General features: G+C 75.4%; 49 protein-coding genes. 33 read left to right on the top strand and 16 right to left on the bottom strand.

Annotated elements, in window-relative coordinates:
- Positions 1 to 86: 86 nt before the first annotated feature.
- Positions 87 to 812 carry a helical backbone metal receptor gene (locus V6V16_RS21045; protein WP_334564584.1) on the bottom strand — a complete coding sequence of 242 codons (726 nt, stop codon included), beginning with the start codon at positions 810 to 812 and terminating at the stop codon, positions 87 to 89.
- Between the two features lie 141 nt (positions 813 to 953).
- On the opposite strand from V6V16_RS21045, the gene V6V16_RS21040 reads away from it, so the two are divergent.
- A complete protein-coding gene (locus V6V16_RS21040; RefSeq protein ID WP_334564582.1) occupies positions 954 to 1817 on the top strand; it encodes a phytanoyl-CoA dioxygenase family protein in 864 nt (287 codons plus the stop codon).
- Here V6V16_RS21040 and V6V16_RS21035 read toward each other — a convergent pair.
- Complete coding sequence (locus tag V6V16_RS21035; protein WP_334564580.1) at positions 1771 to 2415, bottom strand: GNAT family N-acetyltransferase; 645 nt, start codon at positions 2413 to 2415, stop codon at positions 1771 to 1773. The two genes, V6V16_RS21040 and V6V16_RS21035, sit on opposite strands and share 47 nt — an antisense overlap.
- Before the next feature lie 155 nt (positions 2416 to 2570).
- Between V6V16_RS21035 and V6V16_RS21030 the strand changes: the two genes are divergently transcribed.
- Together V6V16_RS21030 and V6V16_RS21025 are read left to right on the top strand one after the other, a co-directional pair.
- On the top strand, positions 2571 to 3455 hold the full coding sequence (locus tag V6V16_RS21030; RefSeq protein WP_334564578.1) for a hypothetical protein: 885 nt from the start codon (positions 2571 to 2573) through the stop codon (positions 3453 to 3455).
- Between the two features lie 306 nt (positions 3456 to 3761).
- Positions 3762 to 5003: a hypothetical protein gene (locus V6V16_RS21025; protein WP_334564576.1), complete on the top strand. Its 1242-nt coding sequence runs from the start codon at positions 3762 to 3764 to the stop codon at positions 5001 to 5003.
- A gap of 575 nt (positions 5004 to 5578) precedes the next feature.
- On the opposite strand, the gene V6V16_RS21020 is transcribed toward V6V16_RS21025, so the two are convergent.
- On the bottom strand, positions 5579 to 5926 hold the full coding sequence (locus V6V16_RS21020; RefSeq protein WP_334564574.1) for a histone-like nucleoid-structuring protein Lsr2: 348 nt from the start codon (positions 5924 to 5926) through the stop codon (positions 5579 to 5581).
- Between the two features lie 149 nt (positions 5927 to 6075).
- The gene (locus V6V16_RS21015) at positions 6076 to 6720 is read right to left on the bottom strand and encodes a response regulator transcription factor (protein WP_334564573.1); all 645 of its coding nucleotides are present in this window, start codon (positions 6718 to 6720) and stop codon (positions 6076 to 6078) included.
- 64 nt (positions 6721 to 6784) lie between these two features.
- On the opposite strand from V6V16_RS21015, the gene V6V16_RS21010 reads away from it, so the two are divergent.
- The 5 genes from V6V16_RS21010 to lon all read left to right on the top strand — a co-directional run bounded on the left by V6V16_RS21010 (position 6785) and on the right by lon (position 12304).
- On the top strand, positions 6785 to 7525 hold the full coding sequence (locus V6V16_RS21010; protein WP_334564572.1) for a sensor histidine kinase: 741 nt from the start codon (positions 6785 to 6787) through the stop codon (positions 7523 to 7525).
- 86 nt (positions 7526 to 7611) lie between these two features.
- On the top strand, positions 7612 to 8481 hold the full coding sequence (locus V6V16_RS21005) for a manganese catalase family protein (RefSeq protein ID WP_334564571.1): 870 nt from the start codon (positions 7612 to 7614) through the stop codon (positions 8479 to 8481).
- Between the two features lie 69 nt (positions 8482 to 8550).
- Positions 8551 to 9657: a putative manganese transporter gene (locus V6V16_RS21000; protein WP_334564570.1), complete on the top strand. Its 1107-nt coding sequence runs from the start codon at positions 8551 to 8553 to the stop codon at positions 9655 to 9657.
- 21 nt (positions 9658 to 9678) lie between these two features.
- The gene (locus V6V16_RS20995; protein WP_334564569.1) at positions 9679 to 9936 is read left to right on the top strand and encodes a hypothetical protein; all 258 of its coding nucleotides are present in this window, start codon (positions 9679 to 9681) and stop codon (positions 9934 to 9936) included.
- A gap of 37 nt (positions 9937 to 9973) precedes the next feature.
- Positions 9974 to 12304, top strand: coding sequence for an endopeptidase La (gene lon / locus V6V16_RS20990; RefSeq protein ID WP_334564567.1), 2331 nt, complete (start codon positions 9974 to 9976; stop codon positions 12302 to 12304).
- An 82-nt stretch (positions 12305 to 12386) separates the two neighbouring features.
- On the opposite strand, the gene V6V16_RS20985 is transcribed toward lon, so the two are convergent.
- A complete protein-coding gene (locus V6V16_RS20985; protein WP_334564566.1) occupies positions 12387 to 14183 on the bottom strand; it encodes a DEAD/DEAH box helicase in 1797 nt (598 codons plus the stop codon).
- 92 nt (positions 14184 to 14275) lie between these two features.
- Between V6V16_RS20985 and V6V16_RS20980 the strand changes: the two genes are divergently transcribed.
- On the top strand, positions 14276 to 14803 hold the full coding sequence (locus V6V16_RS20980) for a 2'-5' RNA ligase family protein (protein WP_334564564.1): 528 nt from the start codon (positions 14276 to 14278) through the stop codon (positions 14801 to 14803).
- Between the two features lie 86 nt (positions 14804 to 14889).
- Here V6V16_RS20980 and V6V16_RS20975 read toward each other — a convergent pair whose 3' ends face one another.
- Positions 14890 to 17109 carry a family 43 glycosylhydrolase gene (locus V6V16_RS20975; RefSeq protein WP_334564562.1) on the bottom strand — a complete coding sequence of 740 codons (2220 nt, stop codon included), beginning with the start codon at positions 17107 to 17109 and terminating at the stop codon, positions 14890 to 14892.
- 266 nt (positions 17110 to 17375) lie between these two features.
- Here V6V16_RS20975 and V6V16_RS20970 point away from each other — a divergent pair, with 266 nt between their 5' ends.
- From V6V16_RS20970 to V6V16_RS20950, 5 genes are all read left to right on the top strand, one after another.
- Positions 17376 to 18335, top strand: a complete 960-nt coding sequence (locus V6V16_RS20970) for a hypothetical protein (RefSeq protein ID WP_334564559.1) — start codon at positions 17376 to 17378, stop codon at positions 18333 to 18335.
- 4 nt (positions 18336 to 18339) lie between these two features.
- Positions 18340 to 19941 carry an asparagine synthetase B family protein gene (locus tag V6V16_RS20965; RefSeq protein ID WP_334564557.1) on the top strand — a complete coding sequence of 534 codons (1602 nt, stop codon included), beginning with the start codon at positions 18340 to 18342 and terminating at the stop codon, positions 19939 to 19941.
- A 246-nt stretch (positions 19942 to 20187) separates the two neighbouring features.
- Positions 20188 to 22875 carry a fibronectin type III domain-containing protein gene (locus V6V16_RS20960; protein WP_334564556.1) on the top strand — a complete coding sequence of 896 codons (2688 nt, stop codon included), beginning with the start codon at positions 20188 to 20190 and terminating at the stop codon, positions 22873 to 22875.
- Between the two features lie 104 nt (positions 22876 to 22979).
- Positions 22980 to 23819 carry a hypothetical protein gene (locus V6V16_RS20955; protein WP_334564554.1) on the top strand — a complete coding sequence of 280 codons (840 nt, stop codon included), beginning with the start codon at positions 22980 to 22982 and terminating at the stop codon, positions 23817 to 23819.
- Complete coding sequence (locus V6V16_RS20950) at positions 23816 to 25207, top strand: lasso peptide biosynthesis B2 protein (RefSeq protein WP_334564552.1); 1392 nt, start codon at positions 23816 to 23818, stop codon at positions 25205 to 25207. The genes V6V16_RS20955 and V6V16_RS20950 overlap by 4 nt, the downstream gene beginning before the upstream one ends.
- Here the strand turns inward: V6V16_RS20950 and V6V16_RS20945 are convergent.
- Genes V6V16_RS20945 through V6V16_RS20925 form a run of 5 tightly spaced genes read right to left on the bottom strand, consistent with a single transcriptional unit; the run spans position 25195 to position 28364 of the window.
- Positions 25195 to 25473 (bottom strand): PqqD family protein, encoded by a 279-nt coding sequence (locus V6V16_RS20945; RefSeq protein ID WP_334564549.1) that lies wholly within the window; start codon positions 25471 to 25473, stop codon positions 25195 to 25197. The genes V6V16_RS20950 and V6V16_RS20945 overlap by 13 nt on opposite strands.
- A complete protein-coding gene (locus tag V6V16_RS20940; RefSeq protein ID WP_334564546.1) occupies positions 25470 to 26681 on the bottom strand; it encodes an asparagine synthase-related protein in 1212 nt (403 codons plus the stop codon). The genes V6V16_RS20945 and V6V16_RS20940 overlap by 4 nt, the downstream gene beginning before the upstream one ends.
- A gap of 7 nt (positions 26682 to 26688) precedes the next feature.
- Positions 26689 to 27552 (bottom strand): ABC transporter permease, encoded by an 864-nt coding sequence (locus tag V6V16_RS20935; protein ID WP_334564544.1) that lies wholly within the window; start codon positions 27550 to 27552, stop codon positions 26689 to 26691.
- Positions 27549 to 28163: an ABC transporter ATP-binding protein gene (locus V6V16_RS20930; protein ID WP_334564542.1), complete on the bottom strand. Its 615-nt coding sequence runs from the start codon at positions 28161 to 28163 to the stop codon at positions 27549 to 27551. The genes V6V16_RS20935 and V6V16_RS20930 overlap by 4 nt, the downstream gene beginning before the upstream one ends.
- Positions 28164 to 28202: 39 nt before the next feature.
- Entirely contained in the window at positions 28203 to 28364 is a 162-nt protein-coding gene (locus V6V16_RS20925; RefSeq protein ID WP_334564540.1) for a lasso RiPP family leader peptide-containing protein, read from the bottom strand.
- A gap of 248 nt (positions 28365 to 28612) precedes the next feature.
- Here V6V16_RS20925 and V6V16_RS20920 point away from each other — a divergent pair, with 248 nt between their 5' ends.
- Positions 28613 to 29542 carry a PfkB family carbohydrate kinase gene (locus V6V16_RS20920; protein ID WP_334564538.1) on the top strand — a complete coding sequence of 310 codons (930 nt, stop codon included), beginning with the start codon at positions 28613 to 28615 and terminating at the stop codon, positions 29540 to 29542.
- A gap of 436 nt (positions 29543 to 29978) precedes the next feature.
- On the opposite strand, the gene V6V16_RS20915 is transcribed toward V6V16_RS20920, so the two are convergent.
- Positions 29979 to 31430, bottom strand: a complete 1452-nt coding sequence (locus tag V6V16_RS20915) for an LVIVD repeat-containing protein (RefSeq protein WP_334564536.1) — start codon at positions 31428 to 31430, stop codon at positions 29979 to 29981.
- A gap of 136 nt (positions 31431 to 31566) precedes the next feature.
- On the opposite strand from V6V16_RS20915, the gene V6V16_RS20910 reads away from it, so the two are divergent.
- The 5 genes from V6V16_RS20910 to V6V16_RS20890 all read left to right on the top strand — a co-directional run bounded on the left by V6V16_RS20910 (position 31567) and on the right by V6V16_RS20890 (position 37648).
- A complete protein-coding gene (locus V6V16_RS20910) occupies positions 31567 to 32265 on the top strand; it encodes a DUF305 domain-containing protein (RefSeq protein ID WP_334564535.1) in 699 nt (232 codons plus the stop codon).
- A 61-nt stretch (positions 32266 to 32326) separates the two neighbouring features.
- Positions 32327 to 33562 (top strand): sensor histidine kinase, encoded by a 1236-nt coding sequence (locus V6V16_RS20905; protein ID WP_334564533.1) that lies wholly within the window; start codon positions 32327 to 32329, stop codon positions 33560 to 33562.
- Positions 33559 to 34224, top strand: coding sequence for a response regulator transcription factor (locus tag V6V16_RS20900; RefSeq protein WP_334564532.1), 666 nt, complete (start codon positions 33559 to 33561; stop codon positions 34222 to 34224). The genes V6V16_RS20905 and V6V16_RS20900 overlap by 4 nt, the downstream gene beginning before the upstream one ends.
- A gap of 149 nt (positions 34225 to 34373) precedes the next feature.
- Positions 34374 to 35168, top strand: a complete 795-nt coding sequence (locus tag V6V16_RS20895) for an ABC transporter ATP-binding protein (RefSeq protein WP_334564530.1) — start codon at positions 34374 to 34376, stop codon at positions 35166 to 35168.
- A complete protein-coding gene (locus V6V16_RS20890; protein ID WP_334564528.1) occupies positions 35165 to 37648 on the top strand; it encodes an ABC transporter permease in 2484 nt (827 codons plus the stop codon). Before V6V16_RS20895 ends, V6V16_RS20890 begins: the two co-directional genes overlap by 4 nt.
- A 60-nt stretch (positions 37649 to 37708) precedes the next feature.
- Here the strand turns inward: V6V16_RS20890 and V6V16_RS20885 are convergent, their stop codons facing one another.
- Entirely contained in the window at positions 37709 to 38971 is a 1263-nt protein-coding gene (locus tag V6V16_RS20885; protein ID WP_334564526.1) for a nucleotide sugar dehydrogenase, read from the bottom strand.
- A 175-nt stretch (positions 38972 to 39146) separates the two neighbouring features.
- Entirely contained in the window at positions 39147 to 40511 is a 1365-nt protein-coding gene (locus V6V16_RS20880; protein WP_334564524.1) for a serine/threonine-protein kinase, read from the bottom strand.
- Positions 40512 to 41054: 543 nt separating this feature from the next.
- Here V6V16_RS20880 and V6V16_RS20875 point away from each other — a divergent pair.
- From V6V16_RS20875 to V6V16_RS20835, 9 genes are all read left to right on the top strand, one after another.
- Positions 41055 to 41684 (top strand): RNA polymerase sigma factor, encoded by a 630-nt coding sequence (locus tag V6V16_RS20875; protein WP_334564521.1) that lies wholly within the window; start codon positions 41055 to 41057, stop codon positions 41682 to 41684.
- A 16-nt stretch (positions 41685 to 41700) separates the two neighbouring features.
- Positions 41701 to 42468 carry a hypothetical protein gene (locus V6V16_RS20870; protein ID WP_334564519.1) on the top strand — a complete coding sequence of 256 codons (768 nt, stop codon included), beginning with the start codon at positions 41701 to 41703 and terminating at the stop codon, positions 42466 to 42468.
- A gap of 205 nt (positions 42469 to 42673) precedes the next feature.
- A complete protein-coding gene (egtA, locus tag V6V16_RS20865; protein WP_334564517.1) occupies positions 42674 to 43909 on the top strand; it encodes an ergothioneine biosynthesis glutamate--cysteine ligase EgtA in 1236 nt (411 codons plus the stop codon).
- Positions 43906 to 45243 (top strand): ergothioneine biosynthesis protein EgtB, encoded by a 1338-nt coding sequence (egtB, locus tag V6V16_RS20860; RefSeq protein WP_334564516.1) that lies wholly within the window; start codon positions 43906 to 43908, stop codon positions 45241 to 45243. Before egtA ends, egtB begins: the two co-directional genes overlap by 4 nt.
- Positions 45244 to 45373: 130 nt before the next feature.
- Complete coding sequence (egtC, locus tag V6V16_RS20855; protein WP_334564514.1) at positions 45374 to 46120, top strand: ergothioneine biosynthesis protein EgtC; 747 nt, start codon at positions 45374 to 45376, stop codon at positions 46118 to 46120.
- A gap of 45 nt (positions 46121 to 46165) precedes the next feature.
- Positions 46166 to 47131 (top strand): L-histidine N(alpha)-methyltransferase, encoded by a 966-nt coding sequence (egtD, locus tag V6V16_RS20850; RefSeq protein ID WP_334564513.1) that lies wholly within the window; start codon positions 46166 to 46168, stop codon positions 47129 to 47131.
- Positions 47132 to 47358: 227 nt separating this feature from the next.
- Positions 47359 to 47946, top strand: coding sequence for a TMEM165/GDT1 family protein (locus V6V16_RS20845; RefSeq protein WP_334564512.1), 588 nt, complete (start codon positions 47359 to 47361; stop codon positions 47944 to 47946).
- Positions 47947 to 47984: 38 nt separating this feature from the next.
- On the top strand, positions 47985 to 48347 hold the full coding sequence (locus tag V6V16_RS20840) for a DUF1622 domain-containing protein (protein ID WP_334564510.1): 363 nt from the start codon (positions 47985 to 47987) through the stop codon (positions 48345 to 48347).
- The gene (locus V6V16_RS20835) at positions 48344 to 48685 is read left to right on the top strand and encodes a hypothetical protein (RefSeq protein WP_334564508.1); all 342 of its coding nucleotides are present in this window, start codon (positions 48344 to 48346) and stop codon (positions 48683 to 48685) included. The genes V6V16_RS20840 and V6V16_RS20835 overlap by 4 nt, the downstream gene beginning before the upstream one ends.
- Here the strand turns inward: V6V16_RS20835 and nhaA are convergent.
- Positions 48664 to 49983, bottom strand: a complete 1320-nt coding sequence (gene nhaA, locus V6V16_RS20830) for a Na+/H+ antiporter NhaA (RefSeq protein ID WP_334564506.1) — start codon at positions 49981 to 49983, stop codon at positions 48664 to 48666. The genes V6V16_RS20835 and nhaA overlap by 22 nt on opposite strands.
- 334 nt (positions 49984 to 50317) lie before the next feature.
- Here nhaA and V6V16_RS20825 point away from each other — a divergent pair, with 334 nt between their 5' ends.
- Complete coding sequence (locus V6V16_RS20825) at positions 50318 to 51778, top strand: polysaccharide biosynthesis tyrosine autokinase (protein WP_334564504.1); 1461 nt, start codon at positions 50318 to 50320, stop codon at positions 51776 to 51778.
- Here V6V16_RS20825 and V6V16_RS20820 read toward each other — a convergent pair.
- On the bottom strand, positions 51759 to 52313 hold the full coding sequence (locus V6V16_RS20820) for an arsenate reductase/protein-tyrosine-phosphatase family protein (protein WP_334564502.1): 555 nt from the start codon (positions 52311 to 52313) through the stop codon (positions 51759 to 51761). The two genes, V6V16_RS20825 and V6V16_RS20820, sit on opposite strands and share 20 nt — an antisense overlap.
- 153 nt (positions 52314 to 52466) lie before the next feature.
- Between V6V16_RS20820 and V6V16_RS20815 the strand changes: the two genes are divergently transcribed.
- The 3 genes from V6V16_RS20815 (at position 52467) to V6V16_RS20805 (ending at position 56230) form a co-directional block, all read left to right on the top strand.
- The gene (locus V6V16_RS20815; protein ID WP_334564499.1) at positions 52467 to 53690 is read left to right on the top strand and encodes a glycosyltransferase family 4 protein; all 1224 of its coding nucleotides are present in this window, start codon (positions 52467 to 52469) and stop codon (positions 53688 to 53690) included.
- 172 nt (positions 53691 to 53862) lie between these two features.
- Positions 53863 to 55584, top strand: a complete 1722-nt coding sequence (locus tag V6V16_RS20810; RefSeq protein ID WP_334564498.1) for a DUF4012 domain-containing protein — start codon at positions 53863 to 53865, stop codon at positions 55582 to 55584.
- Positions 55585 to 55597: 13 nt separating this feature from the next.
- On the top strand, positions 55598 to 56230 hold the full coding sequence (locus V6V16_RS20805; protein WP_334564496.1) for a hypothetical protein: 633 nt from the start codon (positions 55598 to 55600) through the stop codon (positions 56228 to 56230).
- The last annotated feature ends 292 nt before the right edge of the window (positions 56231 to 56522 follow it).

Below are 56522 nucleotides of genomic sequence, written 5' to 3'. Positions count from 1 at the left end.
CCGGCTGACCCGCGCGGCCGCCCGACCGGGGCCGGCGCGTCGGCTCGGCCCCGGGCGAGCCTGGCCGCCGCGCCCGCCGGCGGCACTCAGGCCGGCCGGACGACCGGGTCGGCGAGCTGGGCGCGGAGCACGGCGGGCGCCTCGGCGAGCGACGGGCCGTACCAGGTCAGGTGCCGGCCGGAGAGCAGGGCGCACGGTACGCCCGGGAACGCCTCCGGCCCGTCGTCGGCGGTGAACCGGTACGGCTCGTCCGGAAGCACCACCAGCTCCGGCGTACGGGCGCGCAGCTCGTCGAGGGTGGGCCGGGGATAGCGCTCGGCGTGCTCGGCGTACAGGTTGCGCACGCCGAGCCGGCGCAGCACGTCACCGGCGAAGGTGTCCCCGCCCAGCACCACCCAGGGGCGCCGCCAGACCGGCACGACCGCCGCGCGGGTCGGGCCCGTGCCGGGCGCGGCCCAGGCCCGGCGGGCCGCCGAGAGCCACTCCGGCTCGCCGGGGGCACCCAGGTCGCGGAGCAGGCCCGCCAGCTCGGCCAACGCCCCCTCGACCGTACGCGGGTAGGTGACCCGCACCGGCACGCCGGCCGCGACCAGGGCGTCGGCGTCCTCGCGGCGGTTCTCCTCGACGTTGAGCAGGACGAGATCCGGCCGCAGCGCGCGTACCCGCTCCAGGTCGGGGTACTTGCTCCCGCCGACGCGCGCCACGTCCAGCCCCGCCGGGTGGGTGCACCAGTCGGTGGCTCCGACCAGCAGACCCGGCAGCGTCAGGGCCACCGCCTCGGTCAGCGACGGCACCAGCGACACGACCCGCATCCGCGTACCTCCCCGGCTCGGCCGCCGACCGCCGGCGGACCGTTCGAATCATGCCCCCCAGTGGCGGCCGGCGACCGTCCGGCGGCTCTTGCGACGCTTCTACAACGTTGTAATACTCGGCTCATCCCGTCAGGAGGTTCGATGAGATCGCACGCCACCCCGCCCGCGCCGCCCGCCGACCGGCCCCCGGCCGAGGACGAGATTCCCCTGGAGGCGCTCGGCGACCTCTACCGGGACGGCATCACCGCCTGCCGGGGCGCCTTCGCCGTGGACTGGGTGGAGCGGGTCGGCGAGGACATCGACGCCGCCTTCCGGGAGGCCCGCTCCCGTCCCGGCGGCGCCGTCGGCCGGGGCCCGCAGCGCTGGTACGTGGAGATCCACCCCGAGCAGCTGCGCGGCTTCGTGGACCTGGTCACCCACCCGTGGGTGGTCTCGGTGTGCCGGGCCGTGCTCGGCCCGGACTACGAGATCGTCGAACTCGGCTTCGACATCCCGTTCCCGGGCGCGGCCATGCAGCCCTGGCACCGGGACTTCCCGATGCCGCAGGAGACCCGCCGGCAGCGGCGGCTGACCTCGCTGGCCTTCAACCTGACCACCGTGGACACGGTGGAGGAGATGGGGCCGTTCGAGATCGCCCCCGGCACCCAGTGGGACGACGGACCGGACTTCGACCACGAGATGTTCCCGCCGAAGGAGCGCTACCCCCGCTACGCCGGGCGGGCCGTACGCAAGTACCCGCGGCGCGGCGACATCTCGGCCCGCTCCGCCCTGACGATCCACCGCGGCACGCCGAACGTCTCCACCCTGCCCCGCCCGGTGCTGGTGCTCGGCGTGGACGCGCCCGGCGCGGGCAACGCGGAGCACCACGACATGGCGGTCACCCGGGGCTACTGGGAGAGCCTGCCCGAGGCGGTGCGGGCCCACCTGCGCTGTCCGGTGGTCGACGCCCTGACCCCGATCACGCAGAAGCACACCATCGAGGGCCTGGTGATGGGCGCGGAGTAGCCGGAACGGCCGCGGGTGGCCCGCCGCGAACCTCGTCGGTGTCGCGGCGCGGCCACTCCTGGCGGGTCAACGCGTACTCCACCTCGCCGTGCTCCGCGCCCTCGATCGCCTCCGGCCACCGCTCGACGTACGTCCGCACGTACCGCAGCCCGGACTTCTCCATCACCCGGCGCGAGGCGGCGTTGACGGCCATCGTGTTCGCGGTGACCCGCTCGACGCCGAGTTCGGTGAAGCCCTTCCCGATCAGCGCCCGACAGCCCTCGGTGGCGAGGCCGCGACCCCAGGCGCCCCGGCGCAGCCGGTAGCCCAGCTCCACCTCCCGGGCGTCGCCGTCGCGGGTCGGGCGGAACTCGAACCAGCCGAGGAACGCCCCGCCCGTGCGATCCTGCGCCGCCCACCAGCCCAGGCCGGGCGGCCGCCGGTAGTGCCCCAGGATGCGGGGGAGGACCCGCTCCCGGACCGCCTCGGGCGGGGTGGGCCGCCCGCCGCTGAGGTGGCGCATCACCGCCGGGTCGCCGTCCAGCTCCACGAGCAGCCCCGCGTCCTCGGCGGTGAACTCGCGCAGCACCAGCCGGTCGGTGCTCAGGAAGACCCTCATCCGCCCATCCCAGCGGCGCGGAGGTGGCCCCTCAACCGAATTCCGCGGCGGCGCGCTCCCGCGACACCGCCGCGCCGACGGTCATGATCGACGGCCTAGACTCGCCCCGGCCGACGCGTCGGCCGGGATCGGCGGCGGGACGGACGGATCAGGCGATGACGGGCACCGGTGGTGAGGACGACTCCTGGCTGCGCGCGGTCTCCGGGGACGGCGGGCGCGGCCCGCTGCTCGCCCGGGGCGGTCAGCTCGTGCACGGCGCCCGCCGGCTCGGTGAGCTGGTGCGGCGGCGACCGCCGGGCATCACCGGCAACCAGTGGAGCACGGCCCTGCGGGAGGGCTACGACCTGGTGGTCTGCGCGGCCGGCACGGACCGGCCGGTCTTCGCCGTCGAGATCGGCCCCGTCGCGCCCGCCGGCTCCGCCGGGCAGCGGGTCGAGCGGCTGAAGAGCGCCGTCGCCGAGGCGGTCGGCCTGGCGGTGCTGCGCATCGGCTCGCCGACGCTCCGGGCCGACGGGCACGGGCGGCGCGTCGTCGCGTACGTCATCGACGCGCGCGGGTACGCGCAGCTCGACGCGGACGAGGCCGAGGACGCGGACGAGCCCCCCGTCGGGTTCCGAGACATCCTCGGCCGGCTGCCCGACGGGCGGACGGGCCACGTCAACGACCTCGGGGCGCTGGCCCGCGCGGCGGCTGTCGAGGCGTACGTGTCGCGGCGGCTGGCCGACCCGATCGTCCGGGGGCTGCACGTGCGCTGGGCGGGCGGGCCGGCCGAGGGGTGGAGCTGGGTGCGGGTACGCCCCGACGCCTGCCTCGTGGAGCGGGTGACGGTGCACGAGGAGCGCTTCTCGGCCGGGGTGGACCCGGGCCGGCTGGCCGAGGACCTGGCCGCGCTCGCCCTGGGCGAGCGGTTGCGCGCGCTGGAGGCGACCGGGCCGGAACTGACGCCGCACGACGAACTGCTGGCCGACATCCGGCGGCTGGAGTCCCGGCGCGACGAGATGACCGGCGGCTTCGCGTACGCGCACCTCTGCGCGGACTGACCCGTTCCGGCCGACGTACCCTCCCGCCGGAAGCCACGGGCCGCCCGGCGAATGGGAGGCACCGGCTCTCCACGGTTTCCCCCGATCGGTGTTGAACCTTCACCACGGGCGTCCCGTACTCCTGCGGGAATGGACAGGATCTCCCCGACCGCGCCTCGCGGCGCGCAGGACGGTGCGGAAAGGCATCGTCGGCCATCGACGTGCCGACCCGCGTCGCCGACGGTCCCGCCGGGGCGGACCACCCCCGATCCCGTCGGTCCGCCGAGGTTCCGAGTCAACTACCGGATCGCGAAGGAGAGCAATTCGATGCGCAGGTCCACCCGGGCGCGCCGGTCAGCCGGTGACGCGCGCAGCAAGCGATTGTTGGCCGTCGTCGGCACGCTCGCGGTCTTCGGCGGAATCGTCGCCGTGACCCAGCTGTCCTCGGCCGAGGAACGGCGGCCGACCGGCACCCGGCCGGCCGCCGCGGCCTGTGTGCAGCCCAGTCCCGGGGCGACCGCGCCGAGCGGCCGCGGCACCAGCCGGACCTGGCAGGACGGCCGGTGGGTGCGCAACCACTGGGGCGACGGACAGCAGTCGGTGGCCGAGTGTGAGCAGACGCGCGGCGGCGGTGCCGACAACGGCGGCTCGGCGGTGGCCTGCCCGGACGTGGCCGGCCGGCTCCCCCGGGTGCCCGATCGGGCCCGCGCCGAGGTCGACCGGAACCTGAGCCTGCTGCCGGCCCAGATCGCCGAGGCGGACCGACGGCTGGCCGCCGAGGGCCGGCGGGGCGAGGAGTTCGTCCGCGCCTCGATCCTCGAGCCGCTGGCCGGCAAGCGCCGGGCGACGCTGGGGCGGATCACCGTCGCGATCGACCGGGTGGGTCCCCGGCCGCAGGGGCTGGCCCAGCTCGCCGATTGCCAGGTCGCCCCGACCGGCAACGGCGACGGCGGGAACAACGGGGGCGGGAACAACGGGGGCGGGAACAACGGCGGCGGGAACAACGGCGGCGGGCCCGGGGCCGGGCTGGGGGTTATCGCCAACGACTGCGGCGACAGCCGGCTGTCGCCGCACGACGGCTTCCAGAACGGCAACCGCTGCGTCGGCACCGCGTTCGGCGAGGTCGGCGCTGCGGCCGACAACCCGTCCCTGCTGATCACCGACTTTCCGGACCGGGTCGACACGAACCAGCCGTTCACCCTGCGGGTCTCCACCCGCAACCTCGTCCGGGACCGCTTCCTCCCGGCCGGCCAGGGCGGTTACTACGTGGAGAGCTCGCTGCTCAACGGGGAAGGACTGGTGCGGGGCCACTTCCACACCGCCTGCCGGATGCTGGACAGCCTGCGGCAGCCGCCCCAGCCGCAGGAGGTGCCGGCGTTCTTCGTGGCCACCGAGGACAGCCGTGGCGGGGCCGAGCCGGACGACGTGACCATCCAGGTGCCCGGGCTGCCCGGCTCCGGCACCGCCCAGTGCGCCGTCTGGGCCGGCGACGGCTCGCACCGCGTGCCGATGATGGAGCGGGCCAACCAGACCCCGGCCTTCGACGTGGTGCGGATCGAGGTCGGCTGACCGGGGGCGGGCCGCCCGGTGGGCGTACCTCCGGGCGGCCCGCCGGGTGTCACGCCGTCGCCCGCCGTCTCCCCGGGCGCGGCCGGCGACGGTGAACCGATGTTGATCGCCCACTGGTGCGGCTCTGGGCCCGGAGCCGAGCATGGCCGGCCACCCCGCCCGCCGGTCCGCGACGATCCCGCCCAGCGCGCCACCGGCTCCGCGCGGTCCGGCCACGAGCCCGGCGCACGCGGTGCCGGGGCCGGGCACCGGCACAGGTTGGCCCCGAGATGGAAGCCGCCCAGCCGTTGATCAGCGTGGCCGTCCAGGGGCGCCCAGAGGGGCCGGGCAGCCGGCCCGCCGGCTGGCTCCGCCATCGCGCCACCGTCACCCCCGGGGACCGGTGCCGAGTGCGGCGAGGCGCCGTTCGCGCGGGGCCGGCGTGTGCGCGGGCGGCGAACGAGCCGCCCCGCGAATGGCTCCGCGACGCGATACCCGGCCGTGCGAATGAACGGCCGTGGGAAAAGACCGGCGGGGCCCCGCTGATTTCGCAGCGTGACCCCGTGCGAGCCCCAGGGTGAACCGGGGCCGCCCGCTCAGCGGTTCTTGTACGCCTCGACGACCTCGACGGGGATGCGACCCCGCTCGGAAATCTTGTAGCCGTTCTTGGTGGCCCATTCGCGGATCGCCCGGTTCTGCTCCCGGTCCATTCCCGAGCCGCCCGACGCGCCCGCCCGACGGGGAGTCCGCCCGACGTCGACCGGGCCGCGCCCGATCCGCCGGCCAGCGTTGATGTACGGGTCGAGGGCCTTGCGCAGAACGCCCGCGTTCTCGTCGGAGACGTCGATGGTGTAGGCCACTCCGTCCAGACTGAACTCGACGGTCCGGTCGGCCTTTCCACCGTCGAGGTCGTCGGTCAGGACCGTGATTACTTTTCTCGCCATCGCCAATTACTCCCTGTGTGGGGGCGGGGTGTGGTCAAAGTTTGACCTATCGCACGGCAAATCCGCAACAATGCGCGCCGTTTTCATTTCGGGTGTGGCCGGTGTTATCGCGGGGAAAACGGCGGCGCCGACGCAAAGACCCGGGCGCTTCAGTCGTCGCCGAGCAGACCCGCATGACCGGCTAGCGCCGCCGCCTCGGCCCGGCTGGAGACCCGCAGCTTGCGCAGCAGTGCCGCGGTCATCCGCTTCACGGTGCGTTCGGAGACGTGCATCCGCTCGGCGATCTCGACCGTGCTGCGGCCCGCCGCGATCGACCGGAGCATGGTCCGCTCCTCGTCGTCGAGGTCGACCGGGGCGGAACGGGTGGGGCGCAGCAGCGACCGGAGCAGGTGCGCCGGCAGGACGGCCCAGCCGTCGAGGATGGCCAGCAGCGGGGGTAGCAGCTCCTCGGGCTCGGCGGTCTTCGGCAGGTAGCCCTCTGCGCCGGCGCGCAGCGCCGCCAGCGCGGGGGCCGGGTCCTCGCCGCCCGACATGGCCACCACCCGCACCCGGGGCGCGGAGCGCCGGATCGCGGCGACCGCCCGGATCCCGCCGGGCGGCGGCATGTGCAGGTCGACCAGTGCCAGGTCGGGCAGGCAGCGGCCGACCAGCGAGGCGGCCGCCGACGCGTCGCCGGTCGAGCCCACCACCTCCGCGCGCCCCTCGGACGTGGCCGGCAGGAGCAGCTCCAGCCCACGGACGAAGAGCGGGTGGTCGTCCACGACGGCCAGCCGGACGAGCGGAGGACCGGGCATGCCTGGTCCCTTCCCGAGCGGGTACCGATCATGCGGCCGTGGCGGAACGAGGGAGGTCTGGCGGATGCGGGGACGACACGGGTGGCAGGGGCCGCTTCGGGCGCTACGGCGGGCGGGGCCGGCAGCGGGCCCGGTCGGACCGGCGGACGCCGAAACCGACCCGGAACTGCTGCTGCGCGTGCTCTGTCACGAGTTCCGCACCCCGGTCACCTCGCTCACCTCGCTTACCCGGGCGCTCGCCGACGACCGCTTCCCGCTCACCGGCGACGACCGGCGCGCCATGGCGGCCCTGGCCCACGAGCAGGCCGCGCACCTGCAGGCGCTGCTGAGCGAGGTGGCGACGAACACCTTGGCCCTCGGGCTGGCGGCGGAGCCGCCGGCCGCGGCGGTGCCGCTGGCGGACGTCGTGCGCGCGGCGGCGGCCCTGGTGCCCCGGCACCGGCGGCGCATCGGGATGACCCGGCAGGCCGCCGCCCACCCGGTCCCGCGGCTGCGGACCCGGCAGGTCGTGACCAACCTGGTGGAGAACGCGCTGCGGCACGGTCCGGCGGGGGGCCGGGTCGGCATCTTCGCCACGCTGGGCCGCTCCAACCTGAGCGTCCTCGTCGCCGACGAGGGCCGCGTCGGCGCGCCCCTCGTGGAGGCGCTGCGCCGGCCCGCCCCCGCCGCCGGCACCTGCGGCCTCGGCCTATGGATCGTCCGGCGACTCCTCGCCGCCGACGGCGGACGGCTGCGCCTGCACCGGGTGCGACCGCGCGGTGTGGCCCTGGAGGTGCTGCTCCCCGGCGCTCCCGGGGCGGGCTGACCCCCGCGGGCCGCCGGTTGGCCCGTTGGGGCCGGGCGTCGCGGGGACTCCCTCGGCGACAGCCCGACCGGCACCGAGGAGGACCCGTGTTCAGTCACATCAAGGACCTGCAGTTCGAGGCCAAGCCGGACGGCCCGGACGCCGCGTTCGCCCGCCGCCTCCAGGAGGTCCTGGGCGGCAAGTGGGGCGAGATGACCGTCGCCAACCAGTACCTCTTCCAGGGCTGGAACTGCCGCCTGCCCGGCAAGTACAAGGACCTGCTCCTCGACGTCGGCACCGAGGAGATGGGCCACGTCGAGATGATCTGCACGATGATCACGCGGCTGCTGGAGAACGCCCCGCTGTCGTTGCAGGAGGCCGCCGACGAGAATCCGATGGTGGGAGCGATCTACGGCGGGTCGAATCCGGCGCACTTCATCCACGGCGGCGGGGGAGCGCTTCCGGTGGACAGCGCCGGCGTGCCCTGGAACGGCAACTTCATCACCGCCAGCGGCAACCTGATGGCCGACTTCCAGCTCAACGTCACGGCCGAGGCGCAGGGCCGGCTCCAGGTCTCCCGGCTGTTCAACATGACCGACGACCCCGGGGTCAAGAACATGCTGCGCTTCCTGCTGGCCCGCGACACCATGCACCAGAACATGTGGATGGCGGCGATCGAGCAGCTCAAGGAGGACGGCCTCGAGGAGATGCCGGTGCCCGACGCGTTCCCGGACTCCAAGGAGTTCACCGAGCAGTTCAGCTACACGTACCTGGACTTCTCGCCGGGCACCGACGCGTCGGAGGGACGCTGGGCGTCCGGCCCCACGCCCGACGGCAAGGGCGAGTTCCGCTACGACCACAGCCCGCGCGCGCACGCGCCCGAGCCGGTCCTGCCTCCGGGCGACCCGCGGCTCTACGGCACGAACCCGGGCCTGGCCAAGGGGGCCGTGAACAAGGTCAAGAGCAAGCTCACCTGACGCCGTCGCGTCGGGCCGCCCGCGAGCGGCGGGCGGCCCGACGACACCCGTGCCCGGAGGAGGTGTGCCGTGACGGAACTCGTGCTCCGCCCGCTCGCGGACGCGTTCATGCAGGTCGGGGTCTACGTCGCCGTGATGGTGGCGTTCTTCGGCTGGCTGCGTTGGCGCTACGGCGACCGGGTCACCGACGGCCTCACCACCCGGCCCCGGCTGGGTCCGCTGGTCGGCGCGCTGCTGGGGGTCAGCCCGGGCTGCGGCGGGGCGATCATCCTGATGCCGCTCTACGCCCGGGGGAAGGTCTCCTTCGGTACGGTGATCGCCGCCCTGGCGGCCACCATGGGCGACTCGTCGTGGGTGGTGCTCGCCTGGAACCCGCTCTTCGCCCTCCAGGTCCACGCGCTGCTCTTCGCGGTCGGCCTGGTGACCGGGTACGTCGTCGACGCGCTCGGTATCGACCCGGCCCGCGCGGTGAACCGCCGGGTCGCCACCGTGCCCGCGCCGCTCGGCCCCACCACCGCCGGCGGGCGCGAGCTGGCCGGGGTGCGGCGACCGCTCGGCGGGCTGCTGCCCCGGGTGCCGGCGTCCACGGCGTTCTGGGGGCTGACCACGCCGGCGTTCGCGGTGTCGGTGCCGGTGGTCTTCCAACTGGTCGACCCGGGCGCGCTCACCCGCTCCTTCGGGGGCGTCGACCCGTACCTGGCGCTGGGGGTGCTCGGCTCGTTGACCGCGGCGATGATCTTCGCTGCCGGCCGGGGGCGGCTGGCCGACGACAGCCTGGAGACCGCCCAGCCCCGCTCGCTGCGGCAGACGCTGCGGCACAGCGCGCACGAGGCGTCCTTCGTCACCGTCTGGGTCGCCGTGGCGTACCTGGGCTGGCAGCTGGTGACGACCAGCACCGGTTTCGACGGCTCGCAGCTCGCCCTCACCGGGCTGGTCGGCGTCCTGGTCGGCGCCGGCATCGGGCTCATCCCGGGCTGTGCGGTGCAGATCGTCTTCACCGGCCTCTACGTCAGCGGCGGCCTGCCGCTGCCCACCCTGGTCGCCAACGCGATCAGCCAGGACGGCGACGCGCTGATCCCGCTCGCCGCCCTGCGCCGGCACTCGGCCGCGCTCGCCACCGTGATCACCACCGTCCCGGCGGCCGCCGTCGGCGCCGCCCTGCTCGTCCTGCTCTGACCCGTCCGGAGGGAGAACCCGATGCCGATTCCCGTCCCGATCGCCCGCGTCCGGCGCAAGCTGGTCGTCTTCGCCGCGCTGACCGGGGTCGCGGCGCTGGCCGATCTGCCGGGCTGGACCGTCGTCGCCCTGGGGCTGACCAGCCTGGCGATCCCGCTCGCCGTGACGGCCGTCGGTGGGGCCGCCCTGACGCGCGAGCTGCTCCTGCCGAGGCGCGGCGCGGCGGCGACGGGTGGCCTGGGTCACACCGCGGAACAAGGGGAACGGTTTGTTACTTGAGTTGGACACGCTCAACTCAACCGACAGCAGGTGTTCGATGGCAACTCTCCCGGTACTTCCCCTGACCGACGCCGTGCTCCTGCCCGGCATGGTGATCCCGGTGACCCTCGACCCGACCACCCAGGCCGCGGTCGACGCGGCCCGCGCCACCGGCGACCACAAGCTGCTCGCCGTGCCCCGCCTCGACGGCGAGTACGGCCCCGTCGGCGCGGTCGCCACCATCGAGAAGGTCGGCCGGCTGCCCAGCGGCGAACCGGCCGCCGTCGTCCGCGGCCTGTCCCGCGCCCGGATCGGCTCCGGCGTACCCGGGCCCGGCGCCGCCCTCTGGGTCGAGGCGACCGAACTGCACGAGCCCGCCCCCGCCGGTCGCGCCCGCGAACTCGCCCGCGAGTACCGGGCCCTCATGACCTCCGTGCTCCAGCAGCGCGGCGCCTGGCAGGTCATCGACGCGATCGAACGGATGACCGACCTCTCCGAACTCGCCGACTCGGCCGGCTACGTCTCCTGGCTCAGCCTCGCCCGGAAGACCGAGCTGCTCACCGCCGGGGACGTCACCGCCCGGCTGGAGCTGCTCGTCGGCTGGGTCCGGGAGCACCTGGCCGAGCAGGAGGTCACCGAACAGATCAACACCGACGTGCGCGAGGGGCTGGAGAAGTCCCAGCGGGAGTTCCTGCTCCGCCAGCAGCTCGCCGCCATCCGCAAGGAACTCGGCGAGGACGAGCCGGACGGCTCCGCCGACTACCGGGCCCGCGTCGAGAACGCCGACCTGCCCGAGAAGGTCCGCGAGGCGGCGCTGCGGGAGGTCGGCAAGCTGGAACGCGCCAGCGACGCGTCGCCGGAGGCGGGCTGGATCCGCACCTGGCTCGACACGGTGCTGGAGATGCCGTGGGGCACGCGTACCGAGGACAACACCGACCTCGCCGCGGCCCGCGCCGTGCTCGACGCCGACCACGCCGGTCTGGCCGACGTGAAGGACCGGATCCTGGAGTACCTCGCCGTGCGCAACCGGCGGGCCGAGCGCGACCTCGGCGTCGTCGGCGGCCGGGGCTCCGGCGCGGTGCTCGCTCTCGCCGGCCCGCCCGGCGTCGGCAAGACCAGCCTCGGCGAGTCGGTCGCCCGCGCGCTCGGCCGCAACTTCGTCCGGGTCTCCCTCGGCGGCGTCCGCGACGAGGCCGAGATCCGCGGCCACCGGCGCACCTACGTCGGCGCGCTGCCGGGACGGATCGTGCGCGCCCTGCGCGAGGCCGGCTCGATGAACCCCGTCGTGCTCCTCGACGAGGTCGACAAGCTGGCCGCCGGCTACTCCGGCGACCCGGCCGCCGCCCTGCTGGAGGTGCTCGACCCGGCGCAGAACCACACCTTCCGCGACCACTACCTGGAGGTCGACCTCGACCTCTCCGACGTGCTCTTCCTGGCCACCGCCAACGTGGCGGAGGCCGTTCCCGGCCCGCTGCTGGACCGGATGGAGCTGGTCACCCTCGACGGCTACACCGAGGAGGAGAAGGTCGCCATCGCCCGCGACCACCTGCTGCCCCGGCAGCGGGAGCGGGCCGGGCTCACCGCCGAGGAGGTCGGCGTCGCCGACGACGCCCTCGCCCGGATCGCGGGGGAGTACACCCGGGAGGCCGGCGTGCGGCAGCTCGAACGCGCCCTGGCGAAGATCCTCCGCAAGGTCGCGGTGGCCCTGGCCGCCGACCCGACCCCGGTCCGCGTGGCCACCGGCAACCTCGCCACCTACCTCGGGCGGCCGAAGTTCACCCCGGAGTCGGCGGAGCGGACGGCCGTGCCCGGCGTGGCCACCGGTCTGGCCGTCACCGGGGCCGGCGGCGACGTGCTCTTCATCGAGGCCACCAGCATGGAGGGCGAGCCGGGGCTGACCCTGACCGGCCAGCTCGGCGACGTGATGAAGGAGTCCGCGCACATCGCGCTGTCGTACCTGCGCTCCAACGGGCGCCGGCTCGGGCTGGACCCGAACGCTCTGGCCGGACGGCGGATCCACCTGCACGTGCCGGCGGGCGCGGTGCCGAAGGACGGCCCCAGCGCCGGCATCACCATGGTCACCGCCCTGGCGTCGCTGGCCAGCGGTCGCCCGGTGCGGCCCGAGTTCGGGATGACCGGCGAGGTGACCCTCTCCGGCCGGGTGCTGCCCATCGGCGGGGTGAAGCAGAAGCTGCTCGCCGCCCACCGGGCCGGCCTGACCGAGGTGATCATCCCGGCCCGCAACGAGCCGGACCTCGACGACCTGCCCGCCGAGGTCCGGGAGGCGCTGACCGTGCACACCCTGGCCGACGTCGCCGACGTGCTCGCCCTGGCGCTGCGCCCGGCCGACGCCGACACCCGCCCCGACCCGGCGCTCGCCGCCGCGTGAGGCGTGCGGAAGGGCCCCCGTCGACGCCGCGCGCGTGGCGAGGGGCCCTTCCCGTCGGGGACGGGCCCCTCGCCCGCCCGGTCTAGCGGCGCTCGCGCCGGTCGAAGTCGCGGTCGCGGCGCTCGCGCCGGTCGGCCCCGTCGAAGCGGCGCTCGCCACCGCCGTCGATGTCACGATCCCGGCGTACGGTCGCCTTGCGGCCCTTGATGGTGCTGCCGCGCAGGCCGGCGATCACCTCGTCGGCCACGCCCTGCGGGACCTCCACCAGCGAGAAGCGGTCGGCGATCTCGATCGAGCCGATGTCCCGGCCGCTCACCCCGGTCTCGCCGGTGATGGCGCCGACCAGGTCCTGCGGGCGGACCCCGGCGCGCCGGCCCAGCCCGATGAAGACCTGGGTGGTGCCGCCGGTGCGGGGCCGGGCACCGGGACGCCGCTCGCCCCGGCCACCGGCCTCCGGCCGCCCCTCGCGGGGCCCCCGGACCGGGACCTGGGGGATCTCCTCCTCGTCGTCCGAACCCGGCGAGGTCGCCTCGTGCGCCAGCTTCACCGCCGCGAGGGCCACCTCCACCAGGTCGAACTCGTCGGTCAACGACTCCACGATCGCCCGGTACGGGTCGAGGTCGTCCTCCAGCAGGCTCTCCCGCAGCGCGCCCTGGGTCAGCTCCAGCCGCCGGGTGCGCATGTCCGCCACCGTCGGGATCTTGTCGATCGCGATCCGCTGGCCGGTGACCCGCTCGATGGTCTTGAGCATCCGGTGCTCGCGCGGCTCGGCGAGGGTGATCGCCACGCCCTCCCGACCGGCCCGGCCGACCCGGCCGATCCGGTGCACGTACGACTCGGGGGCCGACGGGACGTCGTAGTTGACCACGTGGGTGAGCTGCTCTACGTCCAGGCCCCGGGCGGCCACGTCGGTGGCCACCAGCAGGTCCGCGGTGCCCGTACGCAGCCGGCCCATCACCCGGTCGCGCTGCTCCTGGCTCATCCCGCCGTGCAGCGCCTCGGCCCGGTAGCCGCGGCCGTTCATCGTCTCGGTGAGCCGGTCGACCTCCTCGCGGCTGCGGCAGAAGACGATCGCCGCGGTGGGCGACTCGACGTCCAGGACCCGCCCCAGCGCCGCCGGCTTGTGCGCCCGGGCGACGATGTACGCGCTCTGCCGCACCCGGGGCGCCTCGCCGGCCACCGTCTGCTCGCGGGCGATGAGGATGCGTACCGGGTCGGTCAGGTGCTTGCGGGCCAGCCCGTCGATGCGCGCCGGCATCGTCGCCGAGAAGAGCACCGTCTGCCGCTGCTGCGGCGCGTGCTCCAGGATCGCCTCGATGTCCTCGGCGAAGCCCATGTCGAGCATCTCGTCGGCCTCGTCGAGCACCACCGTGGCCAGCGAGCCCAGGTCGAGCGTGCCCCGGGCGATGTGGTCCAGCGCGCGGCCCGGGGTGGCGACCACGACGTCGACCCCGAGGTCCAGGGCGCGCAGCTGCCGGCCGATCGGCTGGCCGCCGTAGATCGGCAGCACCCGCGCACCCAGGTCCTTGCCGTAGCGGTGGAACGCCTCGGAGACCTGCACCGCGAGCTCGCGGGTGGGCACCAGCACCAGCGCCACCGGGGCGCCGCCGGGGCGGTCGTCGGGCATCCGCTGCAACAGCGGCAGCGCGAAGGCCGCCGTCTTGCCCGTACCCGTCGCGGCCTGACCGAGCAGGTCCCGGCCGCCCAGCAGGGGCGGGATCGCCTCCCGCTGGATCGGGGTGGGCTCCTCGTAGCCCAGGGCGGACAGCGCGCCCAGCAACTCGGCGCGCAGCCCGAGATCCGCGAACGCGCTCGTGTCGTCGAGGGCGTCGGGGCCGGGCTCGGTGGGTGGGTCGTGCCGTACGGGTGCGGAACTCATACCGCCAAGCTTTTCATCACCGCCGCGACGCGGTTTCGCCGACCGGCACAACAGCCGGCCGGCGCCGCGATCCGGCGGGCTAGCCTGACGGTGTGCGTACGGTCGAACTGGTCTGCTCGGCGGGCCTGGAGGGCGCCGTGCGCGGGGCGTGGGAGCGGCTCGCCGCGGCGGGGCTGCCCAGCCTGGCCCGCAACGCGCACCCGACGAACCGGCCGCACCTGACCCTCGCCGCCGTCGACGAGTTCCCGCCCGGCGCGCGGGGGCGGCTCACCGAACTGTTCGACGCGGCGCTGCCGCTGCCCGTGCGGCTGGACCGGATCGCGGTGCTCGACGGTAGCGCCCCGCTGGTGTGGCTGCTCCAGCCGTCGCCGGAGCTGACCGCCCTGCACGCGGCGGTCTGGGACGTCCTCGCCGGGGCGCCGGGACAGCGGCCGTGGCACGCGCCGGGGCACTGGCGGCCACACCTGAGCCTGGCGCTGCGCTTCCGCGACGCCGACCGCCGGCTGGCCCGCGCGGTGGCCGGCGCCGAGCGCCCCGACGGCGCCCTGGTCGCCGGGCGCAGCTACGACGGGGAGAGCAGAACGGTCGGTCCGCTCGGCGGCACAGACCATCGCGGCTGAGCGGCGGGGGCGCCGTTCCCGGGCCGCCGCCGGGCGCCGGAACGGGACCGGGCCCCCACCGTCCGGCGGGGGCCCGGTCCCGGGGCTCAGCGGTGGAAGCGCAGGTAGTCGAAGCGCGCGGTGACCGCCGGGTCGGCGCCGCCGTGCGCCACCAGCCCGATCCGGGGGGTGGTGTCGGCCGGGAAGGTCCACACCCCGCCCCACGTCCAGTTCCGCCCGTCGCGGCTGGAACCGGCCCGGAACTCGTGCTCCCCGGAGACCGGGTCGACCCGGTGCGCGAGCCGCAGCCAGGTGGTGGCCGCCGGGGTGCCGACGATGTTGCCGCCGTAGACCGGCTGGCCGGCGAAGGGCAGCTCGTAGCCGTACTCCACCTGCCGGGTGTTCCAGATGGCGACCTGCGCCAGCCGGGCGAACCGGTCGTCGTCGACGTACGCCACGAGCCCGGCCTGCTGGTAGTTGCGGACGCTCTCCTCGCCGAGGTCCAGCGTCACCTTCGTCTCCACGACATAGTCGCCGTCGGGTGCGTCGCGCAGTAGCACGCCGGCGGTGTTGCCGGTGCCGGTCAGGTCGGCGCCCTGCACCGGCCAGCGCAGCTCCCCGCCCGCCACGGTGGCCGCCGGGTCCGGCCGGACCCACCGCCACGCCGGGTCCAGCCCGCCGGTGAACTCGTCGGAGAAGGCGGGCAGCGGGCGGCCCGCGGTCGGCTCGGCCACGGCGTGCCGCACCGGGCGGTGCAGCCGTGCGACGCTGACGTTGTCGAACCTGGCCGTTCCGCCGGTGGCGGTGAGCGTGAGCCGCCCGGCGACCGGCCGCGCCAGCCGCAGCGACACCACCGCCAGCTGGTCGCCGAGCCGGGCCGGGCTCAGCTCGGCCACCAGCTGCCGGCCGCGCACCTCGACGGCGAGGTGGTGCCCGGCGGCGGCGTCGAAGCCGGCGGGCAGCGGCGCGCTCGCGGTGCGGTCGCCGTCGCGGGCCACCAGCCGGCCGGCGGCGGCGTCCACCCGCACCGAGGTCCGGTCGCCGAGGGCGAGCCCGGCCGCGCCGGTGCCGGCGGGACGCAGGTCGGCCTCCGCCCGCACGTCCCCGCCGAAGACCGTACGGCTGGTCAGCGTGCCGCTGCCGGTGAGCCGGCCGTCGGCGATCCGCCATCGTCCGGTGCCGCGCCGCCAACCGGCGAGATCGCCGTCGAAGCGCTCGTCCACCCGCCCGGTGGTGACCGGCGCCGGCCGGGATCCCTCGGAGGGGCCGGCGCCCGCGTTCACCGTCGGCCAGCCGTCGATCCAGTCGAGGCGGTCCAGCAGCATCGGCCGCTCGTTGATGCCGAAGGGCTCGTCCAGGTACGGGTCGGCCCGGTCGATGGCGTGGTAGACGATCCAGTCCTGGCCCGACAGGTCGGTGAGGAAGCCGTTGTGGCCGGTGCCGATCCACCGGTTGCCGTTCTGGGTGAGCACCGGCGTGCCGCCGGCCCGGGAGGCGGTCAGCGCGAGGCCGTCGCGGTCGACGAACGGCCCGCGCGGGCTGCGGGACCGGCCGACGTGCACGGAGTAGCCGGTCGCCGGGCCGGCGCAGCAGTTGGCCGTGGAGGCGAAGAGGTAGTACCAGCCGTCGTGGCGCACCACGTGGCTGCCCTCGAACTTGTTGTCGACGGCGACCGGGGTGGGCGTGCCGACCGCGCGCAGCCCGTCGGCGGAGAGCTCGGTGACCGAGATGCCCCCGTAGTAGCTGCCGTAGTAGAGGTAGTACCGGCCGTCGACGTCGGTGAACTGGCTCGGGTCGATGGTCCAGAGCCAGCCGCCGCCCCCACCGGGGCGGGGTGCCACCACGGGCTCGTCGGCGAAGGTCCACGGGCCGGTGGGGGTGGGCGCGGTGGCCGCCCCGACGGCGAAGTCACCGCCGTCGCGGGAGGCGGTGGTGTCGGTGACGGTTACGTACATCACCCAGCGGTCGCCGACCCGGCGCACGTCGGGGGCCCAGAAGCCGGCGCCGGGCGCCGCGTAGGCCGGGCGCTGGCCGGCGCCGAAGGCGTCGCCGACGTACGTCCAGTCGACCAGGTCGGCCGAGCGGGCGGTGGGGACCCCGTGGAATGTCCCCTCGCCCTCGCGCAGGGGGTCGGTGGTGCCGTACGCGTACCAGAGGCCGTCCTCACCGCGGACGACCACGGGGTCGGCGAAGGTGTCGGCGAACCCGGCGGAGACGGGGTTGCGATAGCGGGGGTCGGGTGTGGCGGCGGCCGGCGCGGACGCCGTCCCGGCCAGGACCAGACCGGCGACGGCGGCGAGCGCCCCGGCGCGGCGGAGATGTCCCATCAGACCTGCCTCGGGTGCGGGATGTCGACCAGGATCGGTGCGTGTCCGTTTCTACAACGATGGATACAACGTTGTAAAGAGCGGCGTCCGCCGCTGGACCACGCTGGCGCGCGCGGCGTCCCGGCCCGGCCGCCGGGTTCGCCGCGGCCGGAGACCGACCCCGCTGGGGGAGATAGGAGGATTGTTCGGGCTCATCCCGTCCCGCCTGCTTACGGTGTGTTCAGGGCCGTACAGGCAGTGACGTCGTGACGGGAGAGGACCCGACCATGCGAGTGCCCAGCCGAAGCCCGGGCCAGCGGCCCGGCTCCTCCGTCACGCCTCCCGCGCGCGCCCGCCGGCGGCTGCCCGGCGTACCGCCCAGAGCCGCCGCGCCGGACCTGGACGCCTACCGGGCCGCCGTGGCCGAGCTGCTGGTCGAGGTCGGGGCGCTGGCCGGGGAGTCCTGCGCCGCCGCCCGGCAGGTGCTGGTCGACCAGCGGCTGCGCGAGCCCGCGATCGCCGCCGTGCTCGACGCCACCCCGCAAGGGCTGATCGGCGCCCGCGAGACGCTGCTGCTGGAGATGGCGCGCTACCAGCCCAACACCCGTAGTTCCGCCGCCGACCTCACCGCGCTGGTCCGGATCTACCTGCTCTCCCGCGTCGACGTCATGTGGTGGCGCGGCGCCCCCACCTTCCTCACCGACGCCCAGGTCGAGGCCAGTCCCGACCTGGTCGACCTGGAGTGGCTGCGCCGGCGGGACCTGCTGCGCTTCCGCTACACGGAGCAGCCGCGGACGCTGCTCGGGCGCGGCGTGCGGGCCGCGCGGCGGCGGCTGCGGCCCGACGCGACGCCGCGGACCGCCGGACTGCGCCTGCGGCGCGCCCGCCGGGAGATGGTGGCGCTGCTCAACGACGTCGGCCGGGAACTCGCCGCGAGTACCCCGCCCGCCACGCCGCCGCTCTGGGTGACCAGCCTGGTCCGCAGCGCCGAGCACCAGCACCGGCTGCGCCGGCTCGGCTACGCCGCCATGGTGCCCAGCGGCCACTGCCTCGGCTGGGCGGCCGACGTCGAGATGGAGTGGTTCGGCCGCTTCGGCGTCCGGGACACCCTGGCCGAGCTGCTGCTGGCGCGGCAGCGGGCCGGCGAGATCAACGTGGTCGACGAGGGGCAGGCGTGGCACCTGTGCCTCGCCCCGGCGGCCCGGCGGCGGCTGCGCCGGGCCTACGAGGCCGAGATGGGGATCTGAGTCCATGTGCGGCATCGCGCTGAGCCTCGGCCCCGAGGCCGATCCGACGACCTTCCGGCGGATGCTCGCCACCCTCTCGCCCCGCGGCGAGGTCACCGAGACCCGCTACGAGAACGGACTGCTCACCGGCGTCCGCCGGCTGCCGGTCCTGGACGCGGCGCGCGCCGCGCAGCCGTGGGCCGCCGCCGACGAGCGGTGGTTGCTCTGCTGCGACGGCGAGGTCTTCAACCACCGCGAGCTGCGCGCGGAGCTGACCCGCCGCGGGCACCGCTTCCGCGGCGCCAGCGACGCCGAGGTGGTGCTCGCCGCGTTCCTGCAGTGGGGCGAGGGCATGGTGCGGCGGCTGCGTGGCGAGTACGCCCTCGCCGTGGTGGAACGGGCCACCGGACGCGCCTACCTGGTCCGCGACCCGCTCGGCGTCAAGCCGCTGTACTGGGCCCGGACCCCCGGCTGCCTGCACCTGGCCAGCGAGGTCAAGGCGCTGGTCGGGCACCGCGCCCCGATCGCCGAGGTGCCGCCCGGACACCACGGCTGGGCCGAGCCGGACGGGTCGGTCCGGCTGCGCGGGTACGTGGACCTGCGCACCCTCGGCGAGGGCCTGCCGGTGGTGGACGACCCGGACGAGGCCGCCCTGCTCGTCCGGGTCGCCCTCGCCGACAGCGTCCGGATGCGGGTGGACACCGACCGCACGGTGGGGGTGGTGCTCTCCGGCGGGTTGGACAGCTCGCTGGCCCTGCTGTACGCGCGCGAGCTGCACCCGGACTGCGTCGCCGTCACCGTCGGGGTACCCGACAGCCCCGACGTGGCGTACGCGCGGCGGCTGGCGAGGGACCTCGGGGTGCCGCACGAGGTGGTCGAGCTGCGCCCGCGCGACATCCGGCTGGCCGACATCCGCGAGGCCATCCGGATGTCCGAGCTGACCGAGTACGGCGACATCATCAACGCGGTGGTCACCGTGCCGCTGTTCCGCCGGCTGCGCGAGCTGGGGGTGCGGGTGGCGCTCACCGGGGACGGCTCGGACGAGCTCTTCGGCGGCTACCCGATGTACCGCCAGGTCGGCCCCGAGGCGTCCCGCCGACTCTTCCTGCACAGGCTGCGCAACCTCTGCCGTACGGAGTTGCAGCGCGTCGACCGGGCCGGCATGGGGCACGGCGTGGCGGCCCGGGTGCCGTTTCTCGACCTGAGCCTGGTGGAGCTGGCCATGCGGCTGCCCATCGGGCTGAAGGTGCGCGCGGGGCAGGAGAAGTGGATCCTCCGCCGCGCCTTCGCCGACCTGCTGCCCGACTACGTCCGGCAGCGGCCGAAGAACCCGATGTCGTACTCCTCGGGGCTGCACGAGCGGGCCCGGCTCTACAAGCCGCTCTTCGCCCGGCTGCACCGCTCGTTCGGCTACCACCTGCTCGAACCGGTGCGCCGCGACTTCGACAGCGTGCTCACCCGCTGCGGCAACGACCTGGACCGGGCGCTCGCGGCCGGCCGGGAGCGCCCGGACCACACGGTGCTGGAACACGCCCGGGACCTGGTGGGGGCGGCGAGGTGGAACGCCGCGCCGGTGGTGCGGCGGCTGGTCCGGCCGCGCCCCACCCGGCGGTCGCCGGCCGGCTGAGTCGGATTGCCGACTCCCGCCGCGCGGGCGGCGCCGCCCGCCGAAGTGCGTCGCGGCCGGAACGCCAGTTGAACCGGGGTAACTGGTAGAAAAGCATAGACACCCGCCGTTTGAAGGTGAAAACGGATCGGATGTCCACCGGTCACCTCAGTGGTAGGGACTTCAGGCACGGGTCCGACAGGAGCACGCCGCCCGCCTTCCTTCCGGGGGTGATCCCACACATCCCCCGGAGAGGGAGAACTCCGTATGTCCCTGGAGCACCGTGTCCACCCGAGGGCGGCCTTCGCCGCCGCCCTGCTGCTCTTCGTCGGCCTGCTCGTCGCACCGACCTCCGCCTCGGCCCGGGACCCCGGCCGGTCCGCCCGGCCGGTGTCGGCCCTGCCCGCCCGGCACGAACCGTCGGCCGCCCCGGCCAACCCGACCGACCTGGCCGCGAAGCCGCCAGCGGCCCCGGCCGCTCCCATCGTCACCCGCCGGGGCGCCACCGCCACGGTGACCTGGAAGGCGCCCGCCGCCCACGGCGCGGACATCACGACGTACGTGGTGACGCCGTACCGCGACGGCAGGAAGGCGAAGCCCGTCTCCTTCGACGCGTCGACCACCAGCCGCAAGATCTCCGGGCTGGCGCGGAAGGGGACGTACACCTTCACCGTCGCCGCCAGGAACCCGGCCGGGACCGGCCCGGCCAGCCCGCGCTCCAAGCCGCCCCGGATCACCGCCCTGCCCGGGGCGCCGACCGTCATCGCGGTCACCGCGGACACCGCCTCGGCGGTGCTGAGCTGGACGCCCGGCCCCGACGGCGGCTCACCGATCACCGGCTACGTGGTCACCCCGTACGTCGGCGGGGTGCGCCAGGCCGCGCAGACCTTCGGCCCGGCCACCACCAACACCGTCACCGGGCTGACCCCCACCACCACCTACCGGTTCACCGTGGCCGCCCGCACCGCCGAGGGCATCGGGCCGGAGTCGGCCCCGTCCGACGAGGTCACCGCGAACGTGTCGCCGACGCTGCTCTTCGACGCGCCGCCGGCCGGCACCGTCGGGGTCGCCTACGTCGCGACGCTGAACGTCACCCACGGCGTGCCGCCGTACATCTGGTCCGTCGACTCGGGCACGCTGCCGCCGGGTCTCGTGCTCAACCCGATCACCAACGGCATCTCGGGCGTACCCACCACCGAGGGCGACTACCCGCTGGTGATCCGGGTGGTGGACTCGGCCGGCAAGTCGGGCACCCGCCTGATCATCCTGGTGATCAACAAGGCGCCCGTCCTGTCCTTCCCGGCGCCCCCGCTGGGCGAGGTCGACGCCGCCTACGCCTACCAGTTCACCGTGATCGGCGGGACCGCGCCCTTCACCTGGTCGCTGGCCTCCGGCACGCTGCCCCCCGGGCTCACCCTCAACCCGACCACCGGCCTGCTCTCCGGCCGGCCGACGGTGGCCGGGGCCTACCTGTCCACGATCCGGGTGACCGACGCCAACGGGGTCAGCGCCGGCAAGGTGATCCGGCTGGTGATCCAACCGCCCAGCGTGATCACCCTGACCGCCTCGACGAACGCCACCACGTTCGGCACGGCGGTCCACTTCGACGCCGTCGTCGGTCCGGGCGTCGCGGAGGGATCGGTGACCCTCGTCGACGAGCAGCCCAACGGGGTGGAGACGCCGCTGGGCACCTTCCCGGTGGTGCTCAACACCGCCTCCTTCGACGTCCAGGTCCCGGCCTTCGGCGTCAACCGCTTCCGCGCCCAGTACGACGGGACCGACCCGCTGGGCGAGGCGGTGTCGAACGTCGTCGAGATCGAGGTCTCCGCCGCGCCCGGCCAGGTGCTGATCGAGCAGTTCGCCCAGTCCGGCGTCGCCGGCCCGACCGACCAGTACGTCTCGCTGGTCAACACCACCGGGGTCGCGCTGCCGATCGCCGGGTTCCGCATCGAGGCCCCCGGGGGGGTCGCCGTGGTCCTGCCGGGCACCGCCCGGCCGCTGGCCCCCAACCGCGGCTTCCTGGTGAGCGCCCCGAACTACTCGCTGGCCGCCATCCAGCCGGATTTCGTGGTGGCCGGCCTGGGCCAGGGCGGCCTGCGGCTGGTCGCCCCGGACACGAAGGACACCGTGGTCGACGCCGTCGGCCCCACGCCGGGCTTCTCCAGGGGCACCCCGCTGCCGGCCTTCGGCAGTCCCCCGTTCGTGTACCACGCGTGGAGCCGGCTGAAGGCCGGCGGCAAGTCCAAGGACACCGGCGACAACGCGGCGGACTTCCGGCTGGTCGCCACCGTGCAGGGGCCGATCAACGGGGTCCCGGCGGCCCTGGGCTCCCCGTCGCCGTACAACACCCTGGGCATGTACCAGCAGAACGCGGCGATGCAGTCGACGCTGCTCGACCCGGAGGTGGCCCAGGCGCTTGCGCCGAACCGGGTCCGTACCGCGAACCGCCTGGTCATCCGGCGGACCATCACCAACCGGTCCACCAGCCCGGTAACCCAGGCCCGGATCCGGATCACCAGCCTGAGCCAGGCCAACGGCGCGCCGTATCCGGGCGGGACGTCCCCGGCCGTGCACGCCCACCTACGCCTGATCAACCCCGCCAACCCGAGCACCGAGATAACGACCAGCGACGGGCGGACCCTCCCGGTCCGCAACCTGTCGATGGACGCGCCGGCCACCGATCCGCCGGGCGGCGGGCTCGGCAGCACCCTGTCGATCCCGTTCGGGCTGGGCGGGCTGCGGCCGGGCGGGCAGGTGCACATCGCGCTGACCTTCGCCATCGACGCGCCCGGGCCGTTCTGGGTCGGCTACGACGTCGACGCGCTCGGCGGCGGTCCCGTCCCCCGCGCGGCCAAGGCCGCGAAGGGCAGCAAGGCGGCCAAGGAACAGGCGCGCGCCGCCCGCCGCCTGGCCGAGTCCCGCGCGTTGAGCGTGGTCAGCGGCACCCTGCGCTGACGCCACGACCGGTGGCGCGGGTGGCGGGTCAGCACGGACGCCACCCGCGCCGTCCGGCGCGCTGCCGGCGGAAGGAGGAGAGAGAGGTTGAGCAGGAGATGCGGATGACCGGACGGTCCGTCTACGGGCTGTGCGTGCACGGACTGGACGGGGTCGCGGAGCTTCCGGCAGCGCGGGACACCCGGCCCGGACACCCGGCCGTGCTGGTCCGCCAGGTCGCCGGCCCCCCGCCCCCGCCGGCCCCGCTGACCGGGCGGCGTGGCGTACGGGTCCTCGCCGACGGCCGCACCCTCGAGGTGGACCGGGAGCGCGGCACCGCGACCTTCCACGGCCCGCCGCTCACGCCGGACGTGCTGGCCCACCCCTACCTCGCGCCGGTGGCGACCACCTTCAACCGCTGGGCGGGACGGGAGACCTTCCACAGCGGCGCGTTCGTCCGGGCCGGCCGCGCCTGGGCGGTGGTCGGCCCGCGCACCGCCGGCAAGAGCAGCCTGCTCGCCGCGCTGGCCGCCCGGGACGTGCCGGTGGTCGCCGACGACATCCTCGTCCTCGACGGTGCGGACGTCTTCGCCGGCCCGCGCTGCGTCGACCTGCGGCAGCCCGTGCCGGGCGCCACACTGCCCACCCGGGCGGTGCGCTCCGGCGAGCGGCTGCGCGTGGGGTTGCCGCCGATCGCGGACCGCGTCCCGCTCGGCGGGTGGCTCTTCCTCGGCTGGGGGCTGAGCGTCGCGCTGGACCGGGTGCCCGGCCCGACCCTGCTGTCCCGACTCGCCGCGCTGCGCTCCTTCGGGTACCTGCCCTCCGATCCGGCGGCGCTGCTGACGGCCGCCGCCCTGCCGGCCTGGGACCTCCGCCGGCCCCGAGACTGGTCGGCACTGGACGACACCTTCCGGCTCATCGAGGACACCCTCGCCCCCGGCCGCGTCCTGGGGGCGCTGCGGTGACGGCCGTACCGGCGGCGGTGCGCTGCCTGGCACTCGACGCGACCGCGGCCGTCGTCACCCGGGCCCTGGCCGAGCAGGGGGTGGAGGCCGTCCTGCTCAAGGGCGCCGGGCTCGCCCGCCGGCTCGGTCTGGAACGGCAGCGGATCTACTCGGACATCGACCTGCTGGTGGCCCCCGCCAGCTTCGCCACGGCCCAGCGGGTGCTGGCCGACCTGGGCTGCCGCAGCGCGCTGCCGGAGGAACGGCCGGACCGCCGGTCGCACTGGTACGAGCGGCCGTGGCGGGTACCCGGCCCCGTGCCGCTCACCGTCGACCTGCACCGCGGCTTCCACGGGGTGGCGGACCCCGAGGCCCTCTGGAGTTCGCTGTCCGGTGCGGCGGTGCGGATCCCGCTGGCCGGCGGCACGGTCGCCGTCCCCGACGAGACCGGCACCGCCCTGCTGGTCGCGCTGCACGCCGCCGCGCCGGGCCGCTCCGGACGGCCGCTCGCCGACCTGGAACGGGCGCTGGAGGTCTTCGCCCCGGAAACCTGGCGGGCGGCGGCCGACCTCGCCGCGCGGACTGGCGCCGTACCGCTGTTCGCCCTCGGGCTGCGCCTGACGCCGGCCGGCGCGGAGCTGGCGGCGGCCCTGGGCCTGCCCCGACGCACCACGCCGGCGCTGTGGATCAGGGCGCACCGGGGCTCGCCGGTCGCGTTGACCCTCGCCCAGCTCGCCGAGCTGCCCACCGCCCGCGACCGGCTGCGACACCTGGTACCCCGGCTCTTCCCGTCGCCCGCCGCGATGCGGCACTCCAGCGCGCTGGCCCGGCGCGGCCCGGCCGGGCTGTTCCTGGCCCACCTGGCGCGGGTGCTCCGCAACCTCGGGCGGCTACCGGCGGCGCTGGCCGAGCTGCGGGTGGCGGGCCGGGCCGTCCGACGGTCGGCGGTGGCCGACCGGCCGCGCCCACCGGGACGGGGAGCCGCCCGCGGCGGCGCCCTGCCGGCGGTGTTCCGGCTGGCCCGCCGCGGTGGGCTGCCCGCCCTGCGTACCGCCCTCTGGGCGGCGCGGGCGGCGCGGCTGGCCCGGATCCAGGTCGCCCGGCACGATCTGGCGTCCGTCCGGCTCCCCGCCCCGCCGCCGGGCGCCGGCGCCCACCGGCACGCCGTGCTCGGCGTGCTGCGCCGGACGGGGGCCAACTGCCTGCAGCGGTCGCTGGTCCTGCAACGCTGGTACGGCAGCCAGCGCGTCGCCCGTACCCTGGTGATCGGGGTCACCGCGCCCAGCTCCGGCTTCCACGCCCACGCCTGGCTCGACGGGGAGACCGACGCGCGGCGCGAGGCGATGGTGGAGATCCTGCGCCGGCCGACGCCGCAGGACTGGCTCACGGATGCCGCTCAGGGCTCCTGAAGCAGGCCGTGGCCGCGCAGGTCGGCGAGGAAGGCGGCAACGTCGGCCCGGGCCCGGTCCCGGCCCACCTCCGCGCCCTCGAGCAGGGCGGTCACCAGCTCGCTGCCGGTGGCGCCCTCGACAAGGCGCGGCCAGAGCAGCGCCCCGGACCCGCTCAGGCCGAAGTAGACGGACTGGCCGGTGTGCAGGACGACGACCTCGTCGCCGGCCAACCGCCAGGCCACCCGGGCCGGGTCGACCCGGTGCACGATCTCCTGCTCCGTCATGACCTGACCTCCGCGTCGGGTTCGGATCCGCTGGCGGGAACGGCTGGTCCCGGTGCGCCGGTGCCGGCCGCGGCGGAGGCAGCGCCGCCCGTCGGCCCGGTGGCCGCGCTCGGCGTCGGATTGGCCGCCAGCCAGAGCTGCTGCACGAGGCCGGCGGTGCCGCCCGGGATCGGCCACCGGGACCAGAGCGAGCGCAGGGCCGCGGCGTCCACCAGCCGCGGGTCGACGCCGTCGCCGTCCCAGGACCGGACGAACTCCCGGGTCGTCGCCCGCAGGAAGACCTCGAGGAACCGGGCCTTACGGCGGGGCGCCGTGACCTCGACCGGCAGGGAGCCACCGACGATCTCCGCGAGCAGCTCGTCCCGGGTGGGGCGCCGGCGCCCGCCGGCCAGGCCGCTCAACGCGGCCAGGAACCCCTCGTCGAGCAGCGGCTGGGTGAGCGCCACCCGGTGGTCGGCGGCCACCGCCCTCAGCGCCGAACAGGTCAGCAGCAGGTCCCGGCGGCGGGTGTGCCAGGCGATCCGGGGGCCGAGCTGGCGCGGCTCCGCGCGCTGTTCCGCGCGCAGCGCCCGATAGACCTCCCGGGCCACCTCCGGCCGTAGCCAGGGGAGAAGCTTCGTCGGCCGGGAGCTGCCGGTCAGCAGGGCGCGCCCGGCCCGGCGCACCCGACGCAGCCGGGCCCGTGACGACGCCGGCGGCCGCCAGCCCGCCAGGATCTGGTCGCCACCACCCCCGGTCAGCAGCGCGCCGCCGGTGGCCAGTTCCACGATCGGCAGGTGCAGGTGCAGGTTCACCGGGTGCAGGACGCCGTAGCGGTGCAGGAGCCGACGGGCCACCGGCCCGATCAGGTCCAGGTCGTCGTCCGCGCGAAGGATCTGCCACGACCCCTCGATCCGCAGCGCCCGCACCACCCGCTCCTGCCAGGACGACTCGTCGGCCCGGGGTGCGCCGGTGAACCGCCAGGTGACCGCGATCGGGTCCGGCAGCCCCTCCCGCCGCGCCGCCCGGACGGCGACGGCCAGTACGAGCGACGAATCCAACCCACCGGAGAAGCTGACCACGCACGGCGGTCGGCGCAGGGCGGGAAGCACCGCCTCGTCGAGTGCGCCCAGCGGGTCGGGCACGGTCGCGGAGAGCGGTCGCGGCAGTGCGGGACCGACGCCCAGCACCGTGCCGGAGGCGAGGTCGAACGGGGTCGGACGGAGCATGCGTACCTCAATCGCGGGTCAGGGTTCCCCGCCGGGCGGCGGTGCGCACCGCCCGGCCGAAGACCCAGATCGACAACGGCAGCAGCAGCGCGGTGGCGCCGAGCAGCGCGACGGCCGAGCTGCCCCACTCGCCGCCGGTCAGCGCCGCCCGGAGGCCGTCGAGCGCGATCCGGCTGGGCAGCACGGTGGTCGCCGCCGGCAGGACGCCCGGCAGGACGGTGACCGGGAAGTAGGTGCCGGAGAGGAAGGAGAGCGCCACGACGAAGAGCCGGGCGGCGGCGTCGCCGTGCCCGACGGCGACGGCGAGCGCCGCCAACACGATTCCGGCCCCCATCAGGGCCGCGCCGCCGGTCACCAGCACCGCCACCACGCCCCACCAGTCGGCGCGGCCCACGCGCAGTCCGAGCAGCGAGCCGAGGACGGCGAGGTAGATCCCGGCCCGCAGCAGCGCGAACAGGAACGGATAGCCGGCGATGCCGACCGCCAGCGCGCCCACGGGGACGGGCTGGGCGGCCAGCATCTCCAGGGTCCCGGCGCGCTGCTCCCGGGTCACCCGGCTGGTCAGCTGGGTGCTGGCGGCCTGCAGGACGAGCATGAAGGTGATGCCGACCGCGACGAAGTCGAAGTAGCTCGCGGAGCGGGCGAGGTCGCTGCCGGCGGAGGGTGTCAGCACCCGGGAGATGAACAGGAAGACGACCAGGTTCACCATCCCGAAGGCCAGGTCCAGCAGGAGCGGCAGCCGGAACAGGCGCGGTTCGGCGAGGTCGCGGCGCACCAGGGTGAGCACCACCCCGACGCCACCGGCCGACCGTCGTGACGAGAGCGCGCCGGTCCACCGGACGGCGGCCGCCGTGCGGGTCGCCGGGGTCATCCGGGGGCCACCAGCGTGAGCGACGACCGGCATCTGCTCCGGTCGTCGGGATCGTGGGAGGCGATGACGCAGGCCAGGGTGGGCCGCCGGTCGAGCGCCTGCCACAACAGCTGCCGGGCCCGCTCGTCGAGCGAGCGGCCCGGCTCGTCGAGGAGCAGGAGCTCCGGCTCGCCGACGAGGGCGCGGGCGATGCTCACCCGGGCGCGCATCCCGGCGGAACAGCGCTCCACCGGCAGGTCCGCGTAGCCGGAGAGGTGGAACTCGTCCTCCATCCCGGACACCGCGCCGCGGACGTTCCGTCGGGGCAGCCGGAGCCGGGCCACGAGCGCGAGGTTCTCCCGCGCCGACAGCTTCTCGTAGAGGCCCTGTTCGGGGGTCAGACAGACGCCGGTCAGGCGCCGGGCGGCCAACGAACCGACCGGATGGCCGGACACGGTGGCGCGCCCGGCGCTCAGCGTGAGCGTCCCGGACAGGCAACGCAGCAGCGTGGTCTTTCCGGCTCCGTTGCCGCCGTTCAGGAACACCCGGTCACCGGCCGGTACGTCGAGGTCCAGATCGGTGAAGACCAGGCGTCGGCCGAACCGCCGCGCCGCGTGGCGGAGCTCAAGCATCGGCGACACCCCGACCGCCGGCCTGACCGTACGGGCGGCTCAGAGCGAGCCGTCGCCCTGGCCGCCCAGCCCGTCGTCCGGCCCGACGGTGCCGCCCCGGGTCAGCTCCCCGAGGGTCCCCAACCGTTGGATCGTCGGCGCGCGGTACTCCGCGGCGTCCATCCTGGTCCGCCCGGTCTCGGTGTCGTGCTGCTGTTCCATGCTTCTCCCCACTCTGTTCCGTGTGGATTGAGGGTAAACGGCATTCCGGCGACTACCACCTAAAAACGCCGTAGGCGCGGAAACAACGTGATGAGTCAGGAAACTTCCACCGTCGGGGTGACCGGCCCGCGGCAGACCGGGAACTCCCGGGGTCACCGGCCGCACCCGCGGGAGCGCCGGGCACCGCCCGTACGACGCCTCGGGCCCGGCGCGGATCAACCGCGGCGGTCGTGGGTAGTGGTCCGGGCATGACGGAACTGGACGTGATGGTGGTCGGGCAGGTGGCCCGGGATCTCGTGCTGCTGGTGGACGGGGTGCCGGAGGCCGGCGGGACCGTCCCCGTGCGGCGGCGGCGCGAACTGCTCGGCGGCAAGGGGGCCAACCAGGCCGTCGGGCTGGCGCAGCTCGGCGCCGCCGTCGGCCTGCTCGGGGTGGTCGGCGACGACGAGGTGGGGGAGCGGCTGCTGAGGCGGGCGCGGGCCGACGGCATCGACGTCGAGTGGGTGCGGCGCCGGTCGGGCACCCCGACCGGGCTCATCGTCGACGTGGTCGACGCCGAGGCCGACTGGCGCTACCTGGAGGACCTTCCCGAGGCCACCCTGCTCACTCCCGACGACGTGGCCGGGGCGGCGTCCGCGCTGCGGGCCGCACGGGCCGTACTGGTGCAACTGCAACAGCCGGCGCGGGCCGCCCTCGCCGCGGCCAGGATCGCCCGGGAGGCCGGCCGGCTGGTCGTGCTCGACGGCGCGCCGACCGACGCGGCCGACGCCGACGCGCTGCTCGCCCTCGCCGACGTGCTGCGGGCCGACGCGCGGGAGGTCGAGCTGATCACCGGCCACGCGCCGCGGGACGCCGACGCGGGGCTCGCCGCCGGGCGTGCGCTGCTCGATCGTGGCCCGTCGCTGCTGGCCATCGAGGTGGCGGGGGAGGGCAACGCGTTCGTCTGGCGAGACGGCGAGCTGTTCCTGCCGTTGAGTGACACGCCGACCGTGGACGACACCGGGGCCGGGGACGCCTTCGTCGCGGCGCTGACCCTCGGCGTGCTGCGCGGCGAGGCCCGCGAGCGGATCGCGCGGCACGCCGTCGCGGCGGCCGGTGCCACCGTCGGCCATCCGGGCGGCCGGCCCGCGCTGACCCCCGAGGCGATCCGCGCGCAGCTCGACCGGATCCCCGCGTGAGCGGCGCTCACGCCACCGGCAGCCGGCCGCGTCGCCGTCCACCCCGGGTACGACACGTCGACGACGGAGATGCTGGCGTACGCGTCCGGCGGTCGGTGCGCGACGCCGGTGCCGGGTCGGGGTCCCAGGCGAAGTCGCGGGCGGACAGCGCCCGGTCGGGGTCGCCGGTGGCGCGGAGCGAGCACCCGAGGGACCGCGCCGCGGCGGCGGCCCCGCTCGGTCGTCCGTCCAGGACGGTTGTCCGTCGCCGGGTGGCGCACGGCAATGAGCCGAGTCAGCTCGTCGTGCACACCTCGGACGGCAAGATCGAGACGGAGTGCACGTACCAGAACGACCCGTACCCGCCGGCCGGCTGAGCACCGCTGCGGCGTCCACCGGGGACACGAACGGGCCCGGCCCCGAGACAGGGGGCCGGGCCCGTCGACGCGGTGGGCGACTACCAGCTGAGGTAGCTGGGCTGGGTCTGCGCGTTCAGCTGCCGGTACCGGACGAGGTTCGCCGTCCAGGTCCGCCAGTCGGTCAGCTTCAGGACGTCGAAGCCCTTCTGCATGTCGTTGGAGTAGATGTAGCCGTTGTAGTAGTACGCGGACCAGGAGCCGCCGCCGGTCAGCCGGTCGGCCGACAGTGGACCCCGCTCCCAGAACGCGATCTCCTTCGGGTTGGCCGAGTCGGTGAAGTCCCAGACGGAGATGCCGCCCTGGTACCACGCCTGGACCATGATGTCGCGTCCGAGCACCGGGATCAACGAGCCGTTGTGCGCCACGCAGTTCTCGGTCTCGGCGTTGATCCGGGGGATCTTGTAGTAGCTGCGGAAGACCATCTCGCGGGCGTCACCGCGACCGGTGACGTCGTAAATAGCGTTGGCACCGCGCTCCGGGCCGATGGCCTCGGTGCAGGTGGCCGCGCCGCCGCCGCCCAGCTCGTCGGTGAAGACCACCTTGGTGCCGGCGTTGTTGAACGTGGCCGAGTGCCAGAACGCGAAGTTGACGGTGTCCCGGACCCGGTTGATCAGCCGGGGCACCTCGCGGTTCGAGATGTCCATCAGGATGCCGTCACCCATGCACGCGCCGGCGGCCAGGTCCTTCTCCGGGTAGGCGGTGATGTCGTGGCAGCCGGTGGTCGCCGAGCCGCCGGGCCGGCCCTGGTAGCCGCCGTCCGGGAAGAGGTTCGGGGAGGCCACCACCGCCGCGTCGGTCGGCGACCTCAGCGGCACCTTGACGATGGAGATGGAGTCGTGCGGGGGCTGGCAGTCGGGGAACTCCGCCCGCGGGCTGTACGAGGAGACGTACAGGTAGACGTTCTTGCGGTCCTTGCCCGGCACGAGGGTGTGGGTGTGCGACCCGCAGGCCGTCTCCACCGCCTTGACGTAGCGCGGGTTGGCCTTGTCGCTGATGTCGAAGACCTTGATGCCCTCCCAGGACGCCTTCTCCGTCGCCGGCGCGCTGGTGCTGTTGCAGGAGTCGTCGCTGCGCGAGGAGTCGGTGGAGAGGAACAGCAGGTTCCCGTGGACGGAGATGTCGTTCTGCGACCCCGGGCAGTAGACCTGCGACACCACCGTCGGCGCGGTCGGCCGGGAGATGTCGTAGACGACGAAGCCGTTGTAGTTGCCGGCGAAGGCGTAGTCGCCCTGGAAGGCGAGGTCGCTGTTCGTGGCGTCGAGCGGCGCCTGCTTCGGCAGGTTGGCGACCTGGCGGAGGTTGGGGCTGCTGACGATCTCGTCGACGCCGGGGATGGCGTTGGGCGCGTCGGCGGTGGCGGCCGGGGCCGACCGTGCCGCCGTCCCGGCGGTGCCGGGGGTGGCGGTGGCGAGGCTGGCGAGGAGGAGGCCGGCCGCGGCCAGGCTCACCGTGGTGAGCCGTCGGGCCCGGGGGGAGCGGGGACTGGTCATCGGCGATGCCCTTCGAGGGGATGACGATTGCGCACACCCTACCGCCCAATTAGTTCCATCGATGTGACATGAATCACATCTGAGGTCTTCGGTCGATGGATACCATCGCGGTGACCTCTACCGAGATGGGTGGCTCATGACCAACCGTCGCGCTCGGACGCTGGCCGTCGTCACACTCACACTCACGCTCCTGCTGACGGCGGTGGCCGTCGTCCTGTCCCGCACCGGCGACGACCCCCGCGCGGATCGGGGGCGACCCGTCGCCGCCCCCACCCCGACGTCCGAGCCGGTCGGGCCGGGCCGGCCGGCCGTGATCGTTCCCGGTCGGCCGGGCGAGAGCGCCGCCACCCGCCCCGCCGAGGAGCTGCGCGACGCCGCCCAGGCCCGGCACAACGCCATGGACGTCTCGTTCGTCCGGATGATGATCCCGCACCACGCCCAGGCGCTGGAGATGGCGGAGCTGGCCCCCGACCGCGCCGGCGCCCCGGCCCTGCGCGCCCTCGCCGAGCGGATCCGGGCCGCCCAGGGCCCGGAGATCGGCCTCATGCGGGGCTGGCTGCGGGAGCGGGGGCTCCCCGCGGAGGCGGCGGGGCACGAGCACGCCGGCATGCGGGGCATGCAGACGCCCGAGGCGATGCGGCAGCTCGCCGCGGCGCGGGGCACCGAGTTCGACCGGCTCTTCGTGCGGATGATGACGGAGCACCACCAGGGCGCCGTCCGGATGGCCACGGACCTGCTCAAGGTCGGCTCCGACCTCACCCTGTCGGAGTTCGCCAACTCCGTCGCCACCGAACAGACCGTCGAGATCGACCGGATGCGCGAGCTGCCGACCTGAGCCGTGCCCCGCGCCGGCGGTCCCGGCCCGGCCGGCCCCTGACCCGCGACCCGTACGCTGGGTGACCGTGAACCGCACGATTCTCGGCCGCCCCGTGCGCAGCGTCGCCTTCGACGTCCTCGTCGCCGCCTGCGTGGCCCTCCTCGGCCTCGCCGGCCTGGCGAACCAGCCCGGCGGGTGGAGGGCGAGCCTGGTCGGCGCCGCGATGGCGGTGGCGGTGCTGTTCCGCCGGGCCCACCCGTCGGCGGTCGCCGCCGTGGTGGCGGCCCTCGCGTTGGTGCAGGTGGCCGCCGGGTGGGGGCCGCTGGCCTTCGACGTCGCGGTGCTGATCGCCCTCTACAGCACGGTCAAGTACGCCGAGCGGCTCCGCGACGGGGTGCTCGCCGGGATCGCCGCCGCCGTCGGGGTGCTGCTCGCCGCCGTCCAGACCCAGGGGGTCGTCGCCTGGTGGGCGACGGCGCTCTACTACGGCCTGGTCACCGGGGCGGTCTGGCTGGTCGCGCTCAACGTGCGGACCCGCCGGTTCTACGTGCTCAGCCTGGAGGAACGGGCCGCCACCCTGGAACGGGAACGCGAGGCGGAGGCGCGCGCCGCGGTCGCCGGGGAACGCACCCGTATCGCCCGGGAGCTGCACGACGTGGTGGCGCACAGCATGGCGGTGATGATCGTGCAGGCCGACGGGGCGCGGTTCATGCTCGACCGGGAGCCGGAGACCGCCCGCCAGGCGATGAAGGTGGTCGGCGACACCGGCCGCCAGGCACTGGAGGAGATGCGCCGGCTGGTCGGCGTACTGCGCGAGCCCAGCGAGCCGGAGCCGGCCCCCGGCCCTGGCCCGGCGGGCGGCGCCGGGGTGGCCGCCGACCCGGAGCACCGCCGGATCGCGCTGGCCGAGCTGCCGGCCCTGCTCGACCGGTTCCGCGCCGCCGGCCTGCGGGCCCGGCACACCGTCACCGGGCCGCCGGCGCCGCTGCCGCCGGGGCTGGAACTGACCATCTACCGGGTGGTGCAGGAGGGGCTGACCAACGCCCTCAAGCACGCCGGCGTCGGCGCGGGCGTCGAGGTCACCCTCGCCCACGGCGACGACGCCGTGCTGGTCCGGGTGGTCGACGACGGGCACGGCCGGCCGCCGGTCAGCCCGGCGCCCTCCGGCGGGCACGGCCTGGTGGGCATGCGCGAGCGCGTCGGCGTGTACGACGGCAGCCTCACCGCCGGCCCGCGACCGGCCGGGGGCTGGCAGGTCGAGGCCCGGCTGCCGCTGGCGTCGACCCCCGGGACGACGGAGGTGACGGCGGCGTGACGGTCCGGGTGGTGATCGTGGACGACCAGGCGTTGGTGCGCGCCGGCTTCCGGATGGTGCTGGGCTCGCAACCGGACCTGGAGGTCGTCGGCGAGGCGATCGACGGCGCCGACGCCCTGCGCCTGCTGGCCCGCGTCGAGGCCGACGTCGTGGTGATGGACGTCCGGATGCCGACCATGGACGGGGTGGAGGCGACCCGCCGGATCTGCCGGGAGCGTCCCACCGGGCCGCCCCGGGTGCTGGTGCTGACCACCTTCGACACCGAGGAGGACGCCTTCGCCGCGCTGCGGGCCGGCGCCAGCGGCTTCCTGCTCAAGAACGTCCCGCCCGAGGAGCTGCTGGCCGCCATCCGGGTGGTCGCCGGGGGCGACTCGGTGGTCGCCCCGTCCATCACCCGCCGCCTGCTCGACCGGTTCGCCGCGAGGCTCGGCCCGGGCCCGGTCGAGGACCCCCGGATCGGCCAGCTCACCGAACGCGAGCGGGAGATCCTCCTGCTGGTGGCGCAGGGGCTCTCCAACGCGGAGATCGCCGCCCGGGTGCACGTCGCGGAGGCCACCGTCAAGACGCACGTCGGGCGGATCCTGGCCAAGCTCCAGCTCCGCGACCGGGTGCAGGCCGTGGTGCTGGCGTACGAGAGCGGGCTGGTCACCCCCGGCGGCTGAGCGGGCCTACGACCCAGGTCGTACGGGACCGCCCGGTCAGGGGCGCCCGAGGTCGCAGCGGGAGCGGGCGCGCGGGTGGACGCGGCGGGGCAGGGCACGCCCATAGCGTCGGAGACGTCCCAGCCACGATCACCACGGGGGAGCTCCACGTGTCCGTCGCACCTCCCGCGCACGCCACCGCCGGCGTCGCGGTCACCGCCCGCGGCCTGTCCAGGCGGTACGGCTCCGGCCCGGCGGCCGTCGTCGCCCTCGACGACGTCGACGTCGACTTCGCCGCCGGCCGCTTCACCGCCATCATGGGCCCGTCCGGCTCCGGCAAGTCCACCCTCATGCACTGCCTCGCCGGCCTGGACCGCCCCACCGCCGGCAGCGTGCGCATCGGCGACGCCGACCTCGCCCGACTCGACGACAGGCGGCTCACCCTGCTGCGCCGCGACCGGGTCGGCTTCGTGTTCCAGAAGTTCAACCTGCTGCCGGCGTTGACCGCCGAGGAGAACATCGCGCTGCCCCTGGCGATCGCCGGGCGCCGGCCGGAGCCGGCCTGGCTGCGTCAGGTCGTCGCCGCGGTGGGGCTCGCCGACCGGCTGCGGCACCGTCCCGCCGAGCTCTCCGGCGGGCAGCAGCAGCGGGTCGCGGTCGCCCGCGCGCTGATCACCAGGCCGTGGGTGGTCTTCGCCGACGAGCCGACCGGCAACCTGGACTCGCGCTCCGGCACCGAGGTGCTGCGCCTGCTCCGCGAGGCCGTCGACACCCTCGGCCGGACGGTGGTCATGGTGACCCACGACCCGTCCGCCGCCGCCCACGCCGACCGGGTGGTCTTCCTCGCCGACGGCCGCCCGGTGCAGGATCTCACCGCGCCGACCGCCGAGCGCGTGCTGGACGCGCTCGGCCGCCTCGACCCGGCGCGGGTACCGGCCGCCGGCCGCGAGGCGGTGACCCGGTGATCCGGCTGACGCTGCGGCAGCTCCGCGCCGAGGCGGTGCGCCTGGTGCTCTCGTCGCTGGCGATCGTGCTCGGCGTCGCGTTCGTCGCCGGCACGCTGATCTTCGTCGACGGCATGCGCGCCGGCGCGTACGACCGGGCCGGGGCGTTCGACAGGCACACCGACCTCGCCGTGTACTCCGCCACCGACGACCCGCTGCCCGCCGGGCTGGTGCGGCGGGTGCGCGCGATCGACGGGGTCGCCGCCGCCGAGGGCGAACTGCTCGCCTCGGGCGGGATCGTCGGCGCGGACGGCCGCCCCGTGCTCGGCTACGCCGTCCTCGCCGCGATCCCCACCGACGCGGCCCTGCGCTCGTACGACGTGGTGGCCGGCCGGCTGCCCGACCGCCCCGGCGAGGTGGTGCTGGACGCGCCGACCGCCGCCGAGGAGGGCTTCGCCCTCGGCGCGCCCGTACGCGTCGGCGGCGGCGGGGGAGCGGCCCGCCCGTACACCCTGGTCGGCACGGTCGACGTGGCCGGCACCGCCCGGGACGTCGGCGGCCCGTTCATCGGCCTGGTCGGCGCGGACGCCCTCGCGGTGGCCGGTCAGCGGGGCTACGACCGGATCATGGTGGCCGTCCGGCCGGGCGCCTCCGAGCGGGCGCTGGCCGAGCGGGCCGCCGCCGTGGCCGGCCCCGGCGCGACCGTCAAGACCCGCCAGCGCGTCCTCGACGACGCCGTCAGCGACGCGGTCCGCGACCTGCGGCAGTTCAACATGGTGCTGCTGACCTTCGCCGGCGTCGCCGTGGTGGTGGCCGGCTTCGTCATCGCCAACACGTTCGCCATCGTGCTGGCCCAGCGGACCCGCCGGACCGCGCTGCTGCGGCTGGTCGGCGCGACCCGGGGCCAGCTGTTCCGGGCCGCGCTGCTGGAGGCCGCGCTGGTCGGGCTGGTCGCCGCCGCGGCCGGCGTGCTGGTCGGGGCGGCCCTGGCCGGTGGCATGGGCCGGCTCGTGACGCGCCTCGACGCGCCGGTCTCCGGCGGGCTCACCGTCACCGCGCCGACCGTGCTGGTCAGCCTCCTCCTGGGCACGGCGATCACGATGGGCGCCGCCCTGCTGCCCGCCTGGCGGGGCACCCGGGTCGCCCCGGTCGCCGCGCTCACCGACGCGGCGGTCCAGCCCGCCCGGGGTGCCGGCCGGCTCCGGCTGACCGTCGGGGCGCTGGTCTTCGCCGCCGGCGTCGCCGCGCTGGCCGGCGCCGCGTACGCCCTCCAGGTGGTGCTGGTCGCGGCCGGCGGCGTGCTCACCTTCCTCGGCATCGTGCTCTTCGGCCCGGCGCTCGTGCCGGCGCTGGTCCGGGTGCTCGGCTGGCCGGCCCGCTGGCTGTTCGGCGCGACCGCCGGACTGGCGGTCGCGAACGCCGTACGCAACCCGCGCCGGATCGCCGCGACGGCCACCGCCCTGGTGATCGGGATCGGTCTGGTGTCGGCCTTCGTGGTGGGCGCCCGCAGCACCAAGGAGGGCATCGAGCGCAGCGTGGACGCCGAGATCGGGGTCGACTGGCTGGTCACCGGGATCGGCGGCGACCTGCCGGCGCCGCTCGTGGCCGAGCTGCGCGCGCGACCCGAGCTGGCGGTGGTGCACGAGCAGCGCGGCGCCGTCGCCGCCGGCGTGCGGGTCCGGGCCGTGCACCCCGCCCTGGTGGGCCGGACGCTGACCGGGGTCGTGGCCGGACGGCTCGACCGGCTGGGGCCGGGATCGGCGCTGGTGCACCGGGAGCTGGCCGAAACCCGCGGCTGGTCGCCCGGCTCCACCGTCACCGTGCGCGGCCGGTCGTTGCGGGTGGCGGCGGTCGTCACCGCCGACGGGCCGCCGCTGGCCGGCGACTCTGTCCCGGCCAATCATGTGATCGACGTGGTGGAGGCCGACTTCGCCGCCCTCTTCCCCGACGAGCGGGGCCACCTGGCCGAGATCGACCCCGCCGACGGGATCTCCGCCGGTCAGGCGCGGGCCGCCGTCGAGGCGGTGGTCACCCGGTATCCGACGGCCAACCTGATGGACCAGGGCGCCTACAAGAAGATGCTCACCGGCACGGTCGACATGCTGCTCGCCTTCGTCACCGCGCTGCTCGGCCTGGCCGTGGTGATCGCGCTGGTCGGGGTGGCGAACACACTGAGCCTGTCGGTGGTGGAACGGACCCGGGAGAACGCCGTGCTGCGCGCGGTCGGGCTGACCCGCACCGGGATGCGCGCCGTGCTGGCCGTCGAGGCGGTGCTGACGGCGCTGGTCGGCGCGGTGCTCGGGGTCGGCCTCGGCACCGGCGTCAGCGCCGCCGCGATGGCCCTGCTGGGCCGGATCAGCGGGGACTTCGCCGTGGTGCTGCCCGTGGGGCAGCTCGCGCTGATCCTCGGGGTCGCCGTCACGGCCGCCCTGCTCGCCTCCGTGCTACCGGCGCGCCGGGCACTGGCCCGGCCGGTGGTCGAGGCGCTCGGCGACCAGTGACATCCGCCGGCCGGTCCCGTCGCCCGCCCGGGGCGGCGGGACCGGCCAGCGGTGCCGGGTCTACAGGCGCTCCACCGCCGGGCCGGAGCACCGGTTGCGGGTGTCGAAGACGTACCGGGCGTGCCGGGCCACCAGGTCGTAGTCGAAGTCGTCGTGGTCGGTGACCACGACCACCGCGTCTGCCGCGCGCAGCTCCCGCTCGGTCAGCTCCACCACGAGCACGCCGCCCGGGATCTGGTGCGGCTCCGCGTACGGCTCCACCGCCCGCACGTCCGCGCCCAGGGCCTGCAGGCGCCGGGCGACGTCGACGGCGGGGGAGTCGCGCATGTCGCCGGTGTTCTTCTTGTACGCCAGCCCGAGCAGCAGCAGCCGCGCCCCGCTGACCGTACGGCCGGTCCGGTTCAGCCCGTGCATGATCCGCTGGGCCACGTGCTCGGGCATCTCGTGGTTGACGTCGTTGGCCAGCTCGATGAACCGGAACTGCCGCCCGAGGCGCCGCTTGACCTGCCAGGACAGGTAGCAGGGGTCGATCGGCAGGCAGTGCCCGCCGACCCCCGGGCCGGGGCGGAACGGCATGAAGCCGAACGGCTTGGTCTCCGCCGCCTCGATGGCCTGCCAGACGTCGATGTCGAGGTGGTGGGAGAGCATGGTCAGCTCGTTGATCAGGGCGATGTTCACCTGCCGGAAGGTGTTCTCGATCAGCTTGGTCAGCTCCGCCACCCGGGTGGAGTCCACCGGTACGGTCCGTTCCACCAGCCGGCGGTAGAACCCGTCGACCCGGGCCAGCGCGGCGGCGTCCGTCCCGGAGACCACCTTCGGGGTGTTCTCCAGGCGCCAGCTGCGGTTGCCCGGGTCGATCCGCTCGGGGCTGTAGCCGAGATGGAAGTCACCCGGGCTGCGCAGGCCGCTGGCCGACTCCAGCAGCGGGCGCAGCAGCTCCTCGGTGGTGCCGGGATAGGTGGTGGACTCCAGGATCACGGTGCAGCCCGGCCGCACGTACGGGCCGATGCCCTTGCCGGACTGCTCGACGAAGCTGAGGTCGGGCGTGCCGTCGCGCAGCGGGGTGGGCACCGTGATCACGCAGATGTCGAAGCCCTCGGCGTCGGCGTACTCGGTGCTGGGGTGGTAGCGGCCGCTGCCCAGCGCCCGGCCCAGCCGGTCGGTGGGGATGTCCTCGACGAACGACTCGCCGGCCGCGAGCCGCTTGACCCGCTCGGCGTCGACGTCGAGGCCGACCACGTCCAGGCCGGCCTCGACGGCCCGCATGGCCAACGGCAGGCCGACGTACCCCTGGCCGATCACGACCAACTTCTCAACGCTCACCCGGGCTCCCGAGGCAGACGGCGGAACTACCTGCCTGGGAGCCTAGAGCGATCTCTGTGCCCGTACGTCCGGTTTGGGATTATCGGTGCCGGTGGGGTGGCCCCGGCCCGGCGGTGCGTGCGGCCGGGGCCACCCTCGCGCCGGAGCCGCCCCGCCGCGCGGGGCGGCGGGCCGGTCAGACGGCCGGCGGGTTCTCCGGCTCGGCCGGGGTGGTGGTCTCCGTGCCGGTCGGCTCCGGCGCCGAGGTGGTGGGCGCCGGCCCGCCCGTGGGGGGCGCGGTGACGGGCGGGTCCGGGCTGACGCTCGGACGCGGCCGCCCCGGGCCCGTCGAGCGGCTCGGCTGCGGTGACGCCGGCGACCCGGTGGCCGACGGCGACGGGCTGGAGGTGGAGCCGGCGGGCCGGAACGGCCGACCCGGGTCGACGGGGGCGTCGTCCTGCGGGGGCGCCTCCGCGCCTCCGCTCGGCACGGCGGCCGGGGCGGTGGGCGACGGGACCTTGACCGCCGGCGCGTCGGCCTCGCCGTCCGCGCCGAGCGCGACGCCGAGCCCGACCAGCGCCACCAGCACCGCGGCGGCCGCGCCGGCCAGGGTGCCGCGTCGTCCCCGCCGGGCGCCGGAAACGACGGCCCGCTGGTCGGTGCGGGTGCCCCGCTCGACACCGCCCGAGGCCACGGCGCCCGCGGCGGGCACCATGGCGGTCGGCGCGGACGGGTCGGACACGGCGGCGCGGGCGGCCTCGGCCATCGCCGCCCCGCTGCTGAACCGGTCGGCCGGATCCTTGGCCAGCGCTCGGGAGACCAGCGCGCGCACGGCCTCCGGGATGTCGTGGGACAGCTCCGGCGGCTCGTCGTCGAGGTGGCGGACGGCCACCTGGAGCGGGTTGTCCCCGGTGAACGGCGGGCTGCCGCTGAGACAGCAGTAGGCGACCGCGCCGAGGGCGTAGATGTCGGTCGCCCCGGACACCGGCCGGCCGGAGGCCTGCTCCGGGGCCATGTAGAGCGCCGTGCCGGGCACCGCGTTCGTGCTGGTGATGCTCGTGACGTTCGTCGAGCGGGCGACCCCGAAGTCGACCAGCACGACGCTGCCGTCCTCCTGCACCAGCAGGTTGCTCGGCTTGACGTCGCGGTGCACGATCCCGCCGAGGTGCGCGGCGTGCAGCGCCTGCGCGACCTGTGCCACGATCGCCATCGTCTCGGCCACGTCGAGGCGGCCGGCGGTCTCGATCCGCTTGGAGAGCGGCTGGCCGGTCACGAACTCCATGACCAGGTAGTCGGCCCGGCCGCCGTCGGGCAGGTCGTCCTCGCCGCAGTCGAAGACCTGGACGATGCCGGGGTGCCGCAGGGCGGCCATGATCCGGGCCTCGGCGCGGAAGCGGGCGATGAAGTCGGGGTCGGAGACGAGCGCCGGCAGCAGGACCTTCACCGCGACCTGACGGCCGAGGACGAGGTCCTTGCCCCGCCAGACGTCGCCCATGCCGCCCGTGGCGACGCGCTCGTCCAGGCGGTAGCGACCGCTGAGTACGACCTCCGATGACAACACAGCATTACCGTACCCAGAGCGGCGGGGATCGGCGCGCCGCGAGCCGGCGGCCCGAGCCACGCCGGTGGCCCGGCGGGGGCGGCGGGACCGGGCCCCGCTCGGCTACGCTGTGAGCGCCCGCGGACTGCCCGTGACGACAATCGCCCAAGGCCGCCGTGCGCTGGGCGAATACGCCGTCGGCCGGCGGCACTCGCGGGCGTAGCGCGTCGACGGTCCCTGGCGTTACACCGACCGGCCGCCTGATCGGCTAGATAATTCTCACTCTTTTGCCCACCGGGCCGACTTGTCCGATCGGCCCGACACTCCTAGCCTTACCCCGACTCCGGGCCGCCGAGCGGCGGCGCCACGGCACCCGCGCCGCCGGTCGTGCCACGGCGCGAGTCGAGACGTACCGTCCGGGCCGGCGCGGCCCCGGGCGTGACCAGGTCAGCGGGGGGCTGAGGGTGCGGGATCGGGTCCGGCTGGCGGACCGTGCACGGCCGGCACACTCCCACGCCGGCGCGCACGGCGGTCGGTTGTCCACCCCATGGGACCGGCGGCCCCGTGGCGGGTGAGCTGAACGACGCCGTCACGGCGGCGCAGGCCGGCGACGAGGAGGCGTTCCGTTTCCTCTACCGCAGCCTCCAGCCCGGCCTGCTGCGCTACCTGACCGCGCTGGTCGGCGCGGACGCCGAGGACGTCGCCTCGGAGACGTGGCTACAGGTCTCCCGCGACCTGCCCAGCTTCACCGGCGGGGAGTTCCGGGCCTGGACGGTCACCATCGCGCGCAACCGCGCCATGGACCACCTGCGCCGGCAGCGCCGCCGCCCGTCACTGCCCGTGCCGGTGCAGGCCCTCGCCGAGCTGGCCGGCGACGCCGACACGGCCGAGCGGGCCGGCGAGACCATCGGCACCGAGGCGGCGCTCGCGCTGATCTCCACGCTGCCGCCCCGCGAGGCCGAGGCCGTCCTGCTGCGCGCCGTCGTCGGGCTGGACGCCGAGACCGCCGGACGGGTGCTCGGCCGCCGGCCCGGCGCCGTGCGTACCGCCGCCCACCGGGGGCTGCGCCGGCTCGCCGCCCTGATGCAACGCCACGACCCGACCGGGTCGACGCCCGCCCCCGAGGCCGCCGCCCCGCCCCGCCCGCGCGCCGGCCGGCAGCAGGCGCCGCACGCCGAGCCGGCGGACGGCTGACGTGAGGGGACCCAGGATGTTCTTCCGCCGGACCGGGCGGCCCGGCGACCGCGCCGAGTCCGACCGGCTGCTCGACGCGGCCCGCACAGCTTCGTCCGCCCCGTCGTCCGGCGCGGACGCGGAGCCCCTCGCCCGGCTGCTCTCCGCCGCCGCCGCCCCCGCCCGCCCCGGCGAACTGGCGGGGGAGGAGGCCGCCGCGGCCGCATTCCGGGCGGCCCGCGCGGCCGGCCCCGCCACCGCCGCGGCCCCGTCGCCACGCCGACGCCGGTTCACCGCCGGCGCCATGGCCTGGGCCACCGGGATCGTGGTCACCGTCACCGCGGGCGCCGCCGTCGCGGCCGCCACCCTCGACCGTGCCGACGATCCGGCCCCGCCGCCCCGCCCCACCAGCCCGGCGCCGGCCAGCACGGGCCCGGAGGGGGACGCCCCGACCGGAGCCACCGCCGGCACCGACCCCACCGGCACCCCGCCCCGCCCCTCCGCGTCCCCCACCCCGTCGGGCACGCCCGACCCGCGCGCCACCGCGGCCGGCGAGCCGGAGCCGCCGGAGCAGCACGCCGAACAGCTGCGCGGCCTGTGCCAGGCGTACCTGGCCAAGAAGCCGGCGCAACGGGAGAAGGCGCTGGACACCCCCGCCTTCGCCCGCCTGGTCAGCGCGGCGGGCGGCCGGGACCGGGTCGAGGACTTCTGCGGGGAGTTGCTGCCCGGGGCGGCGGCGAAGCAGTCGCCGAGCAAGCCGCCGAAGAAGGGGCCGACGTCGCCGCCCCCGGCCACCGCCGACTGACCCGTCGCGGCCGCCGCGCCGCCGACCGGTTCCCCCGGTCCGCCCCGGTACGCGCAGCCGCCGTTTCCGCAGCACGTTCCGGCCGCGCGCGCCGAACTCCCCTGTCGTACGGAAGGGGGCGGGACCGCCGACGCGCTCGCTGATGACGGTGGGTGGCGTTACGGTGACACCGATCGGAAGTCGGCCGGGGAAGGGAGCCCGTCCTGTGGTGACGTCGCCGGAGCTCGACCGGACCACCGTCCTTCGGGAGTCCGCCGCCGCCGAGGGGCACCTCGCGCGCATCTGTTTCAAGACCGGCCCGCCGACGCGCACCGGCGTCGAAATCGAATGGACCTTGCACGACGCCGCCGACCCCGCCCGCCCGGTCGACGGCGAGCGGCTGCGGGCGGCCCTGGGGCGGCACAGCCCCCGCACACTCGATCGCGCGAGCCCCGCCGCGCCGCTCCCACACGGTGGCACCGTGACGGTGGAGCCCGGCGGGCAGCTGGAGATCTCCACCGCGCCGAGCCCCTCGATCGGCACCCTCATCGGGGCCACCGACGGCGATATCGCCGCGCTGAGGAGCCTGCTCCACGCCGCCGGGCTGGTCCTCGGGCAGAGCGGCATCGACCCGCACCGGGCACCCCGCCCGGTCGTCGAGACCCCCCGCTACCGGGCCATGCGTCACGTCTTCGACCGACGCGGCCCCGCCGGCCGGACGATGATGTACAGCACGGCCGGGCTCCAGGTCTGCGTGGACGCCGGTGAGCCGGAGCAGCTGACGGCCCGCTGGGCGGCGGTGCACGAGGTCGGCCCGCCGCTGCTGGCCGCCTTCGCCACGGCCCGCCGGCACGCCGGGCGGCGCACCGGCTGGGCGTCCGCGCGGATGGCCGCCTGGTACGCCATCGACCCGGCCCGCACCCGCCCGGTGTGGACGCCGCAGACGGCCGCCGTCGACCCGGTCAGCGCCTGGACCGGCTACGTCCTCACCGCGCCGCTGCTCTGCCTGCGCGCCGACGGCGCCGACTGGACGCCGCCGCCGGGGGTCACCTTCGCCGACTGGCTCGACGGGGCGCTGCCCCGGCCGCCCACCACCGACGACCTCGACTACCACGTGAGCACCCTCTTCCCGCCGGTGCGACCCCGGGGATACCTGGAGCTGCGCTACCTCGACACGCAGCCCGGCCGCGGCTGGACGGTCCCGCTCGCGGTGCTCGCCGCCCTGCTCGCCGACCCCGCCACGGTGGCCTCGGCCCGTACCGTCGCCGGCCCGGTGGCGCACCGCTGGCACAGCGCCGCCCGCGAGGGCCTGCGCGACGGGGCACTGGCCGTCGCCGCGGCGGACCTGTTCGATCTGGCACTGGCGGGCCTGCCCCGGCTCGACCTGCCGACGGCCCTGCACGACGACATCGACCGAGCCGTACGGCGGCGGCGGGACGCCGCGGGAAGGAGCCACCGGTGACCGGAGCGACCACCCAGCCGACGGGCGCGGAGCAGTTGCGCGACCGGATCGCGGCGGAGCTGGCCCGCACCCGTGCCCGCACCGCCCTGCTGACCGAGGCGGTCGACGAGGCCGACCTGGTGCGGCAGCACTCGCCGCTGATGTCGCCGCTGGTCTGGGACCTCGCCCACGTGGGTAACCAGGAGGAACTCTGGCTGGTCCGGGACGTGGGCGGGCGCGAGCCCGTCCGGCGCGACATCGACGACCTCTACGACGCGTTCAAGCAGCCCCGCCGGGACCGCCCGGCGCTGCCGCTGCTGCCCCCGGCCGAGGCCCGCGCCTATCTGCGCACCGTCCGGGACAAGGTGCTCGACCTGCTGGACCGGGTCGCGTTCACGGAACGGCCGCTGGTCGCCGACGGCTTCGCCTTCGGCATGATCCTGCAGCACGAGCAGCAGCACGACGAGACGATGCTCGCCACCCACCAGCTCCGCGCCGGCCCGGCGGTGCTGCACGCCCCGCCGCCGCCCGAGCCGCGGGCCCGGGTCGGCGCCGAGGTGCTGGTGCCGGCCGGCGAGTTCACGATGGGCACCGACACCGACCCGTGGGCGCTCGACAACGAGCGCCCCGCCCACCCGGTGTGGCTGCCGGCGTACGTCATCGACGCCGCGCCGGTGACGAACGGGCGCTACCGCGAGTTCATCGCCGACGGCGGATACGACGACCCGCGCTGGTGGAGCCCGCAGGGCTGGCGGCACCGGCGGGAGGCGGAGCTCGGCGCGCCGATGCACTGGCGGCGCGACGGCGACGGCTGGTCCTACCGGCGGTTCGGGCGGTGGGCGCCGGTCCGCGACGACGAGCCGGTGGTGCACGTCTGCTACCACGAGGCGCAGGCGTACGCCGCCTGGGCCGGCAAGCGGCTGCCGACCGAGGCGGAGTGGGAGAAGGCGGCCCGCTGGGATCCGGCCACCGCCCGCTCCCGCCGCTACCCGTGGGGCGACGACGACCCCACCGCCGAGCACGCCAACCTGGGCCAGCGGCACCTCTGGCCCGCCCCCGTGGGCGCCTATCCGGCGGGAGCCTCGCCACTGGGCGTGCACCAGCTCGTCGGCGACGTGTGGGAGTGGACCTCCAGCACGTTCCGGGGGCACCCCGGCTTCACCGCGTTCCCCTACCGGGAATACTCGGAGGTCTTCTTCGGCGACGAGCACCGGGTGCTGCGGGGCGGCTCGTTCGGCACCGACCGGGTCGCCTGCCGGGGCACCTTCCGCAACTGGGACTTCCCGATCCGGCGGCAGATCTTCAGCGGGTTCCGCTGCGCCCGGGACGCCACGGCGCAGGAGTGGCGCCCGTGAGGGCGGGCCCGTCGGGCGGGGCCACCGGCCGCACCCCGCCGGGGCGTCCGGCCGACCGCGTCGGTGCCGCGGCCGGCCCCGATCCGCGGGAGCACCCGGGCCGCCCCGGCGGGTCGGCCGGTGCCGGCTGATGTGCCGCCACCTGGCCTACCTGGGGCCGCCGGTCGTGCTGCGGGAGCTGCTGTTCGACCCGCCGTACTCCCTGGCCCGGCAGTCCTGGGCGCCCCGCGACATGCGCGGCGGCGGGACGATCAACGCCGACGGCTTCGGCGTCGGCTGGTACCCGGGCGCGGGCGACCCCGTGCGCTACCGCCGCTCCCAGCCGATCTGGAGCGATCCGACCATCGCCCAGCTCGCGGCGGTCACCGCGGCCGGCGCGGTGCTGGCCGCCGTCCGCTCCGCCACGGTGGGCATGGCGGTGCTCGACGGGGCCGCCGCCCCGTTCGCCGAGGGGCGGTGGCTGTTCAGCCACAACGGGGTGGTGCGCGGCTGGCCGGACTCGATGGTCCCGTTGGCCCGCGCCCTGCCGGTACGCGACCTGCTCACCCTCGACGCGTCGACCGACTCGGCGCTGCTGTGGGCACTCGTCCGGCACCGGCTGCGGGCCGGGGCGCCACCGGCGCGCGCGGTCGCCGAGACCGTCACGGCGGTGGCCGAGGCCGCCCCCGGCTCCCGGCTGAACCTACTGCTCACCGACGGGCGAAGCGTGGTGGCCAGCGTGGCGGGGCACGCGCTGTCGATCCGCGCGACGCCCGCCTCGGTGCTGCTGGCGTCCGAGCCGCACGACGACGAGCCCGGCTGGCGGGCGGTGCCGGACGGGCGGCTGGTGGAGGCCACCGCGACGAGGCTGCGGGTGCGCGCCCTGGCCGAGGCGTGACCGCCGGCCGACGGGCACGTTCCATCCGACGACGAAGGGGATGACATGAGCGCGGAACCGCTGGAGATCCACCTGGAGGAGGAGGACCTGGGCCGCAGCCTCCGGGAGGACGTCCGCACCGGGCTGACGGCCGAGCCGAAGTGGCTACCCCCCAAGTGGTTCTACGACGCGCGGGGCAGCGAGCTGTTCGAGGAGATCACCCGCCTGCCGGAGTACTACCCGACCCGGGCCGAGCGCGCGGTGCTGGCCGGGCGGGCCGCGCAGATCGCCGAGCTGACCGGCGCGAAGACGCTGATCGAACTCGGCTCGGGTTCGTCGGAGAAGACCCGGCTGCTGCTGGACGCGTTCACCCGCCGGGGCGGGCTCGGCACGTTCGTGCCGCTGGACGTGTCGGTCAGCGCGCTGCGGCACTCCACGGCCGCGATCGCCGCCGACTACCCCGGCCTGCGGGTGCGCGGCATCGTGGGCGACTTCACCCGTCACCTCGACCGCCTGCCGGCCGGCGGGCGCCGGCTGGTGCTCTTCCTCGGCGGCACCGTCGGCAACCTCCTGCCGGCCGAGCGGGCGCGGTTCCTCGCCGCGACGCGGGCCGCGCTGGAGCCGGGGGACTGGCTGCTGATCGGCACCGACCTGGTCAAGGACCCGGCGGTGGTCGTGCCGGCGTACGACGACGCGGCCGGGGTCACCGCCGAGTTCAACCGCAACGTGCTCCGGGTGATCAACCGGGAGCTGGGCGCCGACCTCGACCCCGAGGGTTTCGCCCACGTGGCGCTCTGGGACCCGGAGCACGAGTGGATCGAGATGCGGCTACGGGCCCTGCGGCCGATGCGGGCCCGGGTGCTCGACCTGGAGGTCACCTTCGCGCAGGGGGAGGAGTTGCGTACGGAGGTCTCGGCGAAGTTCCGCCCGGAGGGCATCGCCGCCGAGCTGGGCGCGGCCCGTTTCGCCGTGCGGGGGTTCTGGACCGACCCGGACGGCTACTTCGGCGTCACGCTGGCCCGCGCCCGGTGACCGGGCCCCGTGACCACCTTCACCCGCGACGACCCGCCGGCCGATGATCGGCTAGGCTGGGCGGCGCGAAGGGGAGTAGCCCCCAATGTCGTGGTCGACACACTGGTGCGTTCCGCATCCGGCCACGCGGCCTCGTCATCCGAGGCGGGCGAGACCTTCGACCCAGGCTGTCGCAGCCGGGTCGAGGGCGCCCCGTACCTCCTCCCGGCTTGATCCGGAAGGATGTCATGGAAGGTTTCCTCGTCGCGCTGGTGGTCAGCTTCGGCGTCATCTTCGTCGCCGAGCTGGGGGACAAGTCCCAGCTGATGGCCCTGACCTTCGCCACCCGCTTCAAACCGGTGCCGGTCCTGATCGGCATCACCGTGGCCACCGCCGTGGTGCACCTCGCCTCGGTGGCGATCGGCTACGGGCTCGGTGCCGCGCTCCCCACGGAGTGGATCTCGCTCGTCGCGGGCGTGGCGTTCCTCGGCTTCGGCGCGTGGACGCTGCGCGGGGACACCCTCACCGAGGAGGAGAAGCGCAAGGCCGAGAAGACCAGCAAGTCCGCCGTCGTCGCGGTGTCGATCGCGTTCTTCCTGGCCGAGCTGGGCGACAAGACCATGCTCGCCACCATCACCCTCGCCACCCAGTACGGCTGGTTCGGCACCTGGCTCGGCTCGACGATCGGCATGGTCGCGGCGGACGCGCTGGCCATCCTGGTCGGGCGGCTGCTCGGCCGCCGGCTGCCGGAGAAGGCCATCAAGTACGGCGCCGCGGTGCTCTTCGCGATCTGCGGGCTCTGGCTGATCCTGGAGGCTGTCGCGCAGCTCACCTGACGCCGACTACCGCCGGGCCGGGCGGGTAACGCCTCCCGGTGGGCGTCGAGGGGATCCTGCACCAGGGCTACCAGGCACTGGTCGCCGCGGTGGAGGTCGCCGGTGCGGCGGTCATCTTCGTCGGGGCGGCGTGGGCGGCGCTGCGGTTCGTGACCGAGGGGTTGCGGCACCGCAGCGCCGCCGTGTTCACCCCGATCCGGCTCTCCCTGGGCCGGTTCCTCACCCTGGGGCTGGAGTTCCAGCTCGCGGCGGACATTCTGCGCACGGCGGTTTCCCCCACCTTCGCCCAGATCGGTCAGCTGGCGGCGATCGCCGCCATCCGGACGGCGCTGAACTACTTCCTGGGCCGGGAGATCCGCCAGGAACAGCGGCAGGTCCGCGAGGCGGAGCACGACGGGTGATCCGTGCCCTGGCCACCGCGACCACGGCCTTCGCCGGCCTGGCCGGGCTCGCGGTGCTGCTCGGCACGGGCTCCTGGCGGTCGGCGATGCGGGTGCTGCTGGACCTGCTCACCGCCGCGGGCCTGCTGCGGCTGGCCCACGCCGGGGACTGGGCGGACCTGGCCGCGGCGGCGGCCATCGTCCTGCTGCGCCGGCTGCTCTGGTCCGCGCTCACCGCCGGCCCGCCCGGCCCAACTCCAGCCGGCCCGCCCGGCCCAGCTCCAGCCGGCCCGAACGGGCGGCCCGAGCCAGACCGGCTGCCCGGGCGGGGCGCGGGTCAGCCGTCCCCGCGCTGGTAGACGTCGGGGACGCCGTCGCTGTCGGCATCCACCTGCTCCGCCTCGGCGATGCGCCGGTAGGCGGCGTTGCGCCGGCTCAGCACGACCGTGGCGAGCAGCGCGGAGATCACCGAGCCGGCCAGTACGGCCGCCTTGACGTTGTCGTCGGCGGGGCTGCCGGGACCGAAGGCGAGCTCGCCGATCAGCAGGGAGACGGTGAAGCCGATCCCGGCGAGCATCGCCACGCCGAGCAGGTCCGTCCAGGTGATGTCCTCGTCGAGTTGGGCGCGGGTGAACCGGGCGAGCAGGAACGTCGAGCCGAAGATCCCGATCACCTTGCCGATCACCAGGCCGGCCACGACGCCGATCACGATCGGGTCGGTGACGACGGCGGCCAGGTCGGCGCCGCGCAGGGACACCCCGGCCGCGAAGAACGCGAAGACCGGCACGGCCAGCCCGGCCGAGATCGGGCGCCAGCGGTGTTCCAGGTGCTCGGCGAGCCCGTGCGACGCGCCGGTCTTGCCCCGCAGGACGGGCACGGTGAAGCCCAGCAGCACCCCCGCCACGGTGGCGTGCACCCCGGAGGCGTGCATCAGGGCCCAGGCGGCGACGGCGAGCGGGATCAGCGCCCACCACCAGGTCCGGCGCCGCTGCACGAGCAGGCCGAAGAGCGCGATCGGGGCCAGTGACACGAGCAGCGGCAGCGGGCTGAAGTCGTCGGTGTAGAAGATCGCGATGACCGTGATGGCCAGCAGGTCGTCGACCACCGCGAGGGTGAGCAGGAAGGCCCGCAGGCCCTGCGGCAGGTACGAGCCGATGACGGCCAGCACGGCCAGGGCGAAGGCGATGTCGGTCGCGGTGGGGATGGCCCACCCCCGCAGCCCTTCGCCGCCGCCGGCGAGCGTGACCCCGACGTAGATCAGGGCGGGCGCCGCCATGCCGCCGACCGCCGCGACCACGGGCAGCGCCGCCCGGCGCGGGTCGCGCAGTTCGCCGGCGACGAACTCGCGCTTGAGTTCGAGCCCGACCACGAAGAAGAAGATCGCCAGCAGGCCGTCGGCGGCCCAGGCGGCCAGGCTCAGGTCGAGGTGCAGGGCCGCCCCGCCCGACCACGGCACCCAGGCGCCCAGGCTCGCGTAGGAGGACTCCCAGGGCGAGTTGGCCCAGATCAGCGCGATCACCGCGCCGAGCAGCAGGAGGCCGCCGCCGACGGTTTCGGTGCGCAGCACGTCGGCCAGGAAGCGGGCCTCCGGCCAGGACGTACGGGAGAAGAGCCGCCGGCTCGGGCGACGGTCGGTGTGCGGGGTGCGGTCAGTCATGCGCGGGGTCCACCTCGGGTTTCGGGCAGCAAGGGGTCGACGCCGACCAGGCTTCCCGGCACACCGCCACGACCCTATCCAGCGCCGCCCGCATCGGCGAATCCGGACGCCGATCGTGGGCGACGGCACGGCCGGTCGCGTTTCTCCCGCCACCCGGGCCGCGTTCCGCCCGTTTGTCCCGTGGTGACCCGGCCGTAGATGTCAAGGGGCGAAACTGCATAACTCAGGACATAAGGCGCATGAGTCGCCTTTAATGGTTTCACGAGATTAAGTCGACCTTGGGAGTTTTCGTGAAGTTCTTTGGCGTTACCGGTTTGGTACGGAGGCGCGCCTGATGGACCTGTACCGCCAACTCCGCCTCGTACGTCGGCACTGGTGGATCGTGCTGCTCACCGTCATGGTCGCCCTCGGCGCCACCGCCCTGGTCACCGTCCGGGCCCAGCCCCGCTACGTCGCCTCGGTGACCTTCTTCGTCACCACACCCAGTCAGGGCGTCACGGACGCCTACCAGGGCGGCCTCTTCCTCCAGCAGCGCGTGAAGTCCTACGCCGAACTGCTGACCAGCGACCGCCTCGCCCAGAGCGTCGTCGCCGAGAATCCGATCGGGCTCACCGCGGAGCAGGTGCAACGCCTCGTGAGCACCTCCACGGAGACCGGCACGGTGCTGCTGCGCGCCTCGGTGACCGACACGGACCAGAACCGGGCCCTGAAGGTCACCGAACTGCTCTCGGCGAAGTTCGTGGAGCTGGTGCAGAGGGTGGAGACGACCCAGGACGGCAAGGCCGGCCCGATCAGGATCGAGGTGGTCAGCGGGCCCCGCGTCAGCCCGACCCCCGTGTCGCCGCAGCCGGTGCGCAACTTCGCCATCGGTACGCTGCTGGGCCTGCTCGCCGGCGTGGGGCTGGCGATCCTGCGCGGGCTGGCCGACGTCCGGCTGCGGGACGCCGCCGCCCTCCAGCGCACCACCGGCAGCCCGCTGCTCGGCGAGATCCCCTTCGAGAGCACGGCGAAGGCGGCACCGCTGATCGTCGGCGAGGCGGCGAACTCCGCCCGCGCCGAGGCCGTACGCAAGCTGCGGACGAACCTGCGCTTCGTCGACGTCCACGAACCCGCCCGGGTCATCGCCGTCACCAGCGCACTGCAGGGCGAGGGGAAGACCACGCTCTCCTGCAACCTGGCCATCGCCCTGGCGGAGGCGGGCTGGCGGGTGCTGCTGGTCGACGCCGACCTGCGCCGCCCGAAGGTCGACGAGTACCTGGGACTGGACGCCGGCATCGGGCTCACCGACGTGCTGGTCGGCGACGTCCAGGTCGGCGACGTGGTGCAGCGCTGGGGCGACAAGTCCCTGCTGGTGCTCCCGAGCGGCTCGGCGCCGCCCAACCCGAGCGAACTGCTCGGCTCCAAGGCGATGGCGGACCTCCTGCTCGCCCTGCGGGAGTCGGCCGACATCGTCATCATCGACACCGCCCCGCTGCTGGCCGTCACCGACGGCGTGGTGGTGGCCGTGCAGGCCGACGGCGCGCTCCTCGTCTCCCAGCAGGGGCGCACCTCGCGGACCCAGGTGGCCCAGGCCGCCCGCGCCCTGCACTCGGTCTCCGTCCGGCTGCTGGGCTGCGTGCTGAACATGGCGAAGGTGGCCAAGGCGGAGGCGTACCAGTACGAGGCCTACCGGGTGGTCGCCGCGGCGGCGACCCCGGACGTGCCGGCCGACGCGGCCCCGGCCGCCCGGCACGCCGAGCGGACCGAGGGCGTCGTCGGCGACCGTACGCAGGAACTCACCCGGCTGTCCCGATGAGCGTCACGAGGGATCGCATCGACCGTTCGATCTCCTCCGCGCAGCGTCGGAAGTCGGCGGCGGTGCCGCCGATCGGGTCCAGCAGGTCGTCCGCGTCGGGGGCGGCGGGTTGCAGCCGCCCCCGGGCGCGGGCCGCCGCCTCGACCGCGGCCCGCAGCGGGCCGCCGGGCGGTTCGTCCGTCGGCTCGGCGGCCGCCGCCAGGCGGCCGAACTGGCGGAGGGTGAACGTGCGGTGCAGCGCGCCGGGCGCCAGCGCGGTGCAGACCGAGCGCTGGCGGCGCGTCGCGGCGAGCACCAGGGTGGCCCCGTCCAGGTGCTCCCGGCGCAGCCTGCGGCTGCGGAACCGGGTGGGGTCGCCGCCGGCCTGCACCGCCAGCTCCGCCGCGTACGGGTGCATGGGCAGGTCGTCGACGGCGTCCGTGCCGGCGCTGGCGACCGTCACCGGGCGCCCGGCCAGCAGGCGGCGGGCGACGTACTCCGCCATCGGCGAGCGACACAGATTGGCGTGGCAGACGAACAGCACCCGGTCGACCATGCGGACCCCTCTCGTCGGTGCGATCGCGGACGGTGCCGCCGCGACGGCTGCCGGCCGTCGGTGCCGGCCGGCGGAGGGGATGACGGCATCGTACGCGGGTCGGACGCGTCCACGGCACGCTGCCGCGCCGAGCCGTCCCGCGAGGGCGGACCGATGAGGATCGGGATCCTGTCGTACCACTTCCCGCCCGAGCCCGCGTTCATCCCGGGCAGCCTCGCCGAGGAACTCGCCCTGCGGGGGCACGAGGTGAAGGTGCTGACCGGCTTCCCCGACTATCCCGGCGGCCACGTCTATCCGGGCTGGCGGCAGCGGTGGCGGCACGAGACCCGCAGCGAGCGGCTGACGGTCCGGCGGGTGCCGCGCTACTCGGCGGGCGACGGGTCGCTGCGCGGCAGGATGGCCGGGCACCTGTCGTTCGCCGGCAGCGTGACGCTGACCGGCCGGTCGTTCCTGGCGGGCGTCGACGCTCTCTACGTCCACCTGCCGCCGGCGAACGCCTTCGCCGCGGCGGGCCTGCTGCGGCTGCTGGGCCGGGTGCCGACCGTCCTGCACGTGCAGGACGTCTGGGCGGAGGACGAGCCGGTCGGCACCGAGAACGGGCGGTGGGCCGGGCGGATCGCCCGGGCCATGGCGCGTGCCTACCGGGCGGCCGACGGGATCGCGGTCGCCGCGCCGTCGCTGCGCGACCGGGTCGTGGCCGCCGGCGCTGACCCGGCCCGGGTGCGGGTGGTGCTCAACTGGACCGACGAGCGGATCTTCCATCCCGCCCGTCCCAGTCGCGCGGCCCGGGGACTGGTGCGCCGCGACGGGCGCTGCGTGGTGATGCACGCCGGGACCATCGGCGCCCGGCAGGGCCTGGAGACCGCGGTGCGCGCGGCGGCGGCGCTGGACTCCTCGGTGGACCTCGTCCTGGTGGGATCGGGCGCGGACGAGCGGCGGGTGCGGGGGCTCGCCGCCGACCTGCGCGCCGGGAACGTGCGCTTCGTGGAGCGGCGTTCCCCGCTCGACATGCCGGACCTGTACGCCGCCGCCGACTACCAGCTGGTCATGCTGCGCAACCTGCCCGAGCTGCGCAGCACCCTACCGGCGAAGCTCCAGGCGGCGTTCTCCTGCGCCGCGCCCGTGGTCGCCTCGGCCGGTGGCGACACCGCCGACCTGGTCGAGCGGGCCCGGGCGGGGCTCTCCTGCCCGCCGGAGGACTGGGCGAGCCTGGCCGACCGGTTCTGGCTGGCCGCCACCATCCCGCCGCCCGCCCGGGCCGAGATGGGCCGGCGCGGCCGGGAGGCGTACCTGCGGGAGATGTCCATGCCGGCCGGCGTGGACCGGATCGAACGGCTGCTGCGCGAGGCGGCGGCCGGGCGGGGCGGAGCCCGGTGAGCCGCGAGCGGTGCTCGCGTACCGGTCGACACCGTCATCTACGGGTCGAAACGATCGTTAGCGGTTCAGGGACGGTGCGGAGCGGGATCTGCCGGCCGTTCCAGGAAGGGCGTGTGGTGTGACGGAGAGCGCGAGACCGCGTCGACGGCGCGGTCGTTCCCGCCGGCGGCGGGTGCGCCGCATCCTGCTGGCCAGCCTCGTGGTGGGCTCGCTGCTGCTGCTCACCGGCGGCTGGGTGGGCTTCCGCGGCTGGCAGGCCCGCGCCCACCTGCTCAACGCGGCCGGCCTGGCCCGGGAGCTCAGCGCCCAGGTGCTCGGCGGCGACGACGCCAGGGCGCAGCGCACCCTCGCCGCCCTCCAGGAGCAGTCCGCCAGCGCCCGGGCGGCGACCGACGACCCGGGCTGGTGGGTCGGGCGGCACACCCCGTACGCGGGGGACAACCTGGCGGCCGTACGGCAGATCTCGGTCGCGATCGACGACCTGGCCCGGCGGGCGTTCCCGCTGCTGCTGCGCGCGGACCTGACCGGCCTGGTGCCCACGGGCGGGCGGCTCGACGTGAACCGGCTGCGGATGCTCTCGTCCGAGCTGGCCACCGTCAACGCCACGGTGCAGGGCACCCGGGACAGCCTCGCGACGGTGCCCACCGACGGCCTGGTCGACCAGGTCCGGCAGGCGCTCGTCGACCTGCGGGGCGAGATCGACCGGCTGTCCGGCATGACCGCCGCCGCGGACCAGGCGAGCCGACTGCTGCCGACGCTGCTCGGCGCAGACGGCCCCCGCACCTACCTCGTGGTCTCGCAGAATCCCGCCGAGCTGCGCGCCACCGGCGGGATGATCGGCGCGTACGCCGTGATCCACGCGGACGCCGGGCGGGTCCGGATGGGGCGCCAGGGCACCAGCGGCGCGCTCGGCCGGTTCCAGCCGCCGCTGAAGGTGCCCGCGGAGGTGCGCCGCCTCTGGGCGGACCTGCCCGGGATCTACCCGGCCAACGTCAACCTCACCCCGCACTTCCCGACCGCCGCCGCCCTCTACCGGGAGATGTTCCGGCGGCGTACGGAGACCACGGTGGACGGCGTGCTGGCCGTCGACCCGGTGGTGCTGTCGTACCTGCTCAAGGCCACCGGTCCGGTGATGGTGCCCGGCGGCGTCCCACTGGCGGCCGAGAACGTCGTGCGGACGGTGCTCAGCGACAGCTACCAGCAGATGGACAACGAGAAGCAGGACGCCTTCTTCGCGGCCTCCGCCGCCGCGGTGTTCGAGGCGTTGGTCACGAAAAATGTAGATCCGAAGGCTTTATTGTCCGCATTTGACCGTGCTGTCACTGAACGCCGGATATTGTTCTGGAGTGCCCGACCTGAGGAACAACGGACGATCGGCGACAGCCGGATGGCCGGTGTGCTTCCGGAGCGGGACACCGTGCCGACGGTCGGCGTGTTCCTCAACGACGGCAGCGGCGCGAAACTCGGCTACTACCTGCGGCCGTCGGCGACCCTCGCGGTCGGCGGCTGCCGGCCCGACGGTCGCCGGGAACTCCGGCTCCGGATCACCCTGCGCTCGTCGGCGCCGAAGTCGGGTCTCAGCGAGTCGGTCCTCGGCCTCGGTCTGGCCGGCGACCCCTACACCGTGCGCACGTTGGTGTCGGTGCACAGCCCCGCCGGCGGGGCCGTGCTCGCCGCCCGGCTCGACGACGTCGAGACGGCGGTGGGCAGCGGCACCGAACGGCGCCGCCAGGTGGCCACGGCAAACGTCGAGGTCCGTCCCGGGGGCTCGCGCACGTTGGAGGTCACCGTGCTCACGGCGGCCACCAGGGCCGGCACCGCCGAACTGTGGCTGACCCCCACCGCCACCCCATGGACCACCCAAGTTGTTTCCGCACCAAGCTGTGATCAGTAGGAGGGAACCAATCATGCGGCTATCCCGCATCATCATGGCGCTCACGGTCGGGCTGGCCGTGCTGGCCGCGCCGACCGCAGCGGGGGCGGCCCAGCCGCAGCCGGCGCCCGGCAGCCCACAGCCACCGGTCTATCCGCCGGGCCCGGCGACGCTCGCGGTCAGCCCGCCGACCGTCCTGGTCGGCGAGACGGCCACCCTGATCGGTAGCGGCTGGGCGCCGGGTGAGACGGTGATCATCACCGTCACCACGTCGCCGCTCGCCGCCGCCGTACCGGGTGCCGACCGGGCGCGTCGCAGCAACGGCGACCTGGTCGCGATGGCGCCGGTCTCGTTGCAGCGGGCGCCCCAGCCGAGCCCCAGCACCCTGGTGGTCACCGCCGACGCTGCCGGCAACTTCCGCACCACCTACACGCCGCGCGCCCCGGGCAGGTACACCTTCCGGGCCGTCGGTCAGACCTCGGGCAAGGTGGCGACCGCGACGCTGACCGTACTCAAGAAGCACCAGCCGCCGCTGCCCGTCACGGGCGACAGCCTGAGCACCCCGATGAAGTTCGGCGGCGGCCTCGTCGGCGCCGGCGCGGTGCTCCTGCTCCTGTCCCTGGTGTGGCGCAAGCGGCACCGCTTCGGCATGGGCGCCGCGCGCTGACGTCGGACGCACCAACCGGGCAGGGCCCGGTACCGCGAAAGGGCCTGGCGCCCGTCGGACACCTCCGACGGGCGCCAGCCCTTCTGTCCGGCGGGCCCTGCCCGCGTCGCGCTGCGAGGGCCGGCTGCGCGTCCGGTTTCGTGGCGGCTGTCCGGTGCGGGCGTCGGGTCGGCTGGGGTGATCGGGTCCGGTCGTGTGGTTTGTCCGGTCTGTGGGTGTGGTCGGGGGCATGGTGGGGGCGGAATCGTGGCGGGGGTGGGGGCGTTACACCCTGCGTACGACCGAGGCAGGG

Source organism: Micromonospora sp. CPCC 205561 (assembly GCF_036906775.1).
Lineage (GTDB): Bacteria > Actinomycetota > Actinomycetes > Mycobacteriales > Micromonosporaceae > Micromonospora.
Note: the sequence above shows the minus strand (reverse complement) of the source record. Positions and strands in the feature narration are given on the sequence as shown.

What these genes read in the sequence shown, in the direction of transcription:
- V6V16_RS21045 (WP_334564584.1), bottom strand. Translation starts at nt 812, where the DNA reads ATGCGGGTCGTGTCGCTGGTGCCGTCGCTGACCGAGGCGGTGGCCCTG.
- V6V16_RS21040 (WP_334564582.1), top strand. Translation starts at nt 954, where the DNA reads ATGAGATCGCACGCCACCCCGCCCGCGCCGCCCGCCGACCGGCCCCCG.
- V6V16_RS21035 (WP_334564580.1), bottom strand. Translation starts at nt 2,415, where the DNA reads ATGAGGGTCTTCCTGAGCACCGACCGGCTGGTGCTGCGCGAGTTCACC.
- V6V16_RS21030 (WP_334564578.1), top strand. Translation starts at nt 2,571, where the DNA reads ATGACGGGCACCGGTGGTGAGGACGACTCCTGGCTGCGCGCGGTCTCC.
- V6V16_RS21025 (WP_334564576.1), top strand. Translation starts at nt 3,762, where the DNA reads ATGCGCAGGTCCACCCGGGCGCGCCGGTCAGCCGGTGACGCGCGCAGC.
- V6V16_RS21020 (WP_334564574.1), bottom strand. Translation starts at nt 5,926, where the DNA reads ATGGCGAGAAAAGTAATCACGGTCCTGACCGACGACCTCGACGGTGGA.
- V6V16_RS21015 (WP_334564573.1), bottom strand. Translation starts at nt 6,720, where the DNA reads ATGCCCGGTCCTCCGCTCGTCCGGCTGGCCGTCGTGGACGACCACCCG.
- V6V16_RS21010 (WP_334564572.1), top strand. Translation starts at nt 6,785, where the DNA reads ATGCGGGGACGACACGGGTGGCAGGGGCCGCTTCGGGCGCTACGGCGG.
- V6V16_RS20995 (WP_334564569.1), top strand. Translation starts at nt 9,679, where the DNA reads ATGCCGATTCCCGTCCCGATCGCCCGCGTCCGGCGCAAGCTGGTCGTC.
- lon (WP_334564567.1), top strand. Translation starts at nt 9,974, where the DNA reads ATGGCAACTCTCCCGGTACTTCCCCTGACCGACGCCGTGCTCCTGCCC.
- V6V16_RS20985 (WP_334564566.1), bottom strand. Translation starts at nt 14,183, where the DNA reads ATGAGTTCCGCACCCGTACGGCACGACCCACCCACCGAGCCCGGCCCC.
- V6V16_RS20975 (WP_334564562.1), bottom strand. Translation starts at nt 17,109, where the DNA reads ATGGGACATCTCCGCCGCGCCGGGGCGCTCGCCGCCGTCGCCGGTCTG.
- V6V16_RS20970 (WP_334564559.1), top strand. Translation starts at nt 17,376, where the DNA reads ATGCGAGTGCCCAGCCGAAGCCCGGGCCAGCGGCCCGGCTCCTCCGTC.
- V6V16_RS20965 (WP_334564557.1), top strand. Translation starts at nt 18,340, where the DNA reads ATGTGCGGCATCGCGCTGAGCCTCGGCCCCGAGGCCGATCCGACGACC.
- V6V16_RS20960 (WP_334564556.1), top strand. Translation starts at nt 20,188, where the DNA reads ATGTCCCTGGAGCACCGTGTCCACCCGAGGGCGGCCTTCGCCGCCGCC.
- V6V16_RS20955 (WP_334564554.1), top strand. Translation starts at nt 22,980, where the DNA reads ATGACCGGACGGTCCGTCTACGGGCTGTGCGTGCACGGACTGGACGGG.
- V6V16_RS20945 (WP_334564549.1), bottom strand. Translation starts at nt 25,473, where the DNA reads ATGACGGAGCAGGAGATCGTGCACCGGGTCGACCCGGCCCGGGTGGCC.
- V6V16_RS20940 (WP_334564546.1), bottom strand. Translation starts at nt 26,681, where the DNA reads ATGCTCCGTCCGACCCCGTTCGACCTCGCCTCCGGCACGGTGCTGGGC.
- V6V16_RS20935 (WP_334564544.1), bottom strand. Translation starts at nt 27,552, where the DNA reads ATGACCCCGGCGACCCGCACGGCGGCCGCCGTCCGGTGGACCGGCGCG.
- V6V16_RS20930 (WP_334564542.1), bottom strand. Translation starts at nt 28,163, where the DNA reads ATGCTTGAGCTCCGCCACGCGGCGCGGCGGTTCGGCCGACGCCTGGTC.
- V6V16_RS20925 (WP_334564540.1), bottom strand. Translation starts at nt 28,364, where the DNA reads ATGGAACAGCAGCACGACACCGAGACCGGGCGGACCAGGATGGACGCC.
- V6V16_RS20920 (WP_334564538.1), top strand. Translation starts at nt 28,613, where the DNA reads ATGACGGAACTGGACGTGATGGTGGTCGGGCAGGTGGCCCGGGATCTC.
- V6V16_RS20915 (WP_334564536.1), bottom strand. Translation starts at nt 31,430, where the DNA reads ATGACCAGTCCCCGCTCCCCCCGGGCCCGACGGCTCACCACGGTGAGC.
- V6V16_RS20910 (WP_334564535.1), top strand. Translation starts at nt 31,567, where the DNA reads ATGACCAACCGTCGCGCTCGGACGCTGGCCGTCGTCACACTCACACTC.
- V6V16_RS20870 (WP_334564519.1), top strand. Translation starts at nt 41,701, where the DNA reads ATGTTCTTCCGCCGGACCGGGCGGCCCGGCGACCGCGCCGAGTCCGAC.
- egtC (WP_334564514.1), top strand. Translation starts at nt 45,374, where the DNA reads ATGTGCCGCCACCTGGCCTACCTGGGGCCGCCGGTCGTGCTGCGGGAG.
- egtD (WP_334564513.1), top strand. Translation starts at nt 46,166, where the DNA reads ATGAGCGCGGAACCGCTGGAGATCCACCTGGAGGAGGAGGACCTGGGC.
- V6V16_RS20845 (WP_334564512.1), top strand. Translation starts at nt 47,359, where the DNA reads ATGGAAGGTTTCCTCGTCGCGCTGGTGGTCAGCTTCGGCGTCATCTTC.
- nhaA (WP_334564506.1), bottom strand. Translation starts at nt 49,983, where the DNA reads ATGACTGACCGCACCCCGCACACCGACCGTCGCCCGAGCCGGCGGCTC.
- V6V16_RS20825 (WP_334564504.1), top strand. Translation starts at nt 50,318, where the DNA reads ATGGACCTGTACCGCCAACTCCGCCTCGTACGTCGGCACTGGTGGATC.
- V6V16_RS20820 (WP_334564502.1), bottom strand. Translation starts at nt 52,313, where the DNA reads ATGGTCGACCGGGTGCTGTTCGTCTGCCACGCCAATCTGTGTCGCTCG.
- V6V16_RS20815 (WP_334564499.1), top strand. Translation starts at nt 52,467, where the DNA reads ATGAGGATCGGGATCCTGTCGTACCACTTCCCGCCCGAGCCCGCGTTC.
- V6V16_RS20805 (WP_334564496.1), top strand. Translation starts at nt 55,598, where the DNA reads ATGCGGCTATCCCGCATCATCATGGCGCTCACGGTCGGGCTGGCCGTG.